Here is a 57,163-nt window from a genome sequence, read left to right as displayed (position 1 = left end):
GTCGGTCGGGCGGGTGCGCAGCAGCCGGGCGGCGGCGGCACGCGCCTGCGGCAGGTCACCGGCGAGCCGGGCCAGGGTCAGCTCCAGCGCGGTGGTCAACCGCAGGAACCGGTCCCGCCGCGGCACGGGCAGCGCGCCGGCGTGCCCGGCGGCCGTGCGCAGATGGCCGGCGGCGGCGGGCAGATCACCGGCGTAGGCGCGCTCGGCGGCACAGGCCAGAGCCACCTCCGGGTCGGCGTGCACCACCTCCGGCGGCGGGGACGGCGGCGGCCCACTGACCGGGTCGCGGTCGTAGCGGGTCAGCTCCGGCCAGTGCGCGACGAACAGGTCGCCGGCCAGGCCCCACCGGCCGCCGGCGAGGGCGTGCCGCAGCCCGTCGGCCGGGCGGCCGGCGCCGGCGTACCAGTCGGCCGCTCGCGCGTGCAGCTCCCGCACCTCGTCAGCGGGCATCCGGGCCAGCTCGGCGCGGAGCAGGTCGGCGAGCAGCGGGTCGCAGCGGTACCAGGGCGGGCGGGTCTCCTCCCGGTGCAGCAGGCCGCCGGCCCCGGCCAGGTCGGCCAGCGCCTGCTCGGCGTCCACGCGGCCGGTCAACGCCTCGGCCAGATCGGCGCAGACGGTCTCGGCGAGGGCCGTACGGCGCAGCAGGTCCCGGTCGGCCGGGTCGATGGCGGCCAGCACCTCCTCGTGCAGATAGCCGGCGACCTCCGGTTGGTCGCCGCCGAACTGCCCCACCCAGCGCTCGGGGTCGGGCTGCCCGCGCAACGCCAACGCGGCGATCCGCAGCGCGGCCGGCCATCCCCCGGTGCGCTCGCGCAGCCGACGCACCGCGGCCGCCGGCAGTGGTGCGGCGTGCGCGGTCAGCAGGTCGGCCACCTCGTCGTCGGTGAAAGCCAACTCGTCCGGGCCGATCTCGGTGAGCTCGCCGGCGAGGCGCAGCCGGTGCAGGGCCAGCGGCAGCCCGGCCCGCGCACCGACCACCAGGCGCAGCCGCTGCTCGGAGTGCCGCAGCAGGAACTCCAGCCCGGTCAGCGCCGCCGGGTCGGTGATCCGGTGCAGGTCGTCCAGGACCAGCAGCACGGGCTGCTCCGCGGCGGCGAGCCCGGCCGCCAGCAGTTCCAGCTGGTCCGGGCGCGGCGGGCCGGTGGGCAGCGGCGTCACCAGGTCGTCGTCCGCCGCCCCGGTGGCCGTGCGCAGCGCCGCCGCCAGGTACGCCCAGAGCCGGTCGCCGTCGTCGCCGGCCTCCACCGAGACCCACGCCGGCCCGGACATCGACCCGGGCTCGGTCAGCCGGACCCAGGAGGCGAGCAGGGTGGTCTTGCCCCAGCCGGCGGGCGCGGCCACCAGGGTGACCGGCCCGGCGCTGCCCTCGTCGAGCCGGCGCAGCAGGCGGGGCCGGGCCACCACCGGCTCGGGCGGCACGGTCGGGGTCAGCCGCGACGCCAGCAGCGCCGGCTGCTCCCCCCGGCGTCGCGGTGCCGTGCCGACTCGCGCGTGATCCTGCTGTTCCGGCACCCGGCCCCACCCCCACGACGCGTTCCACCCCCGGTCGGCGAGCGGTTACCCGGCCCGAACCTGTTCACCCCTTCCGGGCGAGCCCGCTTCACCCCGGCGCGACCGACGATCGGGAGACGTGGACCGGGAGGACGGATGGGACCGATCAGACGGCTGGCGCGGGCGAGATCCGCCCTCGGCACGGGTGCGCGGGCCGGGGCGGCGCGGCTGCTGCGCGTACCCCGGCGGCGCGGCCGGCCCGGCGCGGACCGCCACCGGACCACGGCGGCCGGGTGGGAGGTCGTGACCGTCGACCGACCCGCGGACCAGGTCCTTCCCGGCGGCCGGTGGCCGGAGCCGTTGCGCGACCTGGACGGCACGGTCGAGGTGCGGGTGCGGCCGGCGCCGGGTGACCGGGGCACCGAGTTGGCCGCCCGCCCGGTGGCCGGCGCCGCCGCGGCGCCCGGCCTGGCCGCGCATCTGGTCGGCGACGACCCGCAGCTGCTGGTCCGCCGGACACTGCGCCAGGTCAAGCAGCGCGTGGAGGCCGGCGAGGTGCTGCGCGCGGACCGCTCGGCGCTGGACCGCCGGACGGCCCGCGGGTGAGGGCGCTGTGCTGGGTGGCCGCCGACGAGCTGGCGGTACGCGAGGTGCCCGACCCGGAGCTGCGCAACGAGCGGGACGTCATCGTCCGCGTCCGCCGCAGCGCCACCAGCGGCGCCGACCTGCCGCTGCTGGCCGGTCGGGACCCGCTGCTGCGTGCCGGTGACGTGCTGGGGACGGAGTTCCTGGGCGAGGTGGTCGAGGCCGGCCCGGCGGTCCGGCGACACCGGATCGGCGACCGGGTGGTGGTCGGCGCGAGTGTCGCGTGCGGCGGCTGCTGGTACTGCCGCCGGGGCCGGCACTCCTGCTGCGACAACGGCGGCGCCGACGTGGCGAGCGTCGATCCGGACCGGGGGCGTTCGGACGCCGGCTGCTTCGGCCGGCCCCGGGCGGCGGGTGGCTTCGCGGGCGGCCACGCCGAGTACGTCCGGGTGCCGTACGCCGACGTGGGCGCGTTCCGGGTGCCGGACGCGGTCGGCGACGACCGGGCGCTGTTCGCCGCCGACGCGGCGCCGACCGGCTGGCTGGCGGCCGAGCTGGGCGAGGTGCGACCCGGCGATGTGGTGGCGGTGTGGGGCGCCGGGGCGGTGGGTCAGTTGACCGCTCGCGCCGCGACGCTGCGCGGCGCCGCCCGGGTGCTCGTCGTCGACCGGCACGAGGAGCGGCTGCGGATGGCCGAGCGGCACGCCGGGGCGGAGCCGCTGGACTACCGCCGTACCGACGTCGCGGCGGAGCTGCGGGAGCGCAGCGGTGGACGCGGCCCGGACGTGTGCGTGGTCGCGGTGGGCGTACCCCCGACGCGGTCGGTCGTCGATCGGTTGGCCGGCCGGGACGTCGACCGCCCGGACGCGGTGCGCGAGGCGGTGCACGCCTGCCGCAAGGACGGCGTGGTGGTGGTGCTCGGCGGGGCCCAGGGGCACGTGGACGCGTTCGCGCTGGGCGCGGTGACCGACAAGCGGCTCACGGTGCGGGGGGCACGCCGGCCGGACCTGCGCGACGTGCCGATGCTGCTGCACCGGATGGCCCGCGACGAGCTGCGTACCGAGCACCTGGCCACCCACCGGCTGCCGCTAGAGGACGGCCTCCGCGGGTACGCGCTGTTCGCCGACCGCGCCGACGGCTGCGTCCGGGCCGTGTTCACACCGTGACCGCGCCCTCCGATCGGCGCTGGGCGATGGCGGGTGGCAGACTCGGGGGATGGCTGGGGAGCGGGCGTACGACGTGGTGCTGTTCGGGGCGACCGGCTTCACCGGGGGGCTGACGGCCGAATACCTGGCCCGGCACGCGCCGCCCGGGTTGCGGTGGGCGCTGGCCGGGCGCAACCCCGATCGCCTCGCCGCCGTGCGCGGCCGGCTCGCCGCGATCGACCCCACGCTGGCCGACCTGCCGCTGCTCACCGCCGACGTGACCGACGCCGGGTCGCTGCGCGCCGTGGCGGAGAGCGCCCGGGTGGTCGCCAGCACCGTCGGCCCGTACGTCCACCACGGGCAGCCACTGGTCGCGGCCTGCGCCCGAGCCGGCACCGACTACCTGGACATCACCGGGGAGTCGGAGTTCGTCGACCTGATGTACGTCCGCCACCACGCCGAGGCGACCGCCAGCGGCGCCCGGCTGGTGCACGCCTGCGGGTTCGACTCCATCCCCCACGATCTGGGCGTCTGGTTCACCGTCAAGCAGCTGCCCGCCGGCGTCCCGATCACCGTGGACGGCTACGTACGCGCCGGTGGCCGGTTCTCCGCCGGGACGTACCATTCCGCGCTCACCGCGTTCGCCCGGACCGGGGAGGCCAGCCGGGCCGCCCGGGCCCGCCGGGCGGTCGAGCCGCGCCCCACCGACCGCCGCGTCCGGGCGGTGCCCGGCCGGCTGGCCCGCTCGGCGGAGCTGGGCATCTGGACCGTGCCGCTGCCTACCATCGACCCGCAGGTGATCCGCCGAACGGCTGCCAGCCGCCCGGAGTACGGCCCGGACTTTCGCTACCGGCACTTCGCCGCCGTGAAGCGGCTGCCGACCGTGCTGGTCAGCGCGGTGGGGCTCGGCGCGCTGGTCGGCCTGGTGAAGGTGCCGCCCACCCGACGTTGGCTGCTCGGGCGGCTCGCCTCCGGGCAGGGCCCGACCCCGCAGCAGCGGGCGGCGTCCTGGTTCCGGGTCCGGTTCGTCGGCACCGGCGGCGGGAAGCGCGTGGTCACCGAGGTCGCGGGGGGCGACCCGGGCTACGACGAGACGGCGAAGATGCTCGCCGAGTCGGCGCTGTGCCTGGCGTTCGACGACCTGCCGCCGACCGCCGGCCAGCTCACCCCGGTCGCGGCGATGGGTGACGCGCTGCTGGACCGGCTGGTCCGGGCCGGGCTCACCTTCCGGGTGCTCAAGCGGGACGATGCCACGCCGACGGCGCAGCGGGACGCGGAGCCGGCGGCTTGACCCTCGACCAGGTCGAGGGGGCAGGATGCCCGACGTGGTGAGCGACCTGCACAGCATCGGCGAGTTGGCCCGGGCCAGCGGCCTGACCGTCAGCGCGCTGCGCTTCTACGACTCGGCGGGCGTGCTGACGCCGGCCCTGGTCGACCCGGTGACGGGTTACCGCTGGTACACCGACGAGCAGATCGGCCCGGCCCGGCTGGTCGCGGGGCTGCGCCGGGTCGGCATGCCGGTGCCCGAGATCGCCGCCGCCGTCCGCGCCGAGCCGGCCGAGGTGCACCGGCTGCTCGACGCGCACCTGCGCCGGCTGGCCGACGGGCTGGCCGACGCCCGCCGCGAGATCGTCCGGCTCCGGGCCCTGGTCGACCCGGCGCCCACGACGGTGACCACGCTGCTGCTCTCCCCCGCCGAGCTGGCCGCCGCCCTCGACGCGGTGCGCTTCGCCGTCGGGGCCAACCCGGAGCTGCCGGCGCTGTCCGGGGTGCTGCTCGACGTGGAGCCGGACGGTGTGCGCCTGGTCGCCACCGACCGGCACCGGCTCGCGCTGGCCCGGGCGGCGGCGGCCGTCGACGGACCGCCCGCGCGGGTGCTCGTGCCGGTGGACCTCGTCGACCGGCTGCGCCGGCTGCTCGACACCGCCGACGCCCGGGAGGTGCGGCTGACCGTGGCCGGCGTCGACCTGCGGGTGACGGTGGCCGGTCGGACGCTCACGGGCACCGCCCTGCCGTACGACTTCCCGGACTACCGTCGGCTGCTGCGCGAGGCGGTCGGCGAGCGGCCGGCCGCGTACCGCATCCCGGTGGACGTGGTGGCGCTGCGCGCGGCACTGCGCGACCCGGCCGCTCCCACGCTGGCCCGCGAGTACGCCGGCACGCCGCTGGCGGTCTCCGTCCTCGGCCTCGACGACTCCGGCGGCCTGCGCCTGCTGCACCCCACCGAGCTGGCCGCGGCCGACCCGACGCCCGATCCGGTGAGCGGGCTGCGGTTCGGGGTCAACGGCGAGTACCTGCTCGACGCGCTGGACGCGGCCGGCGGCCCGCAGCTGGTGCTGGAGCTGGACGGGCCGATCGCCCCGCTGGCCGTGCGCCGCCCGAACGACGAGGACACCTTCTCCGTGCTGATGCCGATCCGGCTGTAAAAACCCGTCGCGCTCCCCGTACCCGGGTGCGAAGGTGCGCGACGGTAGCATCTGGTGGTTCACCAGTGAACCCCGGACGGAGGCGTACGGAGCAGCATGCTCGACATGGAGTTGATCCGGAAGGATCGCGAGGCGGTGGCGACCGCGCTGGCGAAGCGTCTGGATCCCGCCGAGGTCGATCGGGCCCTGGACGAGATCCAGCGGCTCGACCAGGAACGGCGCGCCCTGATCACGGAGATCGACGCCGAGCGGCAGCGCCGCAAGGCGGAGGCCCGTGCGTACGCGCAGGCGAAGCGCGCCGGCACCGAGCCGCAGGTCACCGCGCCGGAGTCCGAGCGCAAGCAGCTCGCCGAGCTGGAGTCCCAGTTGGACGAGGTGCAGGCCCGGCTGCGCGACGCGATGAGCGAGCTGCCGAACCTGCCCAGCGACGACGTCCTGCCCGGCGGCAAGGAGGCGAACCGGGTCGTCAAGACCTTCGGCGAGCCGCCGGTGATCGAGAAGGTCCGCGACCACGTGGAGCTGTCCCGCGCGCTGGGTCTGGTCGACTACGAGCGCGGCGTCAAGCTCGGCGGCTCCGGCTTCTGGATCTACACGGGGGTCGGCGCGCGGCTGGAGTGGGCGCTGCTCAACTACTTCGTCGACCAGCACATCAGGGCCGGATACGAGTTCCTGCTCCCGCCGCACCTGCTGCTCGACTCGGCCGGTTTCGCCGCCGGTCAGTTCCCCAAGTTCTACGACGACGTCTACCACCTGGACGCCGACTCCGCGCCGCGCGGGCAGTTCCTGCTGCCCACGTCGGAGACGGCGATCCTGGGCGCGTACCAGGACGAGATCCTGGAGACCACGAAGCTGCCGCTGAAGGCGTTCGCGTACACGCCCTGCTACCGGCGGGAGTCGGCCGGGTCGCATTCGGACGAGCGCGGCACGGTGCGCGGGCACCAGTTCAACAAGGTGGAGATCTTCCAGTTCACCCTGCCCGAGCAGGCGGACGCGGCACTGGAGGAGATGCTCGCCCACGCCGAGAGCCTGGTCGAAGGGCTGGGTCTGCACTACCAGCGGACGCTGCTCTCGGCGGGTGACGCGAGCGCCTCGATGAAGAAGACCCTCGACATCGAGGTGTGGATGCCGAGCACCGGCAAGTACAAGGAGGTGTCGTCGGTCTCCTGGGCCGGCGACTACCAGGCCCGCCGGGCGGCCATCCGCTACCGCGAGCCGGGTGCCAAGCAGACCCGCTTCGTGCACACCCTCAACGGCTCCGCGCTGGCCACCAGCCGGCTCTTCCCGGCCATCCTGGAGCAGTACCAGCAGGCCGACGGCTCAGTCCTGGTCCCCGAGGTCCTCCAGGACCGCCTGGGCACAGACCGCCTGTCCCCGCGCTAAACCCCGCCTCCCGCTGTCGATCATGAAGTTATTGCCCGCCGCCTCGGCGTGTCTCGGCAACAACTTCATGATCGACGCTGGGAGGGCGGCGGCGCCTGAGCAGGAGGGCTGCCAGGAGGAGTGCTGCCAGGGCGGCCAGGAGTGGTGTCGGGCCTAGCGTGTCGACGGTGTTCGACAGGGTTTGCTGGAACTGTGTTGCCGCTCGGATGACCGGGTCGCGCAGGGCGTCGCGGCGGCCGGCGGCCAGCCGCAGCTCGTACCAGCCGTACCAGGCGACGTACCCGCCCGCGAGCAGCAGCACCAGGCCACTGAGCCGGGGCACCAGCGCGCCGGCGACGCGCAGCCGGGCCACCAGCCCGTCGCGCAGCAGCGCCACACCGAGCGCGGCGACCGCGACCACCAGACCCATCCCGAGGGCGTACGCGCCGAACAGGGCCAGCCCGCGGCCGGTCGAGCCGGCCTGGAGGCTGGTCACCACGATGGCGAGAAACGGTGCGATGGCGCAGCCGAGCGACGCCAGCGCGTACACCGCGCCGAACAGCGCCATCGACGGCCAGGACCTGGTCAGCCGGGGCGCCCGCGCGGTCCACCCGGGTGCGGGCAGCCGTCGACCGGCGAGCAGCCAGCAGCCGGCCACCACCAGTAGCAGTCCGAGCGCCACGGTCAGCCACGGCAGCCGGGGACGCAGCCAGCCGGCAAGCGGCGCGAGCGCCAGGCCGAAGGCGCCGAAGACCACCACGTACCCCAGGGTGAGCCCGGCCGCCGCGGTGAGCGCGCGGCCGACCGCGCCGCGGGCGTCCGACGCTCCGGCGACCAACAGCGAGAGGTACGCGGGCAGCAACGCGAAGCCGCACGGGTTGACCGCGCCGAGCATGCCGGCGGTCAGCGCGAGCAGCAGCGGGGCGGTCACGCCCCGGCCAGGGCGGCGACCCGGGCGCTGAGCGCCTCACCGTCCAGGAAACCCTGGTGGACGACCTTGCCGTCCCGGTCGATGATCACAAAGATGCTCTGCTCGGTCACCTTGAACCGCTTCCAGAGCACGCCCTTGCGGTCGTCGATCTGCGGCGTGTCGCCGAGGTCGAACTCGCTGACGAAGTTCTTCATGTCCCGCTGCTCGCCGAGCCCGGCGACGCCGACGATCGGCACGGTGTCCCGGTACTTCGGCGCGATCTCGGCAACCGTCCACGCCTGGCTGGCGCAGGTGGCGCACCACGGCGCCCAGAACCAGAGCACCACCGGCCGGCCGGCCAGTCGCGTCGCGTCGAACGCGCTGCCGGTGAGGGTGGTCCCGCTGAAGCGCAGGACGTCCGGGACCTGGACCGGGACCGGGGCCGGCGCGGCCGACGGCGAGCCGGTCGCGGAGGCAGCCGGGGTGGCCGGGGAGCTGGCCGGGGCCGGCGCGGTCCCGGCGGCGGCAGCGTCGGGCGGCACCGTGCCGGTGCAGGACGCCGTGGCGAGCAGGGTGGCGACGAGCGCCCCCACGATGGCGGCGCGGGGCGGGTACGCCGCCGCTGTCCGCCCGATCGGCTTGCGCATCCGCAGCTCCGTTCGACAGGTGTGGTGGTCAGTGCCTTTCGCTACTCGGCCTTGGCGAGGCGCAGGGCGAGTTCCGGGCAGACCTTGACGGCCTTCAGGGCGCCCTCGCGCAGCCAGGTCGGCACGGGAGTGGTCGGGAACGCCGGATAGCCGTTGCCGTCCAGCCGGATGAAGTCCGGCACCACGTGCGCGCAGAGGCCGTGCCCGTCGCAGCGGGACCAGTCCAGGGTGAGCATCTGCGGGTTGGGGTCGGGCGCGCCGGGCAGCCCCATGACGCCCTTGACCCGCCGGCCGCAGCCGTCGCCGGTGCTGTGCAGCCGCAGGTCCTCGGCGAAGACCTCGATCGCGGAGAGGGCGAACCGGGCCGTGCCGTCCGGGTGGCTGCACGCGCCGCGGCCCTTGACGTCGCCGGCGGCGGCCCGCACCACGTCGGCCGGTTGGCTGCCGGCCACGGCCAGGTCGACCGCGCGGGCCAGGTCCGGCAGGCCCATCTTGCAAGGGCCGCACTGGCCGGCGGACTCGCCGGCCAGGTAGCGCACCACCTGGGCGGCCTCGCCGAGCGGGCAGGTGTCGACGCCGATCGGGATGATGATGCCGGCGCCGAGGGTGCCACCGACCGCGGCCAGGCCCTTGCGGGAGACCTCGGCCTTCTCCGCCGCCTCCGGGGTGATCCACTTGCCGTGGTAGCCGCCCATCAGGATGCCCTGGACGTCCGGGACCTCGCACAGGTCGAGAACGTCGCGCAGCGGCATGCCGGCCGTGCACTCCACCACCGCCGGCCGGGCCGCCGCGCCGGTCACGGTGAGCAGCACGGTGCCCGGCTCGTCGTCGGTGCCGAGCGCCGCGTACTCGTACGGGCCGAGTCGCGCGCCGACGGCGAGCTGGGCGTACGTCTCGGCGTTGGACAGCAGGGTGGGCAGGCCGCCGACGCCGGAGTCGCTGGAGCGCTTCTTGGTGCCCGGCGGGATGTGCGGCAGCCCGTTGATGCCGTTGACCAGCGCGCCGCCCTCGCCGGAGATGAACCGATGCGGCACGGTGACGATGGTGGTCCGCACCGGCATCCGGCGCTCCGCGAGAGCCTCCATCAGCGAGTCCCGGCCGACACCGTCGTCGGCCACGCCGAGAACGATCTCCTCGGCGTCGAGCGCGTACGCGGCCAGCGCCGCGCCGTCGAGGATCAGGTGCGGGGCGCGGGTGAGCAGCACCTTGTCCTTCCAGCTGGCCGGCTCCCCCTCGCTGGCGTTGACGACCACCACCGCGGCGAGGTCCTGCCGCTCGCAGGATTCCAGCACCGCGCGCAGCTTGCGGGCGAACGGGAAGCCCGCCCCGCCCTTGCCCTTGAGCTGCATGCCCTCGACGAGCCGGAGCAACTGCGCCGGCTCCATCGGGCCGATCGGCCCGTGCACCTCCTCGTGCGCGGCCAGGTCGAGCCGGCCGAACTCGGCGAAGCCGGCGGTCAGCCGAGGCTCACCGACGCAGGCCACCGGTGGCACGGTCGTGCGCATCACTTCGCCTCACCCCGCAGCCCGGCCCAGTACGCCCCGTCCACGGCGTCCGCGCTGGCCTTGCGGCGCTTGGCGGACCGGCCCTCGCCGGCGGCCCGCCGGGCTCGCCGCGACGCCAGGTCGACAAGGGTCGGGGTGTCGTCGACGGGCGGCGGCACCTCCTCGGGCACGTACCGCGCCGGCGGGCGCCAGTAGTCCGGCTCCTCCGGCAGATCGTCCTCGGCGCTGTGCCGGCCGCTGCCGCTGCGCGGCGCCGCCGAGATCGGGCCGGCCGAGATCGGGCCGGCCGAGATCGGGCCGGCCGAGATCGGCTCGGCGGAGACCGGGCCCGCGGAGATCGGCTCGGCGGCCTGCCAGCGGCGCGGGCTGTCCCACGGCTCCTCCGGCTCCTCGACGGCCCGTCGGGGCGGCGCCGAGTAACGGGTGCCCTCGTCCTCGGAGCGGGACCGGCGGCTGCTCTGCTCGGCGGCCGGCTCCTCGGCGCGACGGCGCCGGGTCGGGGCGGTCTCCTCGTCCCGGTCACGGGTACGCGGCGCGCGCCGCCCGGTCACCGGCTCCAACTCCTCCTCGTCGCGAAGACGGGTGCCGGTCTCCTCGACGCTGCGCCGGCTCGACCGGCGGGTCGTGGTCTCCGCCTCGTCGCGCCGTCCACGCGTCGGCCGGTCGGCGTCCTGCCGAGCCGCCGGCGCCTCGTCCCGCCGCCGTCGACTGGGCCGGGCCGGCTCGGCGAGCGAGCCGGGCTCGGGCACCACCGGAACGGTGAACCGCTCGGGGTCGCGCCGCCGTGGGCCGGGCGGCGCCGTCCAGGTGGCGGTGGTCGCCTCCGCCCAGGCGGGGCGCTTGTCCTCGCTGGTGTCGCGGCGACGGCTGAGGCCGGCCAGCAGCGACCGCCCGCGGCCCTCCTCGGTGGCCCGCCCGGCCAGCACCGCGTTGCGCACGGCGGCCTGGTGCTGCTCCCGGCTGCGCCGGCCGATGGTGACCGAGAGCCGAACCAGCAGCGCCAGCACGACCAAGAGGACGCAGGCGAGGTAGCTGAGCACCACCCAGGACGCGGCGGCCCGACCGGCGTTGAGGCCGTGCACGATCGCGAAGGGCCAGGCGAGGTAGGCAGCGGAGTGCATGGCTCGCCAGAGCCACTTCGGACCGACGCCGGCGAAGCGGGCCCGGATGATGCCGGTCCAGATGACACTGATCATCAGCAGGGAGGCCACCGTGCCGAGGCCGACGTACAGCCCTCGGCCGCCGATGAACGGAATCAGCGAGTCGGTCACCGCAGCGCGGCCGGTAGCGATCTTGGTGAGGATGTGGAAGGCCAGTCCGGCCACGCCCAGGACGCCGGTGGCGCGGTGCGCCGACTGCATCAGCACCCGGTGCGAGATGTTCAGCACCAGCCGGTCGGTGGCGACCAGACCCAGCATCACGGTGAGACTCAACGACACCAGGGCGATCACCCCGGCGAAGAACTCGGTGAAGAAGAAGCCGTACGCGTACGCCATCTGACCGGCGCCGGTCAGCATGGTAGCCGCCCAGAACGCGGCCAGCACGGACGCGATCAGCAACGTCGTCGCCGAGCGCGACCTGGTCCGCACCCCCCGACTGCTGGTGCTGGTCCGGACCTCGGTGGCCTTCTGGTTCTGCTTTGCCCGGGCCATCTGCTCCTCGATCGTCTCGCGGCGGCGCACCACCGGCCGACCCCTGCTCCCCCATCCAGTACGGACCGGCGGGGCGAGCGGATCACCCGGGGACGGAAATTTCTGGGCCGGATCGAACCGACCGACGCCGGGACGCGTGTAACGGCCACCGTGGACAGTGATCGACATCCATACATTGACAGTCGTTGCAACACGCTTGTAACCTTTCGGCAAATTTCAGCATGGGTTGCAAGATTCGAGCAGCCGATGCGATCCCCCGCCGCACCACCACCCCCACCCCCGCTCCCGTCAGGAGTCCCGATGCACCGACGTCGACGCGGCTCGGCGATCCTCGCCCTCGGCCTGGTCGCCAGCCTGCTCGTCCCCCTCACCGCGGCGGCGCCCCCGGCCGCCGCCAGCCCGTCCGGCGCCAAGAAGGTCATCGTCCAGCTCTTCGAGTGGAACTGGCCGTCGGTGGCCAGCGAGTGCCAGAGCACGCTCGGCCCGAAGGGCTACGGCTACGTCCAGGTCTCGCCCCCGCAGGAGCACGTGCGGGGCAACCAGTGGTGGCTGGCGTACCAGCCGGTCAGCTACCGGATCGAGTCCCGCAAGGGCACCCGGGCCCAGTTCCAGTCGATGGTGAACACCTGCCACGCGGCCGGCGTCAAGGTGCTCGTCGACGCGGTGATCAACCACATGTCCGGCCAGGACAACGGCGGCACCGGCTGGGCCGGCTCGTCGTACTCGCACTACGACTATCCGGGCATCTACCAGACCCAGGACTTCCACCACTGCGGGCGCAACGGCGGCGACGACATCGCCAACTACAACGACAGGTACGAGGTGCAGAACTGCGAGCTGGTCAACCTGTCGGACCTGAAGACCGAGTCGGACTACGTCCGGACGAAGATCGCGTCGTACCTCAACGACCTGCTCTCCCTCGGCGTCGACGGGTTCCGGATGGACGCCAGCAAGCACATGCCGGCCGCCGACATCGCCGCGATCAAGAGCAAGCTGTCCCGCTCGGTGTACATCGTGCAGGAGGTCATCTACGGTGCCGGCGAGCCGGTCCAGCCGACCGAGTACACCGGCAACGGTGACGTGCACGAGTTCCGCTACGGCAAGGACCTGGCCCGGGTCTTCCGCTCGGAGAAGCTGGCGTACCTGAGCAACTTCGGCGAGGGCTGGGGTCACCTGCCCACCGGGTCGGCCGCGGTGTTCGTGGACAACCACGACACCCAGCGGGACAACAGCGGGGTGCTGACCTACCGCGACCGGGGGATCTACGCCCTCGCGAACGCCTTCATGCTGGCCTGGCCGTACGGCTCGCCGACCGTCATGTCCAGCTACACCTTCAGCAACCGCGACGCCGGCCCGCCCTCGGACGGCAACAACAAGACGCTGAACACGGCCTGCTACTCCGGCTGGGAGTGCGAGCACCGCTGGCCGGTGATCGCCAACATGGTCGGCTTCCGCAACGCCACCGAGGGCGCGGGCGTGGCCAACTGGTACGACAACGGCAACAACCACATCGCGTTCAGCCGCAGCGGCAAGGGCTTCGTCACGCTCAACGACGAGGACTCCGCCGTCAACGGTCGCTCGTACTACACCGGGCTGCCCGCCGGCCGGTACTGCGACGTCATCCACGGCACGTACGCGGGCGGCACGTGCAGCGGACCGGTGATCACCGTGGACGGTAACGGCTGGTTCGCCGCGAACGTGCCGGCGCACGACGCGGTGGCCATCCACATCGGCGCGCGGGTCTGACCGACCCCGGGGCCTCCGGCCGGCGCGTATCGCCGAACCGGGGGCCCCGGACCGTCCACCGCCATAGAGTGGTTTGGTGTCGTTTGACCGAATGTCCCCGTACCGCCGCCGTGCCGGCTGGATCGCCGCCGGCATCGCCGTACCCGTGCTGCTGGCCGCCGCGCTGCTGGTCGGCCAGGCTCTCACCCCACGCTCGACGGCCCCCGACAGGCAGAACGTGGCGGCAGCCGACCCGACGCCGAGCAGCGTCGAGCAGAGCCCGGAGGAGTCGGTCCCGCCGGCCGCGCCCGCCCCGGCCGGTCTGCCGGTGCTCGACTACGACCCCGCGCCCAAGGGTTTCCCCGCCGACCCGGCCACGATGGACGTCACGCCCCTGACCGAGGGCGTGCACCCGACCCGGCGGATCGCCGCGTACGACGCGCCCGGCGGACGGCCGCGGGCCTTCCTCGAACCGACGCTCGCCGGTGTCGAGCTGACCGTGCCGATCGCCGAGCGTCGGGTCGGCTGGACGGCCGTCCTGCTGCCCTCGGCCAACCGGCGTCTCGCCTGGCTGCCACCCGGCGGGTTCGACACCGTGGCGCTGCGCGACCAGATCGTGGTCGAGCGCAAGGCGCACCGGCTCACCTGGTACCGGTCCGGCAAGGCGGTGCGCTCCTGGGAGACGAGTCTCGGCCAGTCCGGGCAGGAGACGCCGCTCGGGCGGACCTTCGTCCTGGGCCGCACCCCACCGCCCGGGGAGGTCTACGGCGGGGTGGACATCTACGCCCTCGGCTCGGTGCCCGACGACCCGGAGGCGGTGCCCACCGGGCTGCGCGGCGCGCACATCGGCCTGCACACCTGGTACAACGACGACGAACTGGGCGAGAACACCACCAACGGTTGCATCCGGGTCAACCGCAGCGGCCAGCGGGAACTGCTCGCCGAGGTCCGACCCGGCAGCAGCCTGGTGGTGGTCGACCGGCTCGCCACCCCGCCGCCGACCGCCTGAGCGGGGCCGCTCAGTCGCCGAGGAGCCAGCCGTTCTGCTCGGCGATGCGCACGGCCGCGGCCCGGTTGCGGGCGCCGGTCTTGCCGATCGCCGCGGAGAGGTGGTTGCGCACCGTCCCCTCGGACAGGTGCAGCGCCTTCGCCAGCTCGGCGACCGCGCCACCGGCGCGCGCCGCCCGCAGCACCTCGGTCTCCCGCTCGGTCAGCGGGCTCGCCCCGGTGGCCAGGGTCTCCGCGGCCAGCGTCGGGTCCACCACCCGCAGGCCGGCGTGCACCCGGCGGACCGCGTCGGCGAGCTGCCGGGCCGGGGTGTCCTTGACCACGAAGCCGTTCGCGCCGGCCTCCATGGCGCGACGCAGGTAGCCGGGCCGACCGAACGTGGTCACCACCAGCACCCGGCAGGCCGGCAGCGCCGCCCGCAGCGCGGCGGTGGCGGCGATCCCGTCCAGGCCGGGCATCTCCACGTCCAGCAGGGCCACGTCGGGCGTGTGCCGGAGGGCCTCGGGCACCACCTCGTCGCCCCGGCCCACCTCGGCCACGACGGTCAGGTCCGGCTCCAGCGACAGCAGCGCGGCCAACGCACCACGGACGAGCGCCTGGTCGTCGGCGAGCAGCAGCCGGATCGGCGTACCCGCCGCGCTCACCGGGCCGCCACCGGGGCGTGCACCCGCAGCAGGAAACCGGTGCCGTCGTCCCGGCCGCGGCCCACGGTCACCACGGCGTCCAGCCGGCGGGCCCGTTCCCGCAGACCGACCAGCCCGTACCCGGCGGCGCCGGCGTCCGGCGTGGACGGCCCCCGGCCGTCGTCGCTCACCTCGACCCCGTCCGGGCGCACCCGGATCGTGCAACACCGCGCGCCGCTGTGCCGGACCACATTGGTCACCCCTTCGCGTACCGTCCACCCGAACAGCCGGTCCCACTCCCTCGGCAGCTCCGGCACCTCGGCCGGCAACTCCGCCGCGATGCCCGCCGCGGCGAGGGCGGACCGCGCGCCGGCCAGCTCTCCGGCGAGGGTGACCTCCCGGTACGCCCCGACGGTCTGCCGCACGTCGGCCAGCGCCGCCCGCGCCAGCCTCTCCACCTCGGCGATCTCGGCGGCCGCCCGGACGGTGTCGACCTCGATCAGCCGCCCGGCCAGCTCGGCCTTGATCGCCACCACGGTCAGCGAGTGCCCGAGGATGTCGTGCAGGTCGCGCGCGGCGCGGGCCCGCTCCTCGGCGACCGCGAGCCGGCCGATCTCCTGCTGCGCGGCCTGCAACTCGCTGTTGCGCTGGGCCAACCGGGACACGCCGAACATGGCGAACGAGGCGAGCAGCACCGCGAAGACGATGCCGTGCTCCGCCTCCCAGCCCGGCACCAGCCAGGACGCCAACGCGGGAGTCACGGCGCAGAGCGCCACGGTGACCAACGCCTCCCACGGCGGCAGCAGGAACACCCCGGCCGCGGCCACGTAGACCAGGGTCGCCAGCCAGTCGCCGCCGGTGCCCGGGATGCTGACCAGGCCCACCGCGAGCAGCGCCAGCAGGCCCAGCCGCGCGCGCCCCGCCGGGATCGGCAGCAGCAGCTGGCGCAGCCGGCGGGCCCACTGGAACAGCAGCACGTAGCCCAGACCGAAGACGACCAGGGCGGTCACCCCGACGACCCGCCGCCACGGCTCCGGCTGCTGCAACGCGGTGGAGATCGGCACGTTGAGGAAGAACAGCCACACAGCGGCCAGCAGCCAGCCGATGTACCGCCACTGGCGGTTCATCGGCTGGGGCTGCCCCGTCGGGAGGTCCATCGGCTCCACGCTAGCGGTCGCGGCGGTCAGACCCGAGCGGTGTCCCGGCGGAACAGCCGGGCCGCGCCGACGCCGAAGGCCACGGTCCAGAAGACCATGTTGGCCACCCCGGCCATGCTCACCCCGTCGCCGGTCAGCGGGGCGCGGGCCAGCTCACCCATGCCGTACACCGGAGTGAACTTCGCGGCCTGCTGGAGCACGTGCGGCAGCACCTCGACCGGCACGAACAGGCCGCCGAACATGGCCAGCACGGCCAGGATCGGCCCGATGAACTGCATGACGTTCTCGGCCGGCACCAGGTAGCCGATGAACAGACCGAACGCGGCGAAGACCAGCGAGCCGAGCCACGCGGCGAGCCCGGACAGCAGCCAGACGTCCAGCGGGAGGCGGACGCCGGCCGCGGCGCCCACCACGAACTCGATGACGACAGCCATCAGGCCGAGGGTCATCGCCGTGGCCACCTTCGTCGCCACGTAGGCGGTCGGGCGCAACGGGGTGAGCCGCAGCTGCCGGCTCCAGCCCAACGCCCGCTCGGTGGCCACCGCGCCGCCCGCGCTGGTGGTCGCCACCATCGCCGCGTACACGGCGAGGCTGATCATGACGTACGCCGTCACGGGTCGGCCGTTGTCCAGTGTCTGCCCCCGCTGCGGCAGGCCGAAGATGAGGAAGAAGACAGCCGGCATGATCAGCGTGAAGGCGAGGGTGCGGCGGTTGCGCAGCACCCGCCGCAGTTCGATGCCGAGGACGGCCGGGGCGAAGCCACCCATTGCGGGCAGCCGGCGGTCGGGCTGGGTGGGTCGGTCGGGTCGGTCGGTGCGGGTGGCGGCGGGGGTGGCCGGCAGGCTGGACATCTCAGGCTCCGATGCGCTCGGTGGTCAGGGCGAGGAAGGCGTCCTCGAGGTTGCGGGAGGTGATCTCCACGTCCCGGGCGGCGGTCCGGGTGAGCAGGTGACGGGCGATCGCGTCCGAGTCCCCGGTACGCACCAGCACGCTGTCGCCGCGTACCTCCACGGCGTCCACACCGGGCAGCGCGGCGAGCGCCGCCTGGTCCGCGCCGGGCAGGGTGGCCCGCACCGTACGGCCGGCGGCCAGGTTCTTGATCTCCGCGGTGGTGCCGTCGGCGACGATCCGTCCCTGCCGGACCAGCACGATCCGGTCGGCGTACGCGTCCGCCTCGTCCAGGTAGTGGGTGGCGAAGATGACCGTCCTGCCGTCGCGGGCGTCGCGGCGCAGGGCCTGCCAGAAGTCCCGGCGGCCCTCGACGTCCATCCCCGTGGTCGGCTCGTCGAGCACCATCAGGTCCGGGTCCGGCAGCAGGGCCAGCGCGAAACGCAGCCGCTGCTGCTGACCGCCCGAGCACCGGCCCACGATCCGGTCGGCGATGCCGGCGATGCCGGCGCGCTCCAGCACCTCGGCGGCGGGGCGGGTGTGCCGGTAGAAGTGGGAGGTCATCCGCACGGTCTCGCCCACGGTGAGGTCCTTGAGCAGCCCGCCGGTCTGGAGTACGGCGGCGACCCGACCCCGGGCCACCGCGTCGTCGGCGGTGCCGCCCAGGACGCGGACCGTGCCCGCGTCCGGGCGGGCCAGGCCGAGCAGCATGTCGATGGTGGTGGTCTTGCCCGCCCCGTTGGGGCCGAGGAACGCCACCACCTCGCCGGGCTGCACCCGCAGGCTCAGCCCGTCGACCGCGGTGACCGTACCGAAGGTCTTGGTGAGGCCGTTCAGCTCGACGGCCGGATGCGTACTGGTCATGCAATAGATGCTCCGGCGTCGCGGACGTCGGCTCCCGGAGCGGCCGTCACGTTCCGGCCGTGACATTTGTCAGGGACGGCCCGCCGGCGGGTCGATGTGGCACGCCTGGCCGGACACGGAGTGTGACGGCCATGGCAGGAGATACGGCCCAGAGCGATATGACTCAGAGTCATAGATATACCTCTGCGTCATATCGCCTTCCGACAGGTCCGCCACCGCCCCTGGCTCTTGCGCTCCGCCCGGTCCGAGCCCACCGGCAGGCATTGCCAGCGCGGCAGCGGGTAACCGCCGGGCCGGACAGCGACACCGGGAGGACGCGATGGGTGCCACGCCGCAGGGCCGGGTCGACACGATCGTGCTGATCCACGGACTCTGGATGACCCCGCGCAGCTGGCAGGGGTGGGTCGAGCGGTTCACCGAGCGCGGCATGCACGTCATCGCCCCCGCCTGGCCCGGGATGGACCGGTCCGTGGAGCAGTTGCGCGACGACCCCACCCCGATCGCCCAGCAGAGCATCGCCACGATCGTCGCGCACTACGACGGGATCATCCGGGCGCTGCCCCAACCGCCGATCATCATGGGGCACTCGTTCGGTGGCCTGTTCACGCAGGTCCTCGCCGACCGGGGCCTGGGCGCGGCGGCCGTCGGGGTGCACCCCGCGGCGGTGAAGGGGGTGCTCAAGGTGCCGCTGAGCCAGCTGCGCTCCGGCTTCCCGATCCTGCGCAGCCCCGCCAACCGGAACAGGGCCGTCCCGTTCACCCCGGACGACTTTGCCTACACGTTCGGCAACACGATGAGCCGTGAGGAGTCCGACCGGGCCTGGCAGCGCTATGCGGTCCCCGGCGCCGGTCGGGTGTTCTTCGAGGGGGCGTTCGCCAACCTCGACCCGCGCTCACCCGCCCGCGTCGACAACGGACGCGACGACCGCGCGCCGCTGCTGTTGATGGCCGGCGGGGAGGACCACGTGGTGCCCGCGTCGGTGGTCCGTGCCAACGCGGGGCTCTACCAGAAGTCCCGGGCGCTCACCGCGTACGAGGAGTTCCCCGGACGTTCGCACTTCACCGTCGGGGCGCCCGGCTGGGAGGCGGTCGCCGACTACGCCCTGGACTGGGCGCTGCGCGCGGCGGCACTGCCCCGCGAGGCGACGATCGCCAGCGAGGCCCCCCGCCGCTGAGCGGCCATCGCCGATCCTCACGAAGGAACTAGCGCATTCACTACTAAAGGACGACGAACCGCACAGGTTCGTCCAGCACCACGGCAGCGCCGTCCAGGTCGGCCAGGCGCGCCGCGAGCGTCGCCGCGGCCAACCGTTTCGGCAGGGCCGCGCCGAACTTGAGACCGTCCAGGGCCTTGTCGTTGACCTCCGGCAGGCACAGTCGGGTGGCGGCGTCCGCGGTGAGTGCCCGCCAGGTCGCAGGTGTGACATCTTCCCGTAGTCGGATGCTGTTGCCGTCGAAACGCTCCACCGGATCGACGACTTCGCCGAGGGTGGCGGACAACGTGGCATTCGTGCGGAAACCCGCCCAGGTCCACCAGCGCAGGTCGCCGCCGCCCTCGCGGGCGATGACAGTGCCACCGGGATGCACCAGGTGCAGTTTCTCCTCGCGCTCCCGCGCCAGGCGAGTCAGCGCGCGACGGGTGAGGGCCACCGGCGGGTCCGCTCCTAGCAACACCTCACGTACCGCCCGCGCGATCTCGTGACCCCGGTACGCCCAGCCGGTGCCCGTCCAACGAGCACGTCCGCCGCCGTCAGCGGGCTCGACGAAACACCGCCGACGACGCCAGTCGATGTACGTGACGCGCCAACTTCGGCCGCTCAACAGCAGGCGGCGTTCGCCCCGCACTTCCTCGGTAAGCAGGCTGGGGTCGATCCGACCCAGCTCATTACGGCCCAGGAGAACGGTGAACTCGGGCGGCCCGGTGAATACGGCAGTCATCTCCATGAAGTGGCGACGGCCGAACCGCTCCTCGGCGGTGGGACCGATGAAGAGCATGCCCTCGTCCTGCTCCAGATAGCCGTGCTCGACGAGGTGTCGAACGATCGGTCGAGCGTTCTTCTCGAAGGGCGGCAGCTCGTTCCACGCCTGGATCCAGGTCTCCGCTCCAATCCGATGCTCCTGCAGGCAGAGCGCGAGCAGTTGCTGAGCCACGATGTGCCGAGGCTCCGGGGGCGCGGTGACCGGCTCCACCCAGCCCCGCGACCACAGCAGGAGCAGCGCGGCCGCCTCCACGAGCGGCTGACCGCCGAGCGTGAGAAACAGACAGTTCCGGCTGCTTCCAGGACGGCGACCGGTGCGTCCCAGCCGCTGCAGAAAGGACGCCACGGTGGCCGGCGCGTCAATCTGAATCACCCGGTCCAGGTCGCCGACATCGATACCGAGCTCAAGCGTGCTGGTCGAAACGATGACGCAGTCCCGTGACTCGCCAAACGCCTGTTCTGCCCGGCGCCGCTCATCCACGGACAGCGACGCATGCGACAGGAAGGTGGTGACGCCCTGTCCCCGTAGCAACTGTCCGAGCTCCTCGACCGTCTGCCGGGATTCACAGAAGACCAGGCGTTTCTCGCCCGGATGCAGGGCGGCGATCACGGCTGCGGCATTGGCGAGCGAGCCGACGTAGTCCAGCTCGATCTCGCCCGCTGGTGCGCCATTGGCGACGTGGACCACCTCGGGTGCGACGACCTCGGCCGGCCGGCTACCCGCGCCGGAGCCCTGGAGCCAGGTGCGCAAATGGTCGGGGTTCCCGACGGTGGCGGAGAGGCCGATCCGCTGCAGTGGCCGGCCAGCCACCCGGGTCAAACGTTCCAAGACGGCGAGCAGGTGCCAACCCCGGTCATCGCCGGCGAAGGCGTGCACCTCGTCGACGATCACCGCTTGAAGGTTGGCGAAGAACTGCCGGTGGTCGACGTTCGCGCTGACCAGCATCGCTTCCAGTGATTCGGGGGTGGTCAGCAGGATGTCCGGCCGTTCGTAGAGCACCGCCCGCCGTCGGGACGCGCCGACATCTCCGTGCCAGAGGGCCACCCGCCGCCCGAGCCAACCGGCGTACTGCTCAAGCCGGGGCTCCAGGTTGTTGAGCAGCGCCTTGAGCGGGGCGAGGTAGAGCACCGACGTGCCGGTCCACTGCTGCCTAGCCATCCGGGACAGCAGCGGGAACAGTGCGGCCTCGGTCTTGCCGCCCGCCGTCGGGGCCAACAGGAGAGCATCGTGACCGGCCTGCACCGGCGCTATCGCGGCGCGCTGGAGGGGCCGCAGGTCCCGCCAACCGAGCGTGTTGACGACATGGTGCACCACGACCGGGTCGAGGTCCGGCAACACGTCAGAGCGTCAGTTCGATGTCGTCGGCGCGAGCGGCGGCGTTGCGTTCCACCTCGGTCAGCTCGTCGGTCCGCAGGGTCAGTGCGTAGTTCCGCCGCGGGTCCCAGTCGGCGAACTGGTCCACCCGGTCGAAGACGTCCGCGACGAGCTTCTTGAGGTAGACGCGGGGTGCCACCCCGACCTGACCGCCCAGCGCGCCGGTGACGGCGCGGGCCAGTGTCGCCAGGTAGTCGTCGTCCACCCGGGCGTCGACCTGGGGGCTGGCGTAGATGTCCCGGACCTTGCTGCCGAGTTCCACCAGGGCGTCGACGGTGAACCCGGGTAGTCGCAGTTGGGTGGCGCGGGGGTTGTCCCAGCGCGGGTCGGGGCCGAGGTCGGTGGCGAGCCGCTGCGCGAGCGGCGCGAGCCGCTGGACGCCCTGTGGGCCGTCGAAGAACGCGGGCGTCCCGGTGATCACGAGCAGGAGTCCAGGGAACCGGTCCGCGTGAACCTCGTCGATGAGCTGTCGGAGGGCGTTCAGTGCCTTGTCCCGTGCGTCAGAGCGCACCCGTTGCAGCGTCTCGACTTCGTCCAGCACCAGCAGCAGCCCCTGGTGGCCGCTGTCCCGCAGGACGGTAAGCAGTCCTTGCAGGAAGCTCAACGCGCCGTAGTGGTCAAGGTCGCCCTTGACCCCGGCTGCCCGCCGCGCGGACGCCGCGACGTGTGGCTGCCCACCCAGCCAGGCGGCCAGGCCGTCGGCGGTGAGGTGGTCACCGGTGGCGGTAGCGGCCCGGTAGCCGCGCAACGCCGCGGCAAAGCCCGGGGTGCTCCGCGAGATGTCGCCCAGCCGTCGTTCTAACAGCTCGCCGACGGCTCGATCCAGCGCCTGGGCATCGTCCTCGGCGACCACGCCGCCGGCTAGGACGTCCTCTTCGAGCGCGAAGATCCAACCATCGAGTACGGGCCGGAAGGCGCTCGGGGCGAACTGCTCGGTGCTGAGGTGTTCGACCAGCCTGCGGTAGACGGTCTCCATCCGGTGCAGGGGTGTCTCCAGCTCGGAGATCTGCACCTCGGCGGCGGCGAAGCCCCGCCGCTTGGCGCGTTCGGCCAGCCAGCGCGTGAAGAAGGTCTTGCCGGCCCCGTATTCGCCGCGCACGGCCTTGAAGACGCTCCCGCCGCTGGTGACCCGTTCCAGGTCGTCGTCGAGGGCGGCGGTAAACCTGTTCAGCCCGACCGCGAGCGCGTCGAGGCCGTTGCTCGGGACGACACCGCGGCGCAGCGCGTCGACGATGTCCCGGCGGCGGCGGGCCGACAATTCCACGGTCACCGAGGCTCCAGCTCGAACTGCTCGATCAGCAACGCGCGGTTGAGGTGGACGGTGCGTCCGTCCGCGTCGAGGGTGAGCACGGGATATCCCTCGACCTGAAGGAGCCGACGCAACGCCGTGATCGTGCCGTTGATCCGGTGCGCCGGTACGCCGGACCGGGCGGCGAGGGTGTCGAGGGTCGCCCGGTCACCGCCGGCGATCAGCGTTCCCAGCAGCGCGGCGACCCGTTCGTCGGCCAGGGGCAGACGGGGGTCGCGCCGTTGGCCGTAGCGCTCGCTGGCGAGCAGGGTCGCCACCAGGTCGGGCGCGGTGGGGACGGGCTGCGGTGCGGCGGCCGGCGCGACGACCGCCGGCGCCAGGTCGAAGAGCCCGTCGGTCTGCTGCTCGACGGGCCGGCGCGGGCGACGTCGGGTTGCCGGCGCGGAGTCGGCCGGCGGTGGCGTGTTCTCCGTCAACGGCTCCCGCCACCAGTCCGGGCTGGCCACCGGCGCACCGGCCCAGCCGGGCACGGCGAGGTCGTCACCGGCGCTCAGCACGAGCAGCGGGATGACGGCTTCCGCCGGCGCAGCGCCGCCGTGGTAGCCCGCCTTGCGCGGCCCGTACCGCACCTCCTCCCGCCAGGGCAGGACGACGGATCCGCCGCCGAGCGCCACCCGGCTGCCGGCGACTGCCACCTCGGCGTCGCCGGGCGGGTCGGTGGGAGGTCGCCACCGGTTCTCACCGCTGGCGCTGGTCAGGGTGACCGACTCGGGGCCACGGTCCACGACGTGGCCGTGGTCGGAAACGACGATCACCACCCGGTCGGCCGCAGAGGCCAGCAGGTCGCCGACGGCGATGATGGTGTCGTCGCCCCAGACAGTGGTACCCGGGTCGCTGCGGTCCAGAGCGTCATCGATCGTGTTGATCACGGCGGCGACCAGGGGAATCGACGGGTCGTCGAGGGCAGCGAGCACGTCCGGGTCCAGGGCTGCTCCAGCTCCGGCCCGCAACGCCGACTTGTGCAGCAGCCGCCCGGCGGCGAACCGTTGCTCGAACGCCTTCCGCTCGGCCTGCTGGCCACCGGCCGCGATGCGCCCGCTCAGCAGGCTGCACCGGCTGGCCTCGGTCACGGTGGGCAGGGCCGCCAACACGCCCGTACGCGGGCCGCCGTCGGGGGTGAGTTCCACCCAGGTGCCGGTCCGGGTGACGGACTCGGCCAGCTCGGTCGCGGCGGCGACACCCATGCCGTCCATGACGAGCAGCAGCACCCGGCGACCGGTGTCGAGGACCGGCTGGACCACCCGGTCGAGCACGTCTTCGACGCGCAGAAGCGCACCGGGCTCCGCTTCGGCGCTGGTGGCGGCGGCGAGCAGCGTGGCGAACTGCTGGTCGTGCCGAGAGCGGCGGGCATCGACGGCCCGGTGCAGCAGGCGGTACGCCTCGGCGACCTGCTGGTCGGGGTCACCGGCGAAGACGTCGAGCCGGGCTCGGTCGACCCAGCCGTCCTGCCGGATCTGCCGGTGCAGCGCGTCGAGCAGGGTGGCCGGTGGCGGCCCGTCGGTGGTGTGGAGCCAGCGCAGCAGGCGGACGGCCATCCGCGCGGTCTCCAGCCGGCGCGGTTCGGCGGCCCGGTGCGCCTCCACCGCGGCGAGGGCTGACTGTGCTCGGGCCACCGCGGCCGCGAGCGCCGACCCACCAGCCGGCACGGCGAGCCGTACGGCGTCGGCGAACGCTCGCAGCCGCTGGACGAATCCGCTGGGCAGGACGGCGGACGCGCCGAGCAGCGCGGTGATGCCCACCTCGGCGGCGATCGCCTCGGCCCGCCGCAGCATCCGCATCGCCTCGTCCCGGCCGTTATCCCCCGACTCGACCGTCCGGTAGACCCACGCCTCGGCCGCCTGGTGCAGCGCCTCGGCCTGCTGAGGGGTGAGCCGGAGGCCACCGAACCGGGGTTCCAGCCGGGTACGACCGACAGCTGCCTCCACCTGGACGGCGCCACCGGTGCCGGTGGGCCAGAGCAGCCCGGCAAGCAGTCCCAACGGAATGACGTCGACGCCGTGTCCGGCGCGTACGGCGGCCATCATCGGCACGGCGGCATGGCCGGCGGTCCCGGTCAGGTACGCGGTGATGCCGTCGGCGACGGCCTCCGGCAGTTGGGTGAAGCGCAGTTGCCGCCGCGCGTCGGTGCTCCACTGCACTAGGCCGCTGTCGTCGAGTTCGGCGGGTGGCAGGTCGAGCAGTTCCGAGGTGAGGCTGCGCAGCGCGTGGTCACGGGTGAGGATCGCCCCTGGCGGAGCGGGCCAGCCGGTGGCCGGGGCGTGGTCGGTGAGCGCGTTGGCGACCCAGCGTCCGACCCGAACCAGGGTCGGGTCGAGGGCGGCCACCCCGCCGAACATCTGCCGGACCAGATCCCACGGGTCGATCTTGCGCACGGTCTGCTTGCTGAGGTGGGCGAGGACCCCGTCACCCAGCTCGCTGTCGGTCAGCTCGGTCAACAGGACCAGCCGTTCACCGTCGGCTCGATCGTGCAGGGCGGCGCGGGCGGCCAGCGGAGTGGGACACGGAACGACCCGGACCCGACAGCCGTTGATGCTGAACACCGTTTGGGCCGGCCCGTCGGGGCGCGCGGTCAGCGCTATGGCGTCCGCCGAATCGCTCTCGGCCAGCCATGCCTCGACCTTGCGGCGGATCGCGTCGGGCTGGGCGACGCCGACCGGCACGCTCACGATGCCACCTCAGGACGACCGGCCACGGATCCCGCCGCGCCGGCTCCCTGGTGGGCGAGGCGGGCGACCGCCGAGCCGGTCACCGGATCTCCCAGGTGACCGTGACCCGCCGCCCGGCGGTGACCGCAGCCGCGATCTCGGCGGCGACCTTCTCCCAGGTCTCCACGTCAGCGACCTCGCGATGCTGCTGGGCGACTACGATCCGCCCGCCGCCACCGGGCACCTCGACCGACCCCGCCCCATCTGGCCCGTGGATCTGGGCCGCATCACCGGGGCTGCCACCTCCTGGCTGGACGCCATCCACCGGCACCCCGGCAGATTCGGGCTCGCGGGGCTGCTGCTGCCCCGGCACCGTGACGGTGGGGATCGTCCCCCCGCCGTTCGGCGTGGTCTCGCGGGGGGTGACGGTGCGGTCTTGCGGCGGGTTGGTGGCGAGCAGCGCCGCCGAGGCGTCGACTGCCGTCTGGAGGGCGTCCACCAGGTCCTGGCCGTGCTGCTGGTGTCGGGCGACCTCCCGGAGCTGCCCGATGATTGCCTGCGCCTGCTCGTCCTGGGCGGCCCGGGCCGAGATCGCCTGGAGCAGGGACCACTGGTGGCCACGGGCCATGGCGTCGACGATGGTTCCCGCCTGGCTGAGCAGCTCTCCTATGGCCTGGTCGTCGACGTCGCCCAGGTCGGCACGGGCAACCGTCTCGATGAGCACCACGTCGTCGCGCTCGGCGGCCAGCTCGGTCACGAGTCGGGCCGCGCGGCGAGCGGTGGCGAGCCGGCCCGTCGGGGCCGAGGTGTCCAGGCCCAGCACATCGGCGTGGGCTTCCAGCGCCTGGACGAGGTCGCCGACCGCTTTCGTGCGCGTGCTCGCTGCCGTGCGCAGCGTTCCGGCGAGTTCACTGAGGTTGGCCGGCGTCCGCCAGACGGGCAGCGCGCCGCCGAAGAGCGCCGCACCCCGGCGGACCGCGTCTGCCCAGGCCTGCTCGTCGGGCATCGGTGGGTGGCGCAGCTCCAGCTCGTCCCGCACGAGGGCGAGGTTGGTCACGTCGACCTTGCCGCCGTGCTGGTACCAGGCGAGCTGCTGCTCCAGCCCGAAGACGACGATGATCAGGTTTTGCAGTTCCCGGTCGAAGCCGAACGCGGCGGGCTCGTCGATGAGCCGGCGCAGCACGTGCACCGGGAAGTGGTCGATGTAGCCCTCGTTGGCGGCGGCCTGGAGCAGGTGTTGACTCCACCGGCAGGTGCTCATGTTGAGCACGTAGCGGCCTTCGATCAGCTCGCCGAGCCGCAGGTTGTTGCAGACCCGTCGGAGGATGCGCTGGTCGACCGGGTTGGGCACGCTGACGCCGCGGGCGGGGTCGGCGGCGGCCAGTCGGGCGTACTCCAGGATCTTGGTCATCTCGCCGCGGGTGACGGGCTTCTCGTCGTCGGGCATGGCCGGACGCCCCGGGTAGGACCACGCGAGGAGTTCGCCGGTCAGGTTGGCGAACGCCTCGGCGAGGGTGCCGCCCCGCGGGTCGCCGATGTGCAGGCCCTCGGCGAGGGTGTGGAACACGCCGATGGTGTCGTCCTGCACGTCCGAGCCGCGCGACGTGGCCGCCCCGTACGCCTGCATCATGGCGCTGATCAGCGTGCCGCGCAGTTGGGTCTGGCGCTGCTGGAGGTAAACCCTGCCCTGCTGCCGGTCCGCAAGGGGCCAGTCGGCGGCCAGCGAATTGAGACGGTCGCCGGTGCCGTTGCCGAGCAGATAATTGATCTTCAGGAGCTGACCGACCTTACCCAGTAGCTCGTCGGTGAGGTAGAACGGCAGCCAGAAGACGGTCCGGGAGCCCCGTTCCAGGCTCTCGATCCGGGCGCGGTCAGCGCTGCGCTCGTAGCCTTCTGGGTCGAACGGGTAGTCGATGATGACGCGCCACGCCTCGCCGGTGGCGATCAGGGCGGAGGCCGGCATGGTGTCGGGGTCGCGGACGTTGCCGAACTTCACCTGGATGGTGTGGGATCGACCGCGCCAGGCCCGCGCGTGCAGCATCTCACCAAGCTGCCCCTCGCTGCCGGCGATGCCCATCTCGGCGGTGACCATCTCCCGGATGAGCTGCTGCCGGACGCCGGTGGTGGTGGCCTCGCGCTCGGGCACCAGGTCGAGCAGCTTGTCGTAGTCAACCGTGTGCAGCTTGAGGCTGACCACCGGGTCGGGGGTCTTGGTCAGGTGCAGCTCACCAGCACCGTCGGCGACCCGGTTGAGCCGGTTGAGCACGATCTGCCGCTCGTAGCCGGGGATGGGCGAGGTGATCGAGCCGAAGTTCAGCGCGTGCAGCTTGGCGGCGGTGAGGTTGTGCAGGGCCGGCACCTCGGGGACCAGCGCGCCGAGCAGCACCGTCTTGACCAGCTTGTCGTCGAGCTGGAACTGCTGGTGGCCAGCCGCCTGCTCCTCGGTGATGCCGTTGAGGTTGAGCAGGATGGGGCGCAGCTTCTGGGTGTAGAGGGTGCGTGCGGCCTGGAAGAGCTGCTTGAGTTTGGGCCGGTCGGGCAGCTCGCCGTGCAGGACGAGGGGGTCGAAGAGCGCGGCCACCCCGATCAGGTCGTTGACCTTGAGGGTGTCCCGCCGGTCGACGAGCAGCTCGGTCATCACCTTCAGCGCGGTGCGTTCGCGCTGCAACGCCTGGGAGAGCGCGACCAGGGTGGCGACCAGCGCGGGCGAGAACGGGTAGAGCTTGCGGAAGGCGGCGGCGTCGGAGCCGATGCCGGCGTCGCCGTACTGGGCGCCGAGCAGCAGGGCGTCCCAGACCTCCCGGTTGCCCTTCACGGCGGCGAACGCGTTGTCGATGACCGCTCGGCCCTCGTCGGTGAGCGGCTTGAGCAGGCGCTTCTCGGTGATCTCGGGCAGGTTGGTGTCGGCGAGGGCGATCTCGCCGAACCGGCCCTGGACGCTGCGCATGACGTGCGCGAGGGCCTCGCGCTCGGTGCCGCCGACCTGGGGGCCGAGGAAGTCCTCCAGGTTGCGCTGCCGGGCCACGAACGAGATCAGCGGCAGTGGCCGGGTGGCGTCGGCCGACTCGACGAGCTTGTTGAGCTTGGCGCCCTCGGTGTTGACGAAGGTGTGGTCGCTGATCTTCGTGGAGAGCCAGAGGATCAGCTCGTCGAGGAAGAGCACCAGCGCGTCGTACCCGAGGGCCTTGGCGTGCCGGGTGATCACGGCGAGGCCGGTGTCCAGGTCGAGGTATTCCCCGCTGCGGACCGCGCCGGTGAAGAACGTGCTGGTCAGCGCGCTGACCAGCCGGTCCCGCTGCTCGGTGCCGGGCGCCGCCGCCGCGGCGGCGGCGTAGCTCTGCGGGGTCCAGCCGTCGGCCTGGGCGCGCAACGCGGCGAGCCCGAGGCCGCCACCGGCCGCGGGTGCGCCGCCACCGTCGCGCAGCGCCGCGAAGAAGGCCTCGTCGCCCATCCGCCCGCGCAGCCGGGCGGCGTCGTCGAGCATCGCGTCCGACCGGTGCACGGCGGGAACGGGCGCCTCCGGGTGCAGCGCGGTGATCTGGTTGAGGTAGCCCTCCAGGATCGCCTGCTCGACCGAGCGCGCGTCGAGCATGTGGAAGGTGAGGGTGAGCAGCTTCCGGTCGCGCAGCCACGGGTCGGCGGCGAGGACCGGCTCGGCCAGGCCACGCACCTCGCGGGCCGCCGGGTTGTGCTGGAGGATCTCCCGCAGCACCGCCATGAAGTGCGACTTGCCGGAGCCGAACGACCCGTGCAGGAACATCGCCTGGGAACGGCCGGTGGTGACGGCGTGGCCGATACGGCGCAGCGCCTCGGCGAAGTTGTCCCGGAGCTGGTCGGTGACGACGTACCGGCGCAGGTCGGCGCCCTCGGCGGCGCGGACGACGAAGTCCCCGTCCCCGACCGAGGTCGGAATCTCGATCACGTCCCGCAACAGGGTCATCGCCGCTCCTCGCCCCCACCAGCTCCCCGTGACGCCGGCGTCACCGGCAACCCGCCGATCCTAAGGTGTCATCGCCGCAGGTCCCAGCCGCCGACCGGGCGATCAGGAGATCCGTTCGGCCGCGCTCACCGCCGCCGGAACCGCCGGGAGCACTCGCCGTCGTGGTCGGGCCGGAGCAGGCACCGCCGGCCGCCCGCCATGAGCCGGTCGCAGAAGACCCAGTGGCGTACGTTCTGGTCGTCTTCGGCCGACACGGTCGTGCCGCCCGGCTCGGTCTGCGGCAGGACGTGCGTCCAGTGCGCCACCACCCGGGCGAGCCGCTGGGCGGATACCAGGTCGTTGACGACCACCGGCAGGTGGATGACCCAGCGCTCAGTCACCGGTCGTACCCCCGCTCGTTGCGGGCCCGGGCCTGCTCGGACTGCGAGCGGCGCAGCACGTCCTTGACCCGGCCGGTCTCCCGCCGGCTCTGCGTGAGCGCGTCGTAGACGGCGGCCAGGTCCCCGGCGACCCGGTCGAGGAACTCCCGCACCTCCTGCGGGTCGAGCCCACGCCGACCGAACGGGGTCGGCCGGAAGCCCTGCTCCCGCACCTGGCAGGGGCGCAGCGGATCGTAGGCCGCCGAGCGGTAGCAGCTCGGCCCGCTGACCGACCGCTGACCACGCCGGGCACGCCGGGCACGCCGGAAGAAGACACGCATGACAGGACCTGCCTCTCACCGTCGAGATTGACCTGTGGAAGGGGTGGGCCTACCGGCCCGCCCCGCACCGGCGGACCCACCCCGGCACCTACCACCGCAGCCTTCAATCAGCAGTACGGCAGCAGGGCCTGCCGAGCAGCCCGAAGGACGAGCACCTTTCGTGACTCAGCCGACCCGTGACCTCACTCATCGTGCAGCGAACTGCGCCCTTTACGCAACTCCCGATTCGGGAGGGTGTCGTTGCGAGGGCTGTCCCGTTCCGCCACACTGACGGGCATGACTGGAAGTCCGACCGTCCGACGTCGACGCCTTGCCGCCGCACTTCGTCGGCTCCGCGAGCAGACCGGCATGACCGCCGACCAGGCCGCCAAGGAGGTGGGCATCTCAAAGTCGGCGATCAGCCGCATCGAGAACGCGCAGGTCTCCGTCATGCCACCGGTCGCCCGTGGCCTCCTTGAGCTGTACGGCGTCGAGGGCGAAGAGGTGGACGCACTCGTCCAGGTTGCCCGCGACGCCCGCAAGCGCGGCTGGTGGCAGGCGTATGACGACGTCCTGCCGGACTGGTTCGAGGTCTACGTCGGACTGGAGGCCGAGGCGTCGGAGATTCGCGCTTTCGAGCCGCAACTGATCCCGGGCCTGCTTCAGACAGCGGACTACGCCCGCGCGGTCATCCGTGCCGAGCACCCGGACGCCCCCGAGGACGAGGTGGACCGCCGGGTGGAGTTGCGGATGCGTCGCCAGAATGCCGACAGTCCCCCGAAGCTCTGGGTGGTGCTGGACGAGGCAGCCCTACGGCGGCCGGTCGGCGGGGCTGAGGCTTTCCAGGCACAGTTGCGGCAGCTGGCCGAGGAGGCGGACCGACCTGGCCGCACCATTCAGATCCTGACCTTCGGGGCAGGCGAATACGGGTCGATGGGCAGCGCCTTCAGCGTGTTGACTTTCCCCGAGCCGGCCGATCCGGGGGTCGTCTACGTCGAGACCCGCGCGGGTAGCCTCTATCTCGAAGGCCAACAGGTCAGGGAGTACAGCCGCGTCTTCGAGCACCTGGTCGCCACAGCGGCCAGCGCTCGCGAGTCGCGCGACCTGATCCAGGGGGCGATCGACGAGCTATGAGAGGACGGCGCGGGTGGAAGAGGTCAACCAGGCCCCGGTGACCTGGCGCAAGAGCACCCGCAGCAACGGCTCCGGCAACTGCGTCGAGGTCGCCGACAATCTCCCGGGCGTCGTCGGGCTGCGCGACAGCAAGGACCCGAACGGCCCAGTGCTCACCGTCGACCCGGCCACCTGGTTCGTCTTCATTGATGCAGTTAAGCGTGCGGGCTTCCGCAGCTAGGCGGTCGAAGGCCACGCTGGAGCCGGGCTTTCGGCACGGCCAAACAGGCGCTTTCACCCCCGCCCTGATCGGATAACTCATCAGCGGGCCACAAATTGGGCGCTCGGCCTTATTTGACCTAAACGGGCAAATCCTGAACACGGGCGCGTTCTTCCCAAAGGGTTGACGCAAGCGCTAATCCGCTAGCCTCCGGTACACTTCGTGCGCTATGCACTACCGGCGGCTCGAACGGCGCAGACCGCCGGGCTGACCCAGATGTGAGCAGCTAGCCCTCGGGGAGATCATGAGTTACCGAAACAAGACCTACGTCGCGTTTGCCAGCGAGGACATCAAGCACTACTGGCTGATGGAGGCATGGCGCGATAACCAGCACATCGACTTCAACTTCTACGATGCCCATGATCTCTATAAGGCTCGAGACTCAAGTCAGCCTGAATCCATCAAGGCAAGGCTCAGAGAGAGAATTAGGAACGCCAAACAGGTGGTTCTTCTTGGATCTAAGGCCGGCAAAGACAAGGGTGGTGACGGGGTTTCATTTTTAGCCTATGAGGTCGGCGCGATTCTTCGACTCAGACTGCCGGTTGTTGTCGCCAATCTGGATGGCGATCGGTACGTCGACCGCAACTTCATTCCTCAGCCTTTGCTCGACGCCGACTACTACACTCTTTCGGTTTCGTTCCAGCCCGCGATTATAAAGCTGGCACTGGACGACTACGCACCTGCCTTTGCTAGCAGCAACAACAGAGGCCCCTACCACTACAATCCGGAAGTTTACGAAGACCTGGGGTTATGAGCAAGCTAGGCGCGCTGCGAGATATCAGGCGTTTCCGATTCTGGGGAATGTTCGCAACCCACATGTTTTCGTGCGTAGGCCTGATTGCAGTACTCTTCGGCCTATACGACGTTCTCGAACCTAACGCCATCTCCAAAATACATTTCCCTTTCCTCCTGGCGGTTCTACTGCTAGCGGCACTCTATGCGGCGATCCGCTCATACCCGCGGCCGGTATCCCAAGCCTACTCGAAGCCCAATACAGAAATTCGAATTGTAGAGGGCGACCTGTTCTCTCAAGAGGACAACTTGGTCATCGGCATGACAACCACTTTCGATAGTCAGATCCCTCACGTCATTCACCCCCACAGTATTCAAGGGCAGTTCCTTCACCGCGTGTATTCGAATGATGTGGCGGCACTGGACATAGACCTTGAACAGGGGCTAGCGCAGCACAGACCCATCGGACAGATCGAGAAGCCTGGAAAGAAAACCCGCTACGCAACGGGCACGGTCGTCACTATTCAACACCAGCGCAAGCACTATTTCTGCGTCGCCTACGGCGAGATGGATGAAGCAAATCAGGCCCATGCGACTATGGATGGCATATGGCGGAGCCTGGAAAATCTTTGGCGCGAGGTTGGAGCCCGCGCCAATGGCGATCCCGTAGCGATACCTGTAGTGGGCGGCGGGCTTGCACGCCTCTCTCAGATCCTTCCCGCCCAGGACTCAATTCGCTTCATCGCCATGTCGTTTATCTTTGCATCTCGTCATGCACGGATTTGTGATCGACTAGACATCGTCGTTCGTCCTGAAGATGTGGAGCGGCTTGACATGCTGGAACTTCAAGCTTTCTTGAAATCACTACAGGACGTCTAAAATGACGTCACATATTCAGGTTCCCCCGGCAGAACGTTGCGCCTTTTGTGATTACCTCTCCGGAAAGAGGCCATACTCGATTCTCGAGCGCTCAGAATTAGCAGCAACTTTGGTGACACGCGAGCAGCGAGGCGCATCTCACCTGCTGGTCGTGCCCGTCCGACATTGCCCAACGCTTCTTGAGTTAAAGAAGGAGGAATCACATGCGATCATGGACTTGGTCAGGCGAGCAGCGCGAGCTATCGACTTGACAGAGCAACGGCCGGGCATAGCCGTTTGGCAAAACAATGGCGTTCCGGCGCATCAAACAATTCCACACGTTCACTTTCACGTCGCGGGAACACTGCCCGAAGGAGGCACAGAATGGGGCGACGTTGAAGAATTACCGATTTACCAGACAGAGGGCATAGCAGCCAACCTTAGAGCCGCACTCGCAGGTTGCGAGGCCGATGCTGCGGGCAACCACGAACACACTCCCTCCAAGGGGTAACTCAGCGCCGTTTAAGGCAGCAGTCAAGCTCGCTGAGCTTTAGGTCCAAGGTCTTCTTGTGGCAAGTCAGGTACGCCCCGGAGCAGCGACAGCGCCGAGCGGTCGGAGCTGAGCTGGGACAGTTCGGCGTTGATGAAGTCGGTGAAGAACTCGGCGGGCGACCCGGGGAAGCCGGGTTCCTCGCCGGAGTGCCACTGGTGCAGCCACGGCTCGATCTCCATCAGTCCGGCGAGCAGCGGCAGCAGCCGATGCGCCGGCCACGCCTCCTGCGTCTTCCGGTCGAGGTAGACGGTGCCGAGCGCCTGCGCCTGCTTCAGGTGGTCCCACCCGGCCCAGCCCAACAGCTCGCTACCGTCGCTGTCCCGCCCCGCCTGCGGATACGAGATGAACCGCTCCTTCGGCACGTCGAGCTTGCCTCGCGCCCGCCAATACGACGGCCGGATGAAGTCGGCCGAGGCGTACTTCGGCGGCACCTCGATCTCGACCTTCTCCCCCGCGTCCTCCCGGCGCTGCAACGCCCAGGTCCGCTCCCACTGCGCACGCTTGCGCAGCCCGGACGGCTTGTACCGCTGCCCCGGCAGGTACGGCACATGCTCGTCGGCAATCACCAGGCCGAGCGTCCTGGTCAGGTCGTAGTTGTCGTGCCCGACCCATAGGTCCAGCACCGCCCGGAAATCCTGGTCGTGGCCGACCCGGTCAGCGAGCTGCGCCACCGACAGCGGCGTCGGCTGCTCGCCCCACAGCTCCGCGGCCTCCAACCGATCGAGCAGCCAGTCCCGCAACGCAGCCTTCTCCTGCTCAGCCCAGCCCCATCTCTCCTTGTCCCGCTTTTGTGACCACCGCCGCTTGCACTCCGGTCGCTCGATCAGCCCGATATGTCGGTTCGACGCGATGGTGGCGATCCGTCGCTCCACCAGCGAGCGGTACTCGGCCGGCCAGTGCGGTTGCGGCCTGTCGATGGGCTTGGATTCGTGCCGGTCAAACCATGCGGTCCGCGCCTCACTGGTGCACAGGACGATCTCGAAGGCCCGCTCCCCCGGCGCCAGCTCCGGCGGGTTGGCGCAGGTCAGGTCCTCGTCGATCAGCCCGTAGAGCCGGTAGACCTCCCAGTCCAACTCTTCCTGAATGGCGATCATCCGCGCCCGCACCGAGTGGTACTCCGCCTCGGCCTCCGCGAGCCGCCGGCGCGTAGGCACCCCCGACGCGGCAACCGCCACTGGCGTCAGGCCAGACAGTCGCTGCGCCAGCCCATCCAAGTCCCTGGCCCGCTCAAACGGGTACGCCTCCGGCAGTGGGAACTCCTGCAGCTTCGTACCGGTGAACTCGTAGCGCTCTTCCCATGCTTCGTCCTGCATTCCCCTACCGACGCCGCCGCCGGCCTTAGGCTGGCTGACCTGCTTCAGCCAGAAGCAGGCAGTCGAACTGTTCAGCACCCCAAGCAGTCGCAGGTAGTCGTCCTCCCTCGCCTCCGCTGGCAAAGTAATCACTGTCACAGAATGCTTGTTTATATATCCGGAACGATCTAAACAGAAGCTGTTATGAGTTGCAACCAACGGAAAAGATATAACCAATGACTTTTCAAGCTTCGAGGGATACACCTCGCGCCATTCCAACCATGAGATACCTCGATCACGAAGCGATACACTGAAGCGCTTCCGCAGGTGAAGCGTTTCGCGCAAGCCCCAGAGATAGCGCTTCGTCTTTCCGATGATCGATTCATCTAGAGCGAATCCATCAATATATGGCGAAATGAGCCAGGCCGGCTTTTGTATCCACCAGTCGCGAGCCTCAGTTCCTTCGACCGCAGCCCTCAACATGTCTACCTTTGACCTAACGGCGCGGTTATTGTCGACGAGGAAGGCCGAATCTTCTCCCGTAATGACTGCCAGCCCCATCTCTTCCACGACGGCGGAGAGGCGTGACGCAAAAGAATTAAGGCGTGTCATCAGCCCAACCGCACCGCCGCCCGTAAGGCTCCAAGGGTGCGTGGCGAGTTGGGTACGGGGCAGGTCAGTGACGCTGACCCAATCAGATTCAGAGCCGGGGCTGTCGACTTGGGTCACAATCGCCTGCCACACCATTCCTTCGGCTGGATTGTCGGGGCTCGACGGTTCCCCGCGCACCCCGAGAACAGTACGCAGCGCAGGTGAGCGACGCCGCTTGTTGGCCCGGCCCACCAAGATCACGGTTGGCGTGCCGTGGTGCGGGATAAAGGCGCCGGAGGCGTCGATGACCTCGGTCAACTCGACCTCATGCGCGTAATACTTTTCAATCAGGTGCTTGCCAAACTCGCGCTTCATGAAGGCATTGCCGGTGATCTGGCCGACGTGCCCGGCCCTCTCGCCGTGCTCGTCCGACAATTTGGCCAGGTCGAAGAAGCGCTTGGCGAACGGCACCGTCAGCGCATACTGCCGGTGGCAGACGGTCGGGTAGATGCTGCGGTAGAGCTGGTTGCGGGTGCTGTCGGAGACAGTGATGTAGGGCGGGTTGCCGACCACCACCGTGTACTGGTTCTCGGCGAGGTAGTCCCTGAGCAGGTCGGCATCCTCGCTCTCGTACGCGAAGACCTGCCGCCCCTCGGACGCGGCGAAGAGGTCGCCCTGCGCCCGAGAGCTGAACGCCCCCCAGGGCAGCAGCGAGTCGCCGGTCGCCACCCGGACCGGGAAGGCGGGCGTGCGTTCCAGCTTGGTCAGTCTGCACACCTTCATCGCGGCGATCAGTAGCCGGAAGCGGGCGATCGCCACCGCGAAGGGGTTGATGTCGACGCCGGTCACCTGGCCGAGCGCCCGCTCGGCCAACACCCTGATGTCGGTGGCCGGCTCCCGCTCCTGCCACTTGTCGACCAGCCGGTGGAAAGCGCCGAGCAGGAAGTGGCCGGAGCCGCAGGTCGGGTCGATGACGCTGGTCGCGGCGAGGCCGAACTCCTTGACCGCCGGCTCGAAAGTCCGGTCGAGGATGAACTCCTCCACGAACTCCGGCGTCTGCAACAGCGCGTACGTCTTCTTCGCGTGCGTCGACATGTCCTGGTAGAGGTCCCCCAAGAAGCGGGTGTTCAGGTCGTCGCGGCGCAGCGACTCCTGCCCAGCGCCCCGGCGGAAGAAGTCGCTCAGCTCCTCGGCGGCCTGGCCGGAGATGTCGAACCGCCACAGCGGGTTGTGCTGGTCGAAGATCTTGCCGGTGGCCTTCAGCTCTGCCAGGTAGCCGAACGCCTCCCGCAGCCAGTGCCGGTCGTTGTGCCGGGGGTTGGCGATCAGGTACGCCTGCCGGTGCTGCACCGCCCGCTCGGCTGGCGCGGCCGGGTCGACACCACCGATCCAGAGCTTCTCGACCAGCTCGTTGTCCTCGCAGAACCGGACGAACACACAACCCAGCACCCAGGCCACCGCCGCCTGGTCGAGCACGTCGTCGAGCCACGTCTCGAAGCTGCCGCCGACCCGCTCGGCGGCCTTCGCCTGGTCGTACTCCTGGCGCAGCTCCGCCCGCAGGCCCGGCGCCTCCGCGACCTGCCCGCGCAGATCCTCCACCAGGGTCTTGACCTGCGCCTGAAGCGCCTTCAGCTCGATCACCGCCAGAGTCTACGGCCGGCCGGCTCAACCGCGTCGTCCGGCGAGACCTGGCGCGGTAGGGGCGCGTGCGGTTGCCCGGTCAGCTTCCGCCACAGGAACTCCAGCGTCAGCGCCCACACGAAGGCCCGCTGCTCGTTGTTGGCCGCCGCGCCGTGCCCGCCCTCGACGTTCTCGTAGTAGGACATGTCGTGGTCGTGCTCGCGCAGCCGGGCCGCCATCTTGCGGGCGTGTCCCGGATGCACCCGGTCGTCCCGGGTCGAGGTGATGAGCAGGACCGGCGGGTACCGTCGGCCGCTGCGGACATTGTGGTACGGCGAGTACTCCCGCAGGTAGGCCCAGTCGGCCTCCCGGTCCGGGTCCCCGTACTCGGCCATCCACGAGGCCCCGGCCAGCAGCCGGTGGTAGCGCCGCATGTCCAGCACCGGCACGCTTGCGACGACAGCCCCGAAGAGCGCGGGGTAGCGGGTCAGCATCACCCCCATCAGCAGCCCGCCGTTGCTGCCGCCCTCGATGCCGAGCCGCTCCGGCGTGATGATCCCGCGCGCCACCAGGTCGGTCGCCACCGCCGCGAAGTCCTCGTACGCCCGGGGCCGGTTCTCCCGCAGCGCGGCCCGGTGCCACTCGGGGCCGTACTCGCCACCGCCCCGGATGTTCGCCACCACATAGCTGCCGCCCCGGGCCAGCCAGCCACGGCCAATGACCCCGCTGTAGTGCGGGGTCAGGGAGACCTCGTAACCGCCGTACGCGGTGAGCAGCGTCGGCCCGTCGGCCGCGCCCGGTTCCCCCACCACGAAGTACGGCACCCGGGTGCCATCGGCCGAGGTGGCGAAGAACTGGCGTACCGTCAGGCCGTCCGCGTCGAAGAACGCCGGTTCCCTCTTGAGGGTCTCGACCGCGCCGCCGACCTGGCCGAGCCGCAGCGTCGCCGGTTGCAGAAACCCCTCCGACGCGAGCAGGTAGGCGTCGCTGTGGTCCGGGTCGGTGTCCACGATCCGGCTGTGGTGGAACTCCGGTACCCCCGCGAGCGGCTCCCGCCGCCAGCCCGTATCGCCGGGTGTCAGCACCTCCAGCCGGCTCCGCACGTCGACGAGGGTGGCCAGGATCAGATGGTTGCGGGTCCAGAAATAGCCGCTCAACGCGGTACGGGCGTCGGGCCGGAAGAGCACCGCCAGCTCCCGCTGACCGGCGAGGAACGCGTCGAACCGGGTTACCAGCAGCGCACCCGCCGGGTGGGTCACCCCGCCGACCGTCCACGGCGAGCGCAGCCGGATCAGCAGCCACTCCCGGTGCACGTCCCACTGGGCGTCCTCCGGCACGGCGATCCGGATCCGCTCGCCCACATCGGTCAGCAGGTAGTTCTCGGTGCGGTAGAAATCGAGGCTGCGACCCACGAAGTCGCGCTCGAAGCCGGGCGTCGTGTGGTGCCAGGCGTAGACGGCGACATCGTCCGCGCGCCCCTCGTAAACGACGTCGGCCGCGGACAGCGGCGTGCCTCGCCGCCACCGTTTGGCACGCGCGGGTACCCGGAGGAGGTCAGCGAACCGGGCCCGAAGTCGGTGGCGACGTAGATGTGGTCGACGTCGATCCAGCAGACGCCGGTCTTCGCCTCGGGCAGCGTGAAGCCGTCCTCGACGAAAGCCCGGCGCACCAGGTCGAACTCCCGCACCACGACCGCATCGGCGCCGCCCCGGGACAGGCTGATCAGGCAGCGCTGGTAGCCGGGACGCAGCACGGTCGCCTGCTGCCAGACCCAGTTCTCGCCCTCCTCGACGGCCAGCGCGTCCAGGTCGAGCAGCACGTCCCACTCGGGCTCGGGCCGGCGGTACTGGTCGAGGGTGGTGCGCCGCCACAGCCCTCGCGGATGGGTCGCGTCCCGCCAGAAGCCGTAGTAGAGGTGGTCGCCGCGCCAGCCGGGGTAGGGAATGCGGTCCTCGGCATCCAGCACCTGCCGGATATCCGTCCGCAGGGCGGCGAACCGCTCGCCCCCGGTCAGCCCGGCGATGCTCTCCGCGTTGCGGTCCCGCACCCACCCGGCAGCGTCCGCACCGTCCAGATCTTCCAACCAGACGTACGGATCATCACCGTCATCGAGCACCGTCGCCACCTTCGCAACTATCCCGACGAGCGACCCGTATCCATGTCGGATGTCAGCATGGCGACTCAGCCGGCTCTGATATCAATAAGGCGTCAGATTGATATCATCGGTGAGTATCGCCCACCAGAGGAGGCAACCGTGAGCCGGACGATCCTAGATGTCGATGACGAACTACTCGCCGAGGCCGGCAAGATCCTTGGCACCACGACGAAGAAGGCCACCGTCAACGCTGCCCTCAAGGCCGTCGTCGACCGCGAGAAGCGGCGGCAGTTCGCCGACTGGCTCAAGAGCGGAGGGTTGCCCGATCTGACGGGTCCCGTCGAGGCGGCCAAGCCGGACGCAGCGTGAATCACGAGCACTACCTGCTGGACAAGTCAGCCCTCGCCCGCTGGCCGAAGCCACGCGTATCCCCTGTGCTCGGCGAACTTTCCGACCGAGGGCTGCTCGCCGTCTGCGGAGCAGTCGAGATAGAGGTCATCCACAGCGCCCGCACCGCCAAGGATGCCCAGCGCGCCAGGTGGCTACTGAGCGGCTTCCGGTGGCTGGCCATGCCCGACGAAGTCTGGGATCGAGCGATCGACATCCAGGTGCAGGCGTTGCACAAGGGAAACCACCGAGCGCTGTCGATGGCAGATCTGCTGATCGCCGCCACCGCCGAACGGCACGGAGTCACCGTCCTGCACTACGACGGCGACTTCGACCTCATCACCGCGATCACCGGCCAGCCCACCGCCTGGGTAGTCCCGGCCGGCACAGCCGACTAATCCAGCGTTCTCCAGCGTCGCTTACTCGCCGTCGGTCTTGTCGCTTGCCGGACCGGTGTAGCCAAGCGCCAAAAGGTGACCTTCGAGGACTGTGTAGAGAGCGTTGCCCTCGTCAACGTAGAGGCGTCGCTCGCCACCACCGGCCTTGGCGGCCACGTAATGGATGCGTCCTGTTTCGCCGCGTTGCCGCCAAGCCCTCAGAACGACGCGATCGCTGATGTGTGGCATGGGCCGCCCTCTCGCCGCCGGTCAATCAATCTGCTGCCGGAAGCCCCTGGTTGTCATCGATGGGATCTGGAAGCGCCAGCTTCAGCAAGCCAGCCGCTTCGAGGGCCTTCATCGTCACGAGAACCGGGTTGTTCCGGTACTGCTTCTTCTGCGCCGCTCGGATGACCTTGGCGACGACATCACTGACGCCGAAAACGCGGATCGGGCCGGCCCCGACATTCTGCGTCGCACACCAGTGCCTGATCTTCACTTCATGCACGCCGGTGGTCGGCGCCGCAAACCGACCAACATAGAGGCGAATCTCGATCTGCTCTGGGCGATACCCGAACCGCTGGGACGCGCCAAGGACGACCGCGTTTCGTACGGTGTCGTTGTTGAGCAGCGCGTAGAGCTTCCTCGCGCGGAGATTGGCGGTCGCGCCTGTGACATGCTCAGCTACCACACCTCGGGATCCGAAGGCTGACTTGACCGTAGCCAATACCAGGCGATCGCCACGAGCGGCGACCAGGTCGACTTCGAATCCGTGTGTCTGCACCTCGACATACGCTGATTTGGCGGTCGGCTGCTTCACTGGAAACTTCACTGCCTCCGAAACCACGAAGCCCTCGTCCTCAAGGGCGACGGCGACGAAGGACTCGAAGGCTTCCATGTCCGGAGACTACTGCGCAAGGTCCACAATGCACCACCGCGTCGAGCTGGGTCCGACGCACTCGACACCCCGATACGTGCTACAACGCTCTGGTCCCCGGCACGGCGACTGCTTCAATCCAGTCGTTGGCGAGCCAGAGCGACTGGCTGGGCGGCGACGTCAGCGGCAACTGCACCCCGTCCAGCACGGCCGGGTCGGGGCGGCGCGCCGGCACCAGCAGCAGCCGGGCCGCCGGCCGGGGCCGGGTCGGGTCGGCCAGTTCCTGGAGTAGCCCGAGCTGCCCGTACCGGGCCAGCGGCGCCGCCTCCGTGATCAGCACCGGCCCGTCGGCGGCGGCGATCGCCGTGCTGACCGCCGGCACCACCTGGTGCCGGACCAGGTCCACCAGGCTGCGGAAATCCGCGTCCAGCGCCGAGCCGTTGTCGGCCGCCACGATCGCCTCCCACGGGAAGCCCAGCGCACGCAGCCGGTCCAGCAGGATCGCCGTGACGTCCACTTCGGTCAGCGGCAGCCGGGCCAACAGCGCCCGCCGGGCCGGGCCGAGCCGGCGCAGCGGCGCCAGCACCGCGAGAAAGGCCCGCCGGTCGATGGCGGAGGTGAGCTTGTCTCCCACCTCGTCGGCGGCGGTGAGCCCGAGCAGCGGTGCGTGGGTAGTGGCCAGCCGAGTGCCGGTCACCGACGCCGTCGTGGTCACCGGCCCATACACCCGGTCGTGCGGGTGCCAGGTCAGCGGTATCTCAGCCGCAGCGAGCATCTCGTTCAGCGCGGGCCGCTTCGGCAGCCGCTCCGCGCGGGGGAAGCGGCTCTGCACCCGGTCGCGGATCTGCTCCTCGCTGAGCCGCTGCCCGATCAGGCTGCCCACCGACAACCGCAGCGCCCGCTCGGCCGGCATCCCCACCGGGTAAAGCTGCCCCTGCGCGTTGACGTCGACCCGATCGTTGCGGGCGGCCGCTGCGAGCTGCAACAGCCGCAGGTCGGCCACGGCCGGCATTCCGGCCGGCGCGGGCAGCCGGCGTAGCTCCTCGACGGCACGTTGCCGGGTCGGCAGCGGATCGGCGCCGGCCAGCTCGGCGGCCCGGCCGCCCAGCTCCACCACGTACCCGAGGAAGTCGGCGGCGGTGACGTCGGACGCGGGATCGTCCGGTTCCCGGCCGACCAGGACAGTGCCGGAGATGCGGAACCGATGGATGGCCACCCGGGCGTCCCCGCCGGTGCTCAGTTCGGCCTCGACGGCGGCGCGGACCAGCCCGATCGCCTGTGGCAGCCGCTTCGGCGCGGGGGTGTACGAGCCGCGGGCGGCGATCAGCGCCTGGGCCAACTCCTCGGCGGACATCACCGCGCCGCGCGCGTCGAGCAGTGCCACGATCTCGTTGCGCACCGCCTCCAGCGCCGGCTCACCCAGCCAGTTCTTGGCCTGGGCAGCGAGCAGCTTGGAGATCTGGGGCTGACTCCGGCCGATGGCCCGGGCCGCCTCACTCTGTGCCGGCCAGCACAGGAACTCACCGTCGTCGGTGGGCGTCTGCCCGAGCAGCACGGCCAGCGTCCGGTGGTTGCGGGAGGTCGAGGCGGGAAGCAGGGTCGCGCAGAGTGCCTCCACGCCCTGCGCCAGGGGCTGCTCGTCGACGGCGGGCGACTCGCTGCCGCCGGGCAGCACGGCGCGCAGCGCCCGCGCCTGGGCGATGATCTCTTTGCGGGTCGCGTCCGGCACTCCCTTGGCCCGGGTCAGCGCCGACAGCTCGACGTCCAGTAGCTCGCCGACAGTGTGCAGGCCGAGTCGTTGCAGCGCCGAGCGGGCCCGGGCGGTCAGCTCGGTGACCTCCAGCGGTGACTCGCGAGTCAATCCCACGGCCGCTGGCAGCGGGCCGACCGGAGTCACCGCCGGCTGCGGGACCTGCTGGAAGATGGCCCGCCAGGCGTCGGTCATCTCGTCGACCGTGTCGAACCGGGCCGCCGCCTCCCTCGCCAACGCCCGGCCGAAGAACTCCACCAACCGGTCGGCGACCGCCGGGTCGAACACCGCCGGGTCGAGGGCCACCTCGTCGCTGACCACGGCCGGGTTGGCGTTGTCACCCCAGCGGGGCAGCACGCCCGTCGCCATCTCGTAGAGCACGACGGCCGCCGCGAACCGCTCGGCCGCCGCGTCGTAACGCAGCCGGCGCGGCGGACCGAGAAACGGATCGAGGTAGCCGACAGTGCCCGCGCCGAGCTGGTCGGCGGGGGCGGACGAGAGCGAGAAGTCAAAGACGCACAGGTGCGGCTGCTTGTCCTTCGGCCGCGGCCGGGCCGCCAGGTTCGCCGGCTTCAGATCCCGGTGCCAGACACCCTGGCCATCCAGGTAGTTGACGATGTCGAGCAAATCCCGGCCGTACCGCTCCAGCAGGTCCAGCGCCAGCCGGCCGCCGCGCAGCTCCTCGGCGAGGGTCCGCTGCCCGGCACTCTCCATCAGCAGCGCGGTCCGGCCGCCGACCCGGACCGGACCCTCGACCAGCGCGGCCACCTGGGGGTGCTTCAACCCCGCGAGGGTACGCGCCTCCGCCGTCAGCCGTTCCTCGTGCTGCTCGTCGCGGGCAACCTTCAGCACCAGGTCACGCGACTCCCCGTCGCGAGTGACCAGGAAGGCGACGGCGGTGGCACCGGAGCCGAGCCGGTCCTTCACCTCCAGGCCGCCGTCGAGCACGTCACCCCGGTGGGCGGAGAGCGGGTCGGCGACCGGCTCCGGCTCCGGCGCGGTCAGCTCCTCCCAGACCTTCTCCAGGTCCTTGTGGAACCGGGAGACGCTGGGCAGCCGGTGCGCCGGATCGCCCCGGGTCGCGTCGTAGACCAGGGTGACCAGCGTGTGCGGCATGCCGTCGACCGCGGCATCGAGGTGCAGGCCACTGTCGCGGACCGCGTTGACGAGTTCCTCCGGCGTGGCGGCCGGCACCGCACCGGCGAAGATCCGGTACGCCAGCGCGCCGAGAGAGAACACGTCGAGCTGGTGGCCCGGCAGCCGGGTGGCGTTCTCAGCCTCCGGCGCCTGGTAGCGGCGGACCTCGTCGTCGAAGAACAGCTCCAGGCTGGCCGGGTCGCTCGACGGGCCCAGTCGGGTGAGCTGGGTCGTGCCGGCCAATCGGCCGCCGGTCTGCCAGTCGGTGACCACCAGCGTGGGGCGCGGCCCGTCCGGGTTACCGACGTAGATCGCCCGGGGCGAGAGCGCCCGGTGGGCCAGCCTGCGGGAGTGCGCGTAGTCGATGATTTCGGCGAGATCCTGCACCAGCTGCAATCGCTGGGCCAGGGTCAACGCATCGCCGCGTCGCAGCAGCCACTGGTCGAGGCGTACCCACTCCTCCTGGTGGTCGAAGATGACCGCCGGGCCCCACGAGTGCTCAACCAGGTCGTGCGCCCGCGCTACCCCGGGGTGGTGAATGCCCTGCAGCAGGCGGAACTCCCGCTCCGCCGCCCTGCGGATCGCCGGAACCTCATGCTCGGCGGCCCGGCTGGTCAGGTAGAACCGCACCCGACGCACCAGCGAGGTGTCCAGCGCGTGCCCGGCGAGGAAGTCCTGCCAGCCGAGACCCTCGGCAAACGGCTTCGGGTGCAGCAGCAGTTGACCGACCTTGCGGTCCGCCACCGACGGCCGGATCTTCGCGCCGCGCACCAGCTCGACGATCTCCCTGCCGCGCGCCTCGTCCACCAGATGGTCCGGGTTACGCGGCAGGGCGAGCAGCAGCTTCTTCAGGCCGGGCAGCCCGGAGTCGTGCTGCTCCAGCCCGTAGATGTGCTGGCTGCCGATCGCGTCCAGGTCGGCCCGCATCGCCTTCGCGTGCAGGAAGACCGCAGCCCCGACATAGGGGGTTTCGCGCTGCCGTCCGTGTTGCTTGGCGTAGTAGCGGATCAGGCTGGCCAGCCGCTTCGCCTTCCGATTGGCCAGCATGTACGGGTTGTCTTCGGGGATCAGTCGGGAATTCGGCGCTCGGCGCAGCCACTGGGTGCCGTCACCGCGGATCTCCCCCTGCCAGTGCTTCAGCTCCAGCACGTAGAGCCCGCTCGGGGTCAACACCAGGGCGTCGACCTCGTTGATCGAGCCGTCGGCGCCGACGAACTCGACGTTCGTCCAGACGTGGTACGGGTCGGCGTCGGGCAGGTAGCCGGCCAGCTCGCGCAGACCGTCCTGCTCCCAGATGTACGAACTGGAGTTGATGTGCTCCCAGCGCGGTGAATCCTCCCGCATGCGCCGACCCTTCCGCCCCGGCCGTCGATGTTCCGGCTCAGTCTGGGCACTTTACCGTTTCGGCGCTTGATCAGCGGAGACCACCGCTCGCGCACACAGTGCATCTGGTCAACCACCCTTGACTAAGGGTGGTGGAGCGCGGCCGGACGGAATTTGTACAGATGTTCGCTCGGCACGGTCGACGGATCACACCAACCGAGACGCCACCTCGTCGACTGGCATGGGCAGGCTAAGTAGGGGTATCAGCCCGGGATGAGGGCCAGTTTCCGGCTTGGCCGGATCGCGGGGGTGCCGGTCGGCGTCAACTGGAGCGTCCTGGTCATCTTCGGGTTGATCGCGTGGGCCCTGGCCGCCAACCAGTTCCCCCGCTCGTACCCGGACCGCTCGCCCGTGGCGTACACCCTCGCCGGTCTGGCCGCGGCGGTGGTCTTCTTCGTCGGCCTGCTCGCCCACGAGGTGTCGCACGCCGTGGTGGCCAAGCGCAACGGGCTGACCGTCGACGGCATCACGCTGTGGCTGTTCGGTGGGGTGGCCGAGTTGCGGGGCGAGCCGCGCGACCCCGGCGCGGAGCTGCGGATCGCGGGCGTTGGTCCGCTGGTCAGCCTGCTGCTCGGGGCGTTCTTCGGTGTCATCGCGTTGCTGTTCGCGCTGGCCGGGCAGGGTGGGCTGCTCTTCGGCGCGATCGCGTGGCTGGCCGGCATCAACGTGCTCCTGGCGGTCTTCAACGTGCTGCCGGCCGCACCGCTGGACGGTGGCCGGCTGCTGCGCGCCGCGGTGTGGAAGGCCACCGGCGACCGGAGCCGGGCCTCGGTGGTGGCCGCCCGGGCCGGCTGGGTGCTCGGCGCGCTGCTCATCGGCCTCGGGCTGTGGCGGTTCCTGTCCGGTGTCGGCTTCGGCGGGCTCTGGTTGGTGCTGATCGGCTGGTTCCTGATCGGCGCCGCCGGGGTGGAGGAGCGGCAGGCCCGCGCCGGAAGCGCGCTGCGCGGAATCCGGGTCGCCGACGTGATGACGCCGCAGCCGCAGACCGCCTCGGCGGACATGACGGTCGCCGACTTCGTGGACCACTACCTCTTCGCGTACCGGCACTCGGCGCTGCCGCTGACCGAGGATGGCCGACCGACCGGCCTGGTCACCGTGGACCGGGTGCGGGGCGTACCGGCCGAGCGGCGCGCGTCGACCACGCTGGCCGAGGTGGCCTGCCGGGCCGACGATCTGGTGCTCGCCCGGCCGGGTGAACAGCTCAACGACCTGCTCCCCCGGCTCAACGAGTGCGCCGACGGTCGCGCCCTGGTGGTGAGCGACGACGGCATGCTCACCGGCATCGTCTCCCCCAGCGACATCAGCCGTGCCGTCCAGCGCGGCAGCCTGCGCACCCCGGCCGGTCAGCGGGGGAAGTAGCGGTCCAGCAGGTCGGTGCGGAACGTGCCGGTCGGGTCCAGGCGGGTCAGCAGGGCGGCGAAGTCGGCGTGGCGGGGGTAGCGGGCGGCCAGCTCGGTCGGGGCGGTGACGAAGACCTTGCCCCAGTGCGGGCGGGGCGCGAACGGCGCCAGGCTGTCCTCCACCTCGGCCAGCACCGGCAGCACCGCGTCGGCGTCGTCGACCCAGGTGAAGTGGACCACGAAGCTGTCCCGCCTGTGGTTCGGGCTGAGCCACAGCTCGTCGGCGGCCACCGTGCGCAGCTCGCACACGTGCAACACCGGGGCGATCAGGTGCGCCACCTCGGCCAGCGCGGCGAGCGCCCCGGCCGCCGCCGTACGCGGCAGGTGGTACTCGGACTGGAGTTCGTCACCGCTGCTCGGGGTGAAGCCGAGCTTGAAGTGCGGTAACCGCTCGTGCCACGGGCCCGGCACGCCGAGCTGTGGGGTGCAGTTCTCCGCCGGCATGCCGAGCACCGGGTGTCGCGGCTGGTCGGCGGCCGTGGTGCCGAGCCAGTCCGCCTCCGGCGGCGGCTGGTTCGCGAGCTGTTTGCGCCACACCTCCCGCAGGCGCGGGGTACGCCAGTCGGTGAACACGCTCACGCTGTACGCCGAGTCGAGCGCCTCGTCCAGCGCCTCGACGGGCAGGTCGAGGCGCACGTACTGGCGCAGCTCGAACGCCGGCACCAGGTCCAGGGTGACCCGAGTGACCAGGCCGAGCGCGCCGAGCCCGACCACCATGCCGGCGAACGTGTCGCCGTCGGTGTCGCGGTCCACGTGCGTCAGGTCCCCATCGGCGGTGACCAGCTCCAGGGCGGCGACCGAGGTGGCCAGGTTGCCGTGGGTGGGGCCGGAGCCGTGGGTGGCGGTGGCCACCGCGCCGGCGACCGAGATGTGCGGCAGCGAGGCGAGGTTGGCCAGCGCGTACCCCTGGGTGTGCAGGTGTCCGGCGAGGTCGCCGTAGCGCATCGCCCCGCTCACGGTGACCTGCCCGCGCTCGCGGTCCACCTCCACGGTCGGGGGCAGGCCGGCGAGACTGACCAGGTCGCCCTCGGTGTCGCCGAGGCGGTTGAAGGAGTGTCCGGTGCCCACCGCGCGGATCCGGGAGCTGCCGGCGACCAGCCGGCGCACCTCGTCGACGGTGGTGGGGCTGTGGAACTCCCGCGCGGCGTAGCGCACGTTGCCGGCCCAGTTGCGGCGTGGCACGTCGCTGCTCGACGTCAGGTGCTGTCCCTGCGCGGTCATGGGGCGGTCTCCCGATCGGTGGACTGGTGGTCGGCCAACGCGGCGATGAGGGCGTCCAGAACCGTATCCGTCTGGAACGTGTGGTAACCGCGTTGGGCGATCGGCAGACCGGCGGCCGTGGCGCGTTCGATCTCGCCCCGGGCCGCCTGCCGGGTCGCCGCGTCCCCGGACATCAGGGCGTCCTGGCCGCGTCGGATCAACCGGTCGACCCGATCCATCTGGTAGCCACGCAGGCCGACCGGGAGGTCCGGGGCCGCGAAGGCGGCGCGGCGCAGAGCGACCAGGTCGACGAAGCGGTCCCCGGCGCAGCGCGCCAGCGCCTCGGCCACCTGCTCGGGTTGCTCCCGGACCTGGTCGAAGACGAGCAGCTCGATGGCCGGCCGGCCGTCGATCGGGTGGCGGGCGGTGACCGGCTCGAACGTCACGCCCGGGGCGGGCACCAGCAGCAGGCGCGGCGGTGTCGAGTAGCCGTCGCGGCGGGGCGGCTCGTCGAGGACGAGCGCGTCGACCTCGGCCCACCGGATCTCCCGGCGCAGGCCGGGCCGCCGGATGCTGAGCCCTTCCGGGGTGATCCCGAAGCGGAACGGCCGCATCGCGCTGACCAGCGCCACCGCGCCGAGCGCGATCGCACCCACGGCGACGATCGTCCGTAGCAGGGCGCCGTCGCTGGGGTAGACCAACAGGAGCACCCCACCGAGTACGCACACCAGGGCGAGCACCCGGGCCCCCCGGCTCCGGCGCAGCTCCACGCTCGGACCCCCGTTCATGACCGTGGCGTCGGTCCCCGCATCCTCTGACAGACCGGGCGCCACGGACACCGGACGATCGGGCACGGTTGTTCTCGCCATCGTCGGGGAACCCTACGCCCATGAGCAGCTACCGTGATCCGGCCCTGCGGGGCGACGTGTATCCGTCGGAGGAGGAGCTGGACCCGACCGGCAGCGCTGTCGAGCCGGCCAGCGCCCCGCCGGGCGTCCGGTTGTCGAGCCACCCGTCGCCCACGCCCGGCCCCCGTCCGACACCCGCCCCCGCGCCCGCGCCGACGCCCGTACCGTCGCCCGGTCCGCCGCCGCGCGAACCCGCCGCCGGGCCGCAGTCGATCGTGACGCGCCACCTGGACGGCTCGGTCGAGGTGGTCACCGACCTCGACGGGGACGGCGTCGCCGACGTCGTCCAGATCGATGTGGACGGCGACGGCGTACCGGACATCACCTATGTGGACAGCGACCGCGACGGCCGGTTGGACACGGTGCTGCACGACCCGGGCGCGGTCGGCGCCCACCGGGGCGCCTGACCGGCCGGTCGGCTCACAGGTTCGCCAGCACCTCGGTCGCGACCAGGTCGAGGTGGTCCAGGTCGGTCAGGTCGAGCACCTGGAGGTAGAGCCGCTGGCTGCCGATCTTCGCGTACCGGCCGATGGTGTCCAGGACCTCGTCGGGCGTGCCGGCGAGACCGTTGGCCCGCAGCTCGTCCGGCTCGCGGCCGATGGCGGCGGCCCGGCGGGCCACCTCGGCGTCGTTGCGCCCGCAGCAGAGCACCAGGGCGTTGGACCAGACCAGGTCGGCCGGGTCGCGACCGATCTCGGCGCACGCCGCGCGGACCCGCTCGAACTGCGCGGCAGAGTCCGCCGGCGACGCGAACGGCAGGTTGAACTCGTCGGCGTAGCGGGCGGCCAGCCGGGGCGTGCGCTTCGGGCCCATCCCGCCGAGCAGGATCGGCGGGCGGGGCTGCTGCACCGGCTTGGGCAGGGCCGGGGAGTCGCTGACCGGGTAGTACCGGCCAGCGTGGCTGAACCGCTGCCCGGTCGGGGTGGACCACAGCCCGGTGATGACCGCGAGCTGCTCCTCCAGCCGGTCGAACCGCTCGCCCAGAGCCGGGAACGGAATGCCGTACGCGGTGTGCTCCTCGGCGTACCAGCCGGTGCCGATGCCCAGCTCCACCCGACCGCCGCTCATCTGGTCGACCTGCGCCACGGTGATGGCCAGCGGGCCGGGCAGCCGGAAGGTGGCGGCGGTCATCAGGGTGCCGAGCCGGATGCGGCTGGTGTCGCGGGCCAGGCCGGCGAGCGTGGTCCACGCGTCGGTGGGGCCGGGGTCGCCGCTCACCTCGCCCATCTTCAGGTAGTGGTCGGACCGGAAGAACGCGCCGAAGCCGTCATCCTCGGCGCGGCGGGCCACCGCGAGCACCTGGTCGTAGGTGGCGCCCTGCTGGGGCTCGGTGAAGATCCGCAGTTCCATGGTCCGAGCATAGGTAGCCGCACCGGCCACCGCCCGTCCTCGTCATATACCTTGGCAGACATATAACGGAGAAGGAATATTAGGTAGATGTCCACCGACGCCTTCACCGTCCTCGCCGAGCCCACCCGACGCCGGATCCTCGACGCGCTCCGCGACGCCGACCGCAGTGTGGGCGAATTGGTCGACGGGCTGGGGGTCAGCCAGCCGGCCGTCTCCAAACACCTGCGGGTGCTGCGCGAGGCCGGCTTCGTCTCCTGCCGGACCGCGGCGCGGCAGCGGATCTACCGCCTCGAGCCGGGCCCGCTGCGAGCGGTGGACGGCTGGCTCGACCCGTACCGCCGGCTCTGGACCCGGCACCTGGACGCCCTGCAACGGCACCTGGACAGTCAGGAGCAGTGAATGAACCGCGACGCATTCCGCCCGAGCCCACCCGCCGAGGTGCGCGCCGAGCCCACCGACGGCGGCGCCATCCTGGTCTTCGTCCGTGACCTGCGGCACCCGCCGACCACCGTATGGGCGGCGCTGACCGACCCGACCCAACTCGCCCAGTGGGCCCCGTTCCTCGCCGACCGGAACCTCGGTGACCCCGGCGCCGCCGTACTCACCCTCGTCGACGGCGAGACCACCCAGGAGCAACCGGCGACGGTACGCCGGGCCGAGCCGCCTCACCTACTGGAGTACACCTGGGGCGACGACCTGCTGTGCTGGGAGCTGACCCCGCTGGGTGCCGGCACCCGGCTCACCCTGCGGCACACCATCGCCGAGCGGGGCATGCTGCCGATGGTCGCCGCCGGCTGGCACCTCTGCCTCGACGTGGCCGACCGGCTGCTCGACGGCGACCCGGTCGGCCCGATCCGGGGCGCCGAGGCCAAGGACTTCGGCTGGCCCGCGCTGCGCGACACGTACGCCGAGCAGCTCGACGCCGAGTGACCGCCGCCCCTCCTCAGACGTACGGCCGGGTGGCGTACGCGGTGCGCAGCGCGGCCAACCCGGCCGCCTTCGGCGACAGCGTGCCCCACCCGGAGTTGAAGTAGTTGGTCCGCGCGATCCGCGGGCCACGCTCGGCGTTGAGCTGGGCGATCGCCGCCGGAACGGTGCGGATCCAGGCCGCCTGGTCCGGGATCTGGGCCGCCCGCACCCCGTACTCCGCGATGATCACGGGCCGGGACAGCGCCACCGGGCCGAGGTCCGCCACCGCCCAGTCCTTCGTCCGGCGGAAGCGGGCCAGCGCGGTCTGGCCGACGGCTGTCGCGTAGGCGTTCCACTGCAGGTAGTCCAGCCGCGACATCAGCGTCTCCGGGTGGGTGCGCTGGAAGCACGCCCGGTCAAACCCGCCCACCCCGACCGAGAAGGTCGTCCCGGCGGGCAGCGTCCGGGCCTTGAACCAGGTGACGATGTAGTTCATGGCCTGCACCGCCCGCCGGTCCGACTCGGCCCAGGTGTACGCCTTGCCAGCCTCGGTCGTGCCGAACTCGTGGTCCGTGTCCAACTCGGACGCGAGCTGGATGTTCACCCCGAAACCGAGCGCCCGGTACTGGGACAGGGCACGCGCGAACAACCCGTCGCACTGGCCGTTGAGCACCTGGGTGTACCCGTACGCCTTCGGCCAGGTGGTGCCGGGACGCTGCTGGATGGTCATCGACGGCGCCGGCACGGTGTAGGTGACGCCGTCCACCGTGAAGGTCTGCGGCCCGGCGTTCGGAGCGCCGTAGTGCTTCAGCTCAAGGACCATGTTGATCTGCATCCCGGCCTTGCCCAGGTTGATGAGCCAGGGCCGGTTGTAGCCGGGAAAGATGTACCCGTCGGCGAAGCTGCGGTACTGGGTCAGCGAGCGGAAGTTGCCACCGGCCATGTCGGCCGTCGGGTCGGCGCCTCCGGACAGGTAGTAGCCCCCGAGGACCGGCTGGCGCAGGCTGTAGTCGACGCCGGCCGTCGCGGTGTTGCCGGCCGCGTCGCGAACCTGGACGGTGACCCGGGGCATCACGCCACCGCCCGGTACACGGCAACTGAGCCGTTGTCGGAGACCCGGGACCAGGTACGCCCGGAGTTGTCGGTCACGGTCACGGCCAGCGGATCGATGACCGCGGTGACCTTGACCGGCGCGCTGCTGTTGCCCTGCGCGTCGGTGACCACGATGGTGACGGTCAGCGGTTTGGTGTCGGCGTCGGAGTACGTGACGGTCAGCAGCATCTGGTCACCCGGCGCGAAGACGGACGCGTTCAGGGCTGCGGTCGCGGTAGGAGCCGCCATGTCAGGGCCTCTCTCTGCTGAGGTCGCCGGGGCGGACGCGCGGGTGAGCGACGCCGGACCAGGCGGAATCCACGATGCGTGAAGGCTGGTGGGGCACGAAGCGGTGGCGCGGCCGGTGGGCGGCGTCGCCGGCGGTGGGCGATGGCCACCGCCGCTGGCGCCCGCAGCGGTGTGGGGGGCCGAGCCGTACGGGTGGTCGGGCCGGCGGCTGTGCCGTGCCCGCCGGGGCGGGGCCGGGCTGGGTGAGGGCGGCACCGACGCGGACGATGCTGTCCGCGGTGGGCCGGAGGACTGGGATGTGGCCCGACATCCGTCCGCCTTCTCGCCTGCCCTAAGCGTGCTCTACCAGGGGCTTTACCGTCTTGTCCGGTTAGCGACATACGCCCTGGTGTCGGGCCGCGCCGGGCGCGGGACAGCCGATCGGAAGCTCGCCGACAGCGCGCTGTGCTGGACTACCGGCGTGCCGCGAGCCGACGACAGGTGGTGTCCTTCGCCTGTCGCGCCGGCCTCATGTAGCCGGCCTGACCCGTCCCCGTCACGGCGCCGTGCCCGCCACGGCCCAGGCCCGCGCGGTGAGCCGGATCGAGCCGTCCGGCTCGATCGGCAACTGGGCGGCCAACAGGTCCCGCAACGCCGCCCGTTGCGGCTCGCCAAGCGAGGTGACGTACGACGGGGCGCTGCCCTGCCCGCCGAGGAACGGCCGCCAGTAGTCGTCGAAGTCGGCGAACACCGTCGGCACGTCCACCGGTCGAACCGACACGTCCCGCAGGCCGGCGTCCACCCACAGCTCCCGCAAGGGGCCGGGCCGGCACACGGTGAAGCGACTCGCCTCGTCCCGCCCCGCCGCGGCCGGGTCGAGGTGGGCGACGGCGGCCCAGAAGTGCCGCATCATCGCCATGCCCTCCGTGTAGTCCCACACGTAGGCGGACACCACCCCCGCCGGCCGGACGACCCGGGCGAACTCGGCCACCGCCCGCGCCGGCTCGGGCACGAAGTTGAGCGTCAGCCCGCTGACCACCACGTCGACGGCACGGTCGGCCACCGGCAGAGCGCGGGCGTCACCGACGTGGAAGCTCGCGCGCGGATCCTGAACGCGGGCACGCGCCTGAGCGATGAAGCCCGCCGAGGGGTCGATGCCGGTGATCCGGGCGGGATCGGCCTCGCCGAGGACCGTCGAGGTCAACGCGCCGGTGCCGCAGCCCACGTCCAGCCAGTGCCGCCCGGGTGCCACGGCCAGTCCGCGTACGAAATCGCCCGCGACCAGGCGGCTCCACCGACCCACGTACGCCTCGTACGCATCGGCGTCCGCCCACACCGGGTGTGTCATGTCCGCACGATACGACAGCCGTCCGTGGAGCAGGTGTGCAGCGCCTCGTTGCGCCGGGTTGGCACACTGCCGCCGTGACGATGATCCGGACGTCGACGGTGCACAGGGTCCACGCGTGGCAGCGCATCCTGGTGGTGACCGCGCTGGTGGCCTCCGTGGTCAGTCTCGGCTGGACGTACCAGACCGGGGGCGACACCTTGCATTTCCGGATCGGGTGGGTCGCGGTCGCGCTGACCGTGGTCCCGTTGTTCGTCGCGCGGCGGCGGCAGTTCACGTACGCCTGCCTGGCGGTGGGTGTCCCGTTGCTCGTCCTGGCCTGCGGGCCCGTGCCGGACGGGATCCTGCCGGCGCTGCTGGTCCTGCTGGCGACCACAGCGGATCCGCGCTGGTCGCCGTGGCGGGCCCGGCTGTCGGTGCTCGTCGGCGCGGCGCTGGTGGTCGTCCCGGTCGTGGCGTCAGCCGGAGCGGTGCACGACTCGCTGACGTCCCCGCCGGTGGGCTTCGTCGTCCACACCGATGCGGGTTCCGGGTTCACCAATTTCGTCGAGCCGGGAGACTCGAGCGTGCGCGGCCTGCAGACCCGGTACACCGACGGCGACGAGGGCCCGACCAGCTTCGTCGAGTTCGAGCCCGGACTGTCGGCCGACGGGCAGGACCGGTTGCGCCGCCGACTGGCGGAGGCGCCCGGCGTGACGAGGATCTGCTCGTGGTACCGGAACAACCACCTGCGCTCCGCCTGCTGACCCGGGACCACGCGTGGCCACGCGACGGACGCGGCTACTGTCGAGCCATGCCGCTGCGTCCGGGTGAGGTCGAGGTGTTCGAGCGCTCCAGGGGCCGCCTGGAGGCGATCGCCTACCGGCTGCTGGGCTCGGCCAGCGACGCCGAGGACGCGGTCCAGGACACGTTCCTGCGCTGGCAGGCCGCCGACCGGGAGCACGTCGAGACGCCCGAGGCGTGGCTGACGAGGGTGCTCACCAACCTGTGCCTCAACCAGCTCACCTCGGCGCGCGCCCGGCGGGAGACCTACGTCGGCACGTGGCTTCCCGAGCCGGTCCTCGCCGGGGACCGGATGCTCGGCCCGGTCGACACGGTCGAGCAGCGCGAATCGGTCTCGATGGCGGTGCTCACCCTCATGGAGCGGCTGTCACCCAACGAGCGCGCGGTGTACGTGCTGCGCGAGGCGTTCGGCTACCCGCACAGCGAGATCGCCGAGATCCTCGACCTCACCGAGTCGAACTGCCAGCAGATCTACCGGCGTGCCAAGCAGCACGTCACCGTCGAGCGGGCGCATGCCGAGGTCGACGCCGCCGCCGCGCGCACGATCGTCACCGAGTTCCTCACGGCGGCCAACAGCGGCCAGATCCAGCGGCTGGTGGAGTTGCTGACCGGGGACGTCACCAGCATCGGCGACGGCGGCGGCAAGATCCCGGCCCGTACGACGCCGGTCGTCGGCGCGCTGGCGGTGGCGAAGTTCCTGCGCGGTCTCTTCCGGCCCAGCGACGTGAAGCGGAACCTCGTGGGCGGCAGCCCCGCCCTCTACGCCGAGGTCGTCAACGGCGGCCCCGCAGTGGTGGTCGTGACCGGCGAGCAGGTCGTCGGCGTCATGTCCCTGGAGGTGACGCCCGAGGGAGTCGCGGCGATCCGCGTCCAGGTCAACCCGGACAAGCTCGAACGCGTCACCCGCCAGTGGTCCGTCTCCGCACACTCCGAGCCGCTCCTGCACGTCTGGTGACCCAGGTCATAGCCGCCTCCTGTCAGCAATCGTGTCGCTGCTCGGTTCAGGTAGCGACAATCGCCGAGACAGGAGTGCCACCATGAAGCACCGCATCGTCGTCCTCGGAGCCGGCTACGCCGGAGCGATCGCCGCCGGCCGCCTCGCCCGCCGGTTGCACCCCGACGACATCGAGATCACCGTCGTCAACGCCGAGGCCGACTTCGTCGAGCGGGTCCGCATGCACCAGCTCGCCACGGGCCAGGACCTCAAGCGCCACGAGCTGAGCCAGGTGTACGCCGGCACCGGCGTGCGGGTCCGCGTCGCCCGGGTCACCGCCGTCGACGTCGACCGCCGGACCGTCGCGCTGACCGACGGGCGAGGCAGCGACGAGATCGCGTACGACACGCTCGTCTACGCCCTCGGCAGCGCTTCCGCCGATCATGGCGTCCCGGGCGTCGCCGAGCACGCGTACGACATCGCGGGCCGACCGTCGGCGCTGCGGCTGCGTGACCGCCTCGCCCACCTCGCGCCCAATCAGACCGTGCTCGTGGTCGGCGGGGGTCTCACCGGCCTCGAGGCCGTCACCGAGATCGCCGAGGCCCGGCCCGACCTCGACGTCGCGATCGCCGCCCGCGGCGGTCTCGGTGACTGGCTCAACGGCAGGGCGCGACACCACCTGCGGGGCGTCACGGACCGGCTCGGCATCACGGTCCACGAGCACACCCACGTCGTCCGGGTGGAGCCGGCGGGCGTGGTCACCACCGACGGCGCGACGATCCCGGCGCAGGTGATCGTGTGGACGGCCGGCTTCGCCGTGCACCCCATCGCCGCCGCCACCGGTCTGACCGTCGCGGCCACCGGGCAGATCGTCGTCGACGACACCATGCGGTCCGTCTCGCACCCCGACGTGTACGCCGTCGGCGACGCCGGACTCGCCGACGGGCCGGGCGGCAAGCCGCTGCGGATGTCCTGCGCCTCGGGAACCCCGATGGCCTGGCAGGCGGCCGACGCCATCGCCGCCCGGCTGACCGGTCGGGTGAAGATCCCCAAGGCCCCACTGCGCTACTTCAACCAGTGCATCAGCCTCGGCCGCCGCGACGGCATCATCCAGTACGTGACCGCCGACGACCGGGCCAAGCCGTCCCTGCTCACCGGACGGTTGGCGGCCCGCTACAAGGAGGTCGTGTGCAGGGGCGCCGCCTGGAGCATCTCCCACCCGATCCCGTACCCGGTGCGCCGCCGCCGCGTCACCACCACCCGGACGGAGGCCGCCGCGACGGTGTCGTGACGGGCCAGCCCGGGCCGCTCGCGGTGAACCCTGCGGTCCATGCTTGACCCGGTCGTCATGCTGGAACGTGAGCACACGTCCCGCGCCACCCGAGGAGAGCTCGTGCGCAAGCCAGTCAGGACCGCAGCCGTCCTCGTCGGGCTCGGCGTCGGCGCCGCGGCCGGCCCGTCCCTCGGGCCGGCCGCCGTCTGGTCCGGTGTCGCGATCGCCGCCCTCGGCGTGGCGCTCTCCCTGGTCGGCACCACGGAGTCGAGTTTCGTCGAGGACGGCCTGGTCGACCGCGACCCTGGCAGTGAGGCGGCGGCCGGCGCGACGACGGTCGCCGCGCAACGACGGCGGAAGCGACAGACGCCGACCCTCAGCGGCCTGGGTACCCGGGTGGAGCAGATCCTCGACCTCGCCGAGAAGCAGGCCGACGACCACCGCGCCGTCGCGCGGCTTGAAGCGGAGGGCATCGTGACCGCCGCGCGACGGGAGGCGGAGGCGATTGTGAACCGGGCCCACGGACAGGCGGCCGGGATCGCCGGCGTCCGCTGGGAACCGCCTCCCTCCTCGGGCATCGGCTCGTCACCCAGTTGAGGACCCGGTCACCGGCGGGCCGATCGCGCAGCTCGGTCAGCTCGGATCACGGCGCGCGGACCCGCCAGGGCCGGACAATCGTCGACCGGAAGCTCCTCCGATGCCAGGGCCGGCAGCCGGTACCCGCGCCGACGGGACCGCGACGGCCGAAGCCGTCAGCGGTCCGCGCCGTGGTGTCACCGCGCTGA

General features: G+C 71.6%; 50 protein-coding genes (1 of these 50 only partly in view). 23 read left to right on the top strand and 27 right to left on the bottom strand.

The genetic code is table 11. From position 1 onward, the window contains the following. Nucleotides 1–1,446 carry the 5' portion of a LuxR C-terminal-related transcriptional regulator gene (locus ABZU53_RS06060; RefSeq protein WP_355064344.1) on the bottom strand. 1,398 nt of this gene lie to the left of the window's left edge, so 1,446 of the gene's 2,844 nt are visible here — the first part of the coding sequence; it begins with the start codon at nt 1,444–1,446; the stop codon falls past the left edge of the window. A gap of 201 nt (nt 1,447–1,647) precedes the next feature. Between ABZU53_RS06060 and ABZU53_RS06055 the strand changes: the two genes are divergently transcribed. From ABZU53_RS06055 to serS, 5 genes are all read left to right on the top strand, one after another. Further along, entirely contained in the window at nt 1,648–2,097 is a 450-nt protein-coding gene (locus tag ABZU53_RS06055; RefSeq protein WP_355064189.1) for a hypothetical protein, read from the top strand. Beyond that, nucleotides 2,094–3,242 carry an alcohol dehydrogenase catalytic domain-containing protein gene (locus ABZU53_RS06050; RefSeq protein WP_355064187.1) on the top strand — a complete coding sequence of 383 codons (1,149 nt, stop codon included), beginning with the start codon at nt 2,094–2,096 and terminating at the stop codon, nt 3,240–3,242. Before ABZU53_RS06055 ends, ABZU53_RS06050 begins: the two co-directional genes overlap by 4 nt. Nucleotides 3,243–3,291: 49 nt before the next feature. Beyond that, entirely contained in the window at nt 3,292–4,512 is a 1,221-nt protein-coding gene (locus ABZU53_RS06045; RefSeq protein WP_354856239.1) for a saccharopine dehydrogenase NADP-binding domain-containing protein, read from the top strand. Nucleotides 4,513–4,537: 25 nt separating this feature from the next. Next, entirely contained in the window at nt 4,538–5,647 is a 1,110-nt protein-coding gene (locus ABZU53_RS06040) for a MerR family transcriptional regulator (RefSeq protein WP_355064186.1), read from the top strand. 96 nt (nt 5,648–5,743) lie between these two features. After that, a complete protein-coding gene (serS, locus tag ABZU53_RS06035) occupies nt 5,744–7,027 on the top strand; it encodes a serine--tRNA ligase (protein WP_355064184.1) in 1,284 nt (427 codons plus the stop codon). A 28-nt stretch (nt 7,028–7,055) separates the two neighbouring features. Here serS and ABZU53_RS06030 read toward each other — a convergent pair whose 3' ends face one another. From ABZU53_RS06030 to ABZU53_RS06015, 4 genes are read right to left on the bottom strand one after another with little or no spacing between them, the layout of a single operon-like run. Beyond that, nucleotides 7,056–7,937, bottom strand: a complete 882-nt coding sequence (locus ABZU53_RS06030; protein ID WP_355064182.1) for a cytochrome c biogenesis CcdA family protein — start codon at nt 7,935–7,937, stop codon at nt 7,056–7,058. Then, a complete protein-coding gene (locus ABZU53_RS06025; protein ID WP_355064180.1) occupies nt 7,934–8,563 on the bottom strand; it encodes a thioredoxin-like domain-containing protein in 630 nt (209 codons plus the stop codon). The genes ABZU53_RS06030 and ABZU53_RS06025 overlap by 4 nt, the downstream gene beginning before the upstream one ends. 41 nt (nt 8,564–8,604) lie before the next feature. Next, nucleotides 8,605–10,068, bottom strand: a complete 1,464-nt coding sequence (locus ABZU53_RS06020) for an NADH-ubiquinone oxidoreductase-F iron-sulfur binding region domain-containing protein (RefSeq protein ID WP_354856244.1) — start codon at nt 10,066–10,068, stop codon at nt 8,605–8,607. Continuing rightward, nucleotides 10,068–11,753, bottom strand: coding sequence for a hypothetical protein (locus ABZU53_RS06015; protein ID WP_355064178.1), 1,686 nt, complete (start codon nt 11,751–11,753; stop codon nt 10,068–10,070). Before ABZU53_RS06015 ends, ABZU53_RS06020 begins: the two co-directional genes overlap by 1 nt. Before the next feature lie 267 nt (nt 11,754–12,020). Between ABZU53_RS06015 and ABZU53_RS06010 the strand changes: the two genes are divergently transcribed. Next, on the top strand, nt 12,021–13,466 hold the full coding sequence (locus tag ABZU53_RS06010) for an alpha-amylase family protein (RefSeq protein ID WP_355064176.1): 1,446 nt from the start codon (nt 12,021–12,023) through the stop codon (nt 13,464–13,466). Nucleotides 13,467–13,542: 76 nt separating this feature from the next. Then, on the top strand, nt 13,543–14,454 hold the full coding sequence (locus ABZU53_RS06005) for a L,D-transpeptidase (protein WP_355064174.1): 912 nt from the start codon (nt 13,543–13,545) through the stop codon (nt 14,452–14,454). A gap of 10 nt (nt 14,455–14,464) precedes the next feature. Here the strand turns inward: ABZU53_RS06005 and ABZU53_RS06000 are convergent, their stop codons facing one another. Genes ABZU53_RS06000 through ABZU53_RS05985 form a run of 4 tightly spaced genes read right to left on the bottom strand, consistent with a single transcriptional unit; the run spans nt 14,465 to nt 17,985 of the window. Beyond that, nucleotides 14,465–15,097 carry a response regulator transcription factor gene (locus ABZU53_RS06000; RefSeq protein WP_354856249.1) on the bottom strand — a complete coding sequence of 211 codons (633 nt, stop codon included), beginning with the start codon at nt 15,095–15,097 and terminating at the stop codon, nt 14,465–14,467. After that, on the bottom strand, nt 15,094–16,233 hold the full coding sequence (locus ABZU53_RS05995) for a histidine kinase (protein ID WP_355064172.1): 1,140 nt from the start codon (nt 16,231–16,233) through the stop codon (nt 15,094–15,096). Before ABZU53_RS05995 ends, ABZU53_RS06000 begins: the two co-directional genes overlap by 4 nt. A 26-nt stretch (nt 16,234–16,259) precedes the next feature. After that, the gene (locus tag ABZU53_RS05990; protein WP_355064170.1) at nt 16,260–17,084 is read right to left on the bottom strand and encodes an ABC transporter permease; all 825 of its coding nucleotides are present in this window, start codon (nt 17,082–17,084) and stop codon (nt 16,260–16,262) included. Between the two features lies 1 nt (nt 17,085). After that, on the bottom strand, nt 17,086–17,985 hold the full coding sequence (locus tag ABZU53_RS05985; protein ID WP_355064168.1) for an ABC transporter ATP-binding protein: 900 nt from the start codon (nt 17,983–17,985) through the stop codon (nt 17,086–17,088). Between the two features lie 319 nt (nt 17,986–18,304). On the opposite strand from ABZU53_RS05985, the gene ABZU53_RS05980 reads away from it, so the two are divergent. After that, entirely contained in the window at nt 18,305–19,159 is an 855-nt protein-coding gene (locus ABZU53_RS05980) for an alpha/beta fold hydrolase (RefSeq protein WP_355064166.1), read from the top strand. 43 nt (nt 19,160–19,202) lie between these two features. Here the strand turns inward: ABZU53_RS05980 and ABZU53_RS05975 are convergent, their stop codons facing one another. The 6 genes from ABZU53_RS05975 to ABZU53_RS05950 form a co-directional block, all read right to left on the bottom strand. Next, complete coding sequence (locus tag ABZU53_RS05975) at nt 19,203–21,275, bottom strand: DEAD/DEAH box helicase (protein ID WP_355064342.1); 2,073 nt, start codon at nt 21,273–21,275, stop codon at nt 19,203–19,205. A gap of 28 nt (nt 21,276–21,303) precedes the next feature. Beyond that, nucleotides 21,304–22,608 carry a BREX system ATP-binding protein BrxD gene (brxD, locus tag ABZU53_RS05970; protein ID WP_355064164.1) on the bottom strand — a complete coding sequence of 435 codons (1,305 nt, stop codon included), beginning with the start codon at nt 22,606–22,608 and terminating at the stop codon, nt 21,304–21,306. Then, nucleotides 22,605–25,313: a BREX-2 system phosphatase PglZ gene (gene pglZ, locus ABZU53_RS05965; RefSeq protein ID WP_355064162.1), complete on the bottom strand. Its 2,709-nt coding sequence runs from the start codon at nt 25,311–25,313 to the stop codon at nt 22,605–22,607. The genes brxD and pglZ overlap by 4 nt, the downstream gene beginning before the upstream one ends. Nucleotides 25,314–25,392: 79 nt before the next feature. After that, nucleotides 25,393–29,232 (bottom strand): phage resistance protein, encoded by a 3,840-nt coding sequence (locus ABZU53_RS05960; RefSeq protein ID WP_355064160.1) that lies wholly within the window; start codon nt 29,230–29,232, stop codon nt 25,393–25,395. Between the two features lie 125 nt (nt 29,233–29,357). Further along, on the bottom strand, nt 29,358–29,612 hold the full coding sequence (locus tag ABZU53_RS05955) for a hypothetical protein (RefSeq protein WP_355064158.1): 255 nt from the start codon (nt 29,610–29,612) through the stop codon (nt 29,358–29,360). Continuing rightward, nucleotides 29,609–29,932, bottom strand: a complete 324-nt coding sequence (locus ABZU53_RS05950; RefSeq protein WP_355064156.1) for a DivIVA domain-containing protein — start codon at nt 29,930–29,932, stop codon at nt 29,609–29,611. Before ABZU53_RS05950 ends, ABZU53_RS05955 begins: the two co-directional genes overlap by 4 nt. A gap of 276 nt (nt 29,933–30,208) precedes the next feature. Between ABZU53_RS05950 and ABZU53_RS05945 the strand changes: the two genes are divergently transcribed. The 5 genes from ABZU53_RS05945 (at nt 30,209) to ABZU53_RS05925 (ending at nt 33,405) form a co-directional block, all read left to right on the top strand. Continuing rightward, entirely contained in the window at nt 30,209–31,045 is an 837-nt protein-coding gene (locus ABZU53_RS05945; RefSeq protein ID WP_355064154.1) for a helix-turn-helix transcriptional regulator, read from the top strand. Between the two features lie 13 nt (nt 31,046–31,058). Further along, nucleotides 31,059–31,265 carry a DUF397 domain-containing protein gene (locus ABZU53_RS05940; protein ID WP_355064152.1) on the top strand — a complete coding sequence of 69 codons (207 nt, stop codon included), beginning with the start codon at nt 31,059–31,061 and terminating at the stop codon, nt 31,263–31,265. Nucleotides 31,266–31,548: 283 nt separating this feature from the next. Then, nucleotides 31,549–32,058 carry a TIR domain-containing protein gene (locus ABZU53_RS05935; protein WP_355064150.1) on the top strand — a complete coding sequence of 170 codons (510 nt, stop codon included), beginning with the start codon at nt 31,549–31,551 and terminating at the stop codon, nt 32,056–32,058. Beyond that, nucleotides 32,055–32,915, top strand: a complete 861-nt coding sequence (locus tag ABZU53_RS05930; RefSeq protein WP_355064148.1) for a macro domain-containing protein — start codon at nt 32,055–32,057, stop codon at nt 32,913–32,915. Before ABZU53_RS05935 ends, ABZU53_RS05930 begins: the two co-directional genes overlap by 4 nt. A 1-nt stretch (nt 32,916) precedes the next feature. Then, on the top strand, nt 32,917–33,405 hold the full coding sequence (locus tag ABZU53_RS05925; protein ID WP_355064146.1) for an HIT domain-containing protein: 489 nt from the start codon (nt 32,917–32,919) through the stop codon (nt 33,403–33,405). Nucleotides 33,406–33,428: 23 nt separating this feature from the next. On the opposite strand, the gene pglX is transcribed toward ABZU53_RS05925, so the two are convergent. The 3 genes from pglX to ABZU53_RS05910 are packed head-to-tail and all read right to left on the bottom strand — an operon-like array spanning nt 33,429 to nt 39,066. Further along, nucleotides 33,429–36,971: a BREX-2 system adenine-specific DNA-methyltransferase PglX gene (pglX, locus tag ABZU53_RS05920; RefSeq protein ID WP_355064144.1), complete on the bottom strand. Its 3,543-nt coding sequence runs from the start codon at nt 36,969–36,971 to the stop codon at nt 33,429–33,431. Continuing rightward, entirely contained in the window at nt 36,968–38,362 is a 1,395-nt protein-coding gene (locus tag ABZU53_RS05915; protein ID WP_355064142.1) for a prolyl oligopeptidase family serine peptidase, read from the bottom strand. Before ABZU53_RS05915 ends, pglX begins: the two co-directional genes overlap by 4 nt. Further along, nucleotides 38,317–39,066 (bottom strand): hypothetical protein, encoded by a 750-nt coding sequence (locus ABZU53_RS05910; RefSeq protein WP_355064141.1) that lies wholly within the window; start codon nt 39,064–39,066, stop codon nt 38,317–38,319. The genes ABZU53_RS05915 and ABZU53_RS05910 overlap by 46 nt, the downstream gene beginning before the upstream one ends. A gap of 138 nt (nt 39,067–39,204) precedes the next feature. Between ABZU53_RS05910 and ABZU53_RS05905 the strand changes: the two genes are divergently transcribed. Beyond that, nucleotides 39,205–39,414, top strand: a complete 210-nt coding sequence (locus ABZU53_RS05905; RefSeq protein ID WP_350794902.1) for a type II toxin-antitoxin system VapB family antitoxin — start codon at nt 39,205–39,207, stop codon at nt 39,412–39,414. Next, the gene (locus ABZU53_RS05900) at nt 39,411–39,830 is read left to right on the top strand and encodes a PIN domain nuclease (protein WP_355064138.1); all 420 of its coding nucleotides are present in this window, start codon (nt 39,411–39,413) and stop codon (nt 39,828–39,830) included. The genes ABZU53_RS05905 and ABZU53_RS05900 overlap by 4 nt, the downstream gene beginning before the upstream one ends. Nucleotides 39,831–39,851: 21 nt before the next feature. On the opposite strand, the gene ABZU53_RS05895 is transcribed toward ABZU53_RS05900, so the two are convergent. From ABZU53_RS05895 to pglW, 3 genes are all read right to left on the bottom strand, one after another. Continuing rightward, on the bottom strand, nt 39,852–40,058 hold the full coding sequence (locus ABZU53_RS05895) for a hypothetical protein (protein WP_355064137.1): 207 nt from the start codon (nt 40,056–40,058) through the stop codon (nt 39,852–39,854). A 25-nt stretch (nt 40,059–40,083) separates the two neighbouring features. Further along, on the bottom strand, nt 40,084–40,707 hold the full coding sequence (locus tag ABZU53_RS05890; RefSeq protein ID WP_355064135.1) for a hypothetical protein: 624 nt from the start codon (nt 40,705–40,707) through the stop codon (nt 40,084–40,086). Nucleotides 40,708–40,786: 79 nt separating this feature from the next. Next, a complete protein-coding gene (gene pglW, locus ABZU53_RS05885) occupies nt 40,787–44,917 on the bottom strand; it encodes a BREX system serine/threonine kinase PglW (RefSeq protein WP_355064133.1) in 4,131 nt (1,376 codons plus the stop codon). Between the two features lie 252 nt (nt 44,918–45,169). On the opposite strand from pglW, the gene ABZU53_RS05880 reads away from it, so the two are divergent. Continuing rightward, on the top strand, nt 45,170–46,315 hold the full coding sequence (locus tag ABZU53_RS05880) for a site-2 protease family protein (RefSeq protein WP_355064131.1): 1,146 nt from the start codon (nt 45,170–45,172) through the stop codon (nt 46,313–46,315). Here ABZU53_RS05880 and ABZU53_RS05875 read toward each other — a convergent pair. Both ABZU53_RS05875 and ABZU53_RS05870 read right to left on the bottom strand, forming a co-directional pair. Then, nucleotides 46,300–47,577 (bottom strand): FAD-binding protein, encoded by a 1,278-nt coding sequence (locus tag ABZU53_RS05875; protein ID WP_355064130.1) that lies wholly within the window; start codon nt 47,575–47,577, stop codon nt 46,300–46,302. The genes ABZU53_RS05880 and ABZU53_RS05875 overlap by 16 nt on opposite strands. Next, complete coding sequence (locus ABZU53_RS05870; protein ID WP_355064129.1) at nt 47,574–48,344, bottom strand: hypothetical protein; 771 nt, start codon at nt 48,342–48,344, stop codon at nt 47,574–47,576. Before ABZU53_RS05870 ends, ABZU53_RS05875 begins: the two co-directional genes overlap by 4 nt. Before the next feature lie 101 nt (nt 48,345–48,445). Here ABZU53_RS05870 and ABZU53_RS05865 point away from each other — a divergent pair, with 101 nt between their 5' ends. Then, nucleotides 48,446–48,871: a hypothetical protein gene (locus ABZU53_RS05865; protein ID WP_355064128.1), complete on the top strand. Its 426-nt coding sequence runs from the start codon at nt 48,446–48,448 to the stop codon at nt 48,869–48,871. A 13-nt stretch (nt 48,872–48,884) separates the two neighbouring features. Here ABZU53_RS05865 and ABZU53_RS05860 read toward each other — a convergent pair whose 3' ends face one another. Further along, nucleotides 48,885–49,814 (bottom strand): LLM class F420-dependent oxidoreductase, encoded by a 930-nt coding sequence (locus tag ABZU53_RS05860; RefSeq protein ID WP_355064126.1) that lies wholly within the window; start codon nt 49,812–49,814, stop codon nt 48,885–48,887. Between the two features lie 87 nt (nt 49,815–49,901). Here ABZU53_RS05860 and ABZU53_RS05855 point away from each other — a divergent pair, with 87 nt between their 5' ends. Continuing rightward, nucleotides 49,902–50,213 carry a metalloregulator ArsR/SmtB family transcription factor gene (locus ABZU53_RS05855; protein ID WP_007463609.1) on the top strand — a complete coding sequence of 104 codons (312 nt, stop codon included), beginning with the start codon at nt 49,902–49,904 and terminating at the stop codon, nt 50,211–50,213. Continuing rightward, entirely contained in the window at nt 50,214–50,744 is a 531-nt protein-coding gene (locus ABZU53_RS05850; RefSeq protein WP_355064124.1) for an SRPBCC family protein, read from the top strand. A gap of 13 nt (nt 50,745–50,757) precedes the next feature. Here the strand turns inward: ABZU53_RS05850 and ABZU53_RS05845 are convergent, their stop codons facing one another. The 3 genes from ABZU53_RS05845 to ABZU53_RS05835 form a co-directional block, all read right to left on the bottom strand. Continuing rightward, entirely contained in the window at nt 50,758–51,795 is a 1,038-nt protein-coding gene (locus tag ABZU53_RS05845) for a hypothetical protein (protein ID WP_355064122.1), read from the bottom strand. Further along, entirely contained in the window at nt 51,795–52,064 is a 270-nt protein-coding gene (locus tag ABZU53_RS05840) for a hypothetical protein (RefSeq protein WP_354856293.1), read from the bottom strand. The genes ABZU53_RS05845 and ABZU53_RS05840 overlap by 1 nt, the downstream gene beginning before the upstream one ends. A gap of 535 nt (nt 52,065–52,599) precedes the next feature. Further along, nucleotides 52,600–53,391, bottom strand: a complete 792-nt coding sequence (locus tag ABZU53_RS05835; protein WP_355064120.1) for a methyltransferase domain-containing protein — start codon at nt 53,389–53,391, stop codon at nt 52,600–52,602. 74 nt (nt 53,392–53,465) lie between these two features. Between ABZU53_RS05835 and ABZU53_RS05830 the strand changes: the two genes are divergently transcribed. The 4 genes from ABZU53_RS05830 (at nt 53,466) to ABZU53_RS05815 (ending at nt 56,975) form a co-directional block, all read left to right on the top strand. After that, a complete protein-coding gene (locus ABZU53_RS05830) occupies nt 53,466–54,134 on the top strand; it encodes a hypothetical protein (RefSeq protein WP_354856297.1) in 669 nt (222 codons plus the stop codon). A gap of 47 nt (nt 54,135–54,181) precedes the next feature. Further along, on the top strand, nt 54,182–55,126 hold the full coding sequence (locus ABZU53_RS05825; protein ID WP_355064118.1) for an RNA polymerase sigma-70 factor: 945 nt from the start codon (nt 54,182–54,184) through the stop codon (nt 55,124–55,126). A gap of 82 nt (nt 55,127–55,208) precedes the next feature. Beyond that, on the top strand, nt 55,209–56,396 hold the full coding sequence (locus ABZU53_RS05820; protein ID WP_355064116.1) for an FAD-dependent oxidoreductase: 1,188 nt from the start codon (nt 55,209–55,211) through the stop codon (nt 56,394–56,396). Between the two features lie 102 nt (nt 56,397–56,498). Beyond that, on the top strand, nt 56,499–56,975 hold the full coding sequence (locus ABZU53_RS05815) for a hypothetical protein (RefSeq protein ID WP_355064114.1): 477 nt from the start codon (nt 56,499–56,501) through the stop codon (nt 56,973–56,975). Nucleotides 56,976–57,163 lie beyond the last annotated feature (188 nt).

This window comes from Micromonospora sp. NPDC005194 (assembly GCF_040608335.1).
Classification (GTDB): domain Bacteria; phylum Actinomycetota; class Actinomycetes; order Mycobacteriales; family Micromonosporaceae; genus Micromonospora.
This window is presented reverse-complemented; position numbering and strand designations above follow the sequence as displayed.

Coding starts and splice junctions, on each gene's coding strand:
- ABZU53_RS05870 (WP_355064129.1), bottom strand. CDS start 48,344: ATGAACGGGGGTCCGAGCGTGGAGCTGCGCCGGAGCCGGGGGGCCCGG.
- ABZU53_RS05840 (WP_354856293.1), bottom strand. CDS start 52,064: ATGGCGGCTCCTACCGCGACCGCAGCCCTGAACGCGTCCGTCTTCGCG.
- ABZU53_RS05935 (WP_355064150.1), top strand. CDS start 31,549: ATGAGTTACCGAAACAAGACCTACGTCGCGTTTGCCAGCGAGGACATC.
- ABZU53_RS05855 (WP_007463609.1), top strand. CDS start 49,902: ATGTCCACCGACGCCTTCACCGTCCTCGCCGAGCCCACCCGACGCCGG.
- ABZU53_RS06055 (WP_355064189.1), top strand. CDS start 1,648: ATGGGACCGATCAGACGGCTGGCGCGGGCGAGATCCGCCCTCGGCACG.
- ABZU53_RS05825 (WP_355064118.1), top strand. CDS start 54,182: ATGCCGCTGCGTCCGGGTGAGGTCGAGGTGTTCGAGCGCTCCAGGGGC.
- ABZU53_RS05990 (WP_355064170.1), bottom strand. CDS start 17,084: ATGTCCAGCCTGCCGGCCACCCCCGCCGCCACCCGCACCGACCGACCC.
- ABZU53_RS05995 (WP_355064172.1), bottom strand. CDS start 16,233: ATGGACCTCCCGACGGGGCAGCCCCAGCCGATGAACCGCCAGTGGCGG.
- ABZU53_RS05865 (WP_355064128.1), top strand. CDS start 48,446: ATGAGCAGCTACCGTGATCCGGCCCTGCGGGGCGACGTGTATCCGTCG.
- ABZU53_RS06025 (WP_355064180.1), bottom strand. CDS start 8,563: ATGCGCAAGCCGATCGGGCGGACAGCGGCGGCGTACCCGCCCCGCGCC.
- ABZU53_RS05925 (WP_355064146.1), top strand. CDS start 32,917: ATGACGTCACATATTCAGGTTCCCCCGGCAGAACGTTGCGCCTTTTGT.
- pglW (WP_355064133.1), bottom strand. CDS start 44,917: ATGCGGGAGGATTCACCGCGCTGGGAGCACATCAACTCCAGTTCGTAC.
- ABZU53_RS05980 (WP_355064166.1), top strand. CDS start 18,305: ATGGGTGCCACGCCGCAGGGCCGGGTCGACACGATCGTGCTGATCCAC.
- ABZU53_RS05850 (WP_355064124.1), top strand. CDS start 50,214: ATGAACCGCGACGCATTCCGCCCGAGCCCACCCGCCGAGGTGCGCGCC.
- ABZU53_RS06010 (WP_355064176.1), top strand. CDS start 12,021: ATGCACCGACGTCGACGCGGCTCGGCGATCCTCGCCCTCGGCCTGGTC.
- ABZU53_RS05890 (WP_355064135.1), bottom strand. CDS start 40,707: ATGGAAGCCTTCGAGTCCTTCGTCGCCGTCGCCCTTGAGGACGAGGGC.
- ABZU53_RS05960 (WP_355064160.1), bottom strand. CDS start 29,232: ATGACCCTGTTGCGGGACGTGATCGAGATTCCGACCTCGGTCGGGGAC.
- ABZU53_RS05950 (WP_355064156.1), bottom strand. CDS start 29,932: ATGCGTGTCTTCTTCCGGCGTGCCCGGCGTGCCCGGCGTGGTCAGCGG.
- ABZU53_RS05945 (WP_355064154.1), top strand. CDS start 30,209: ATGACTGGAAGTCCGACCGTCCGACGTCGACGCCTTGCCGCCGCACTT.
- ABZU53_RS05930 (WP_355064148.1), top strand. CDS start 32,055: ATGAGCAAGCTAGGCGCGCTGCGAGATATCAGGCGTTTCCGATTCTGG.
- ABZU53_RS05820 (WP_355064116.1), top strand. CDS start 55,209: ATGAAGCACCGCATCGTCGTCCTCGGAGCCGGCTACGCCGGAGCGATC.
- ABZU53_RS05985 (WP_355064168.1), bottom strand. CDS start 17,985: ATGACCAGTACGCATCCGGCCGTCGAGCTGAACGGCCTCACCAAGACC.
- ABZU53_RS06045 (WP_354856239.1), top strand. CDS start 3,292: ATGGCTGGGGAGCGGGCGTACGACGTGGTGCTGTTCGGGGCGACCGGC.
- serS (WP_355064184.1), top strand. CDS start 5,744: ATGCTCGACATGGAGTTGATCCGGAAGGATCGCGAGGCGGTGGCGACC.
- ABZU53_RS05875 (WP_355064130.1), bottom strand. CDS start 47,577: ATGACCGCGCAGGGACAGCACCTGACGTCGAGCAGCGACGTGCCACGC.
- ABZU53_RS05835 (WP_355064120.1), bottom strand. CDS start 53,391: ATGACACACCCGGTGTGGGCGGACGCCGATGCGTACGAGGCGTACGTG.
- ABZU53_RS05845 (WP_355064122.1), bottom strand. CDS start 51,795: ATGCCCCGGGTCACCGTCCAGGTTCGCGACGCGGCCGGCAACACCGCG.
- ABZU53_RS05895 (WP_355064137.1), bottom strand. CDS start 40,058: ATGCCACACATCAGCGATCGCGTCGTTCTGAGGGCTTGGCGGCAACGC.
- ABZU53_RS05880 (WP_355064131.1), top strand. CDS start 45,170: ATGAGGGCCAGTTTCCGGCTTGGCCGGATCGCGGGGGTGCCGGTCGGC.
- ABZU53_RS05860 (WP_355064126.1), bottom strand. CDS start 49,814: ATGGAACTGCGGATCTTCACCGAGCCCCAGCAGGGCGCCACCTACGAC.
- ABZU53_RS06040 (WP_355064186.1), top strand. CDS start 4,538: ATGCCCGACGTGGTGAGCGACCTGCACAGCATCGGCGAGTTGGCCCGG.
- ABZU53_RS06020 (WP_354856244.1), bottom strand. CDS start 10,068: ATGCGCACGACCGTGCCACCGGTGGCCTGCGTCGGTGAGCCTCGGCTG.